The sequence below is a fragment of the Sporolactobacillus mangiferae genome (genome assembly GCF_023336505.1).
GTDB lineage: Bacteria > Bacillota > Bacilli > Bacillales > Sporolactobacillaceae > Sporolactobacillus > Sporolactobacillus mangiferae.
Genome location: NZ_JAMAST010000016.1, coordinates 1 through 56848 on the forward strand (window position 1 = coordinate 1; position 56848 = coordinate 56848).

Consider the following 56848-nt stretch of genomic DNA (forward strand, 5'->3'; position numbering starts at 1 on the left):
GCCAATCACCTTTCTCTCCTCCCTTTATTCAAACTCGAATGACCTTTCAACAATATTTATACCTACACCCGTTAAAGTGCCTTCATCAAAATCATACTCATCTGAAAGAATATATAAATTGGGCATTACATTGAACTTTCGACCGTTTCCATACGTTCTATAGTGTGGCACTTCATTTATTAAATTTGTCATCTTTTTTCCATTCTTATATAAGACACCCGGTCTAATTGAAACCGAGTATTGTAGAATTTCTCGACGAATTTCTCGTCTTCGATCTTGATCCTTATCAGTTTCAAGTAATTTAAATAAATCGACCTTATCATCATAAAAAATCTTGGGAATCACTTGGAAGGAGTCAATATCCCGTAATAGTTTTTGTGACTGTTGGGCCGAGAGTTCGTAAGGTTCACTAAATCGTTCCTCCATTTCGCTCAATGAATTTTGAAATCGCTCTAAAAATTCAGTGCCAATGAGCTTCTCTTTTGAATATAATTTATCTACTAATGCTACTTTAGAGGATTCACCAATGACTCTGTCGTGGAAGGGTTCAAGCATCATTAAACCATTCGCCACTATTTTTTTATCATAGACATGACCAGAATCGCTGGGATTTTTTGTATAGATATAAATGTTTGGTTCATGTTTATCTAGATTTCTACGTCGATAGCACCGCCCAAAACGTTGAAACAAGCTATCTAAAGTTGAAATTTCTGTGTGCAATTCATCAAAATCAATATCTATGGATGCTTCAACAAGTTGAGTGGTTACCCATATACCCTCGCTTTCTTCTTTATCAAACCGTTGTATGGCTTTCTCCAGCATGTTTCGATGTTTTTGAATATAGTGGGCATGAAGTAAATGAATCTTTTTCGCATGAGAACGGAGACTATTATATAAATCAATTGCTTTTCTTACCGTATTGCATATAATGAGTATTTTTTTGGTTTTCCCACTTTCTAAAATTGAACTCAATCCGAATTCAATGGGTTCATGCACGAGAAATGGCTTATGTCTACTTGCCAGTACTGGATCATAAAAGGTTTTCATAACTACATCTTTTTGAGAAATAATTCCTCGATTAAACATTTCTTCAAGATAGATTCTTGGAAGAGTTGCAGTCATGATCAAAAAACATCCACCTATTTGATGAATCATTTCCAAAGCACGAATTAGCACAGCAACAATTTTGGGATCGTACGCTTGAATTTCATCGATAATCACAGCTGAATAGGCCATTGTAGCATAGTATTTTTCATAACCCAAAAAAAGAAATGGAAATTTTAGAATTTGATCAATAGTAGTGAATAATAACTTACTGGCCAAATTGCGTGACTGATCACTGATAACCTCCCAATTTTCAACATTATGTTCATCTAGAAAATTAACGCTTGTTGAGTGCATCAGCCCAACATTTTGATACCCCATATTATATACACGGTCATATAATGCATTAATACTTACACGAATTGGTAAAGTAAAAAAAGTCTTCTTTTTTCCTGCCCACATGAGTCCTGCTTCTGTTTTACCGATGCCGGTTTGTGCTATTAAAATAAGATTTTTATTTTTATTTTGGCTAGCGAACCTTTGGATTTCTCGCAAATGATAGCCTAACTGTTGCATTCTTTTTTTCACTATTTCACTCAAATCTACTTTAGCATCAATTTCTATTTTCACATGTGCTGAAGCTGCGTGATCAAGCCGGTGTAACAAGCCTTTAATTAAAATGTAGGTTAAATAGTAAGGATCGTCAGGCCTTATTCTAGAATTTGGATTCATCATGATAATTGGTGATTTATTAGCCTGTGTCTCATGATATATTGGACAATTAAAATCATATTCAATCTGAGATGACTTCTTTCTCAAATCCACTTCCCATATTTCAGAGAGTTTTAATTCACCTGGATATAGGTTTTGTTTTTCATGATGATAAGCAATCGCTTGAACGAGTATCTTTTTTTCAATCCGCGTGAGGTGATATTCTTTCAAAGGTAAATACAACGGTGATAAAAATCCATGTGGTTCATAATCTAAATCTGATTTATTGAATGGTTTCCCCAATGCCTTCTTAATATTTTCTTGAAAAGGAGTGTACACTTTCCCAAAATCATGATATAACGCCGCAAGTCTCAGGATTTCCCATTGATGTTCTGTTAATAAAAACGAATAGTCAGATTTAAGGGTATCTAGCCTGCTCAGTAGCTGACTTGTATGTTCCTTTAGTGATTCTCCAGATGGCAGCGGTTCAGACTTTGCGTAAAACATTTATATCCCTCCAAATAAAAAAAGAGGTTATGACCTCTTCTTTAGATATTCCAAAACACAGGATGTCCGTCCTGATCAACAAAAGCCTCCGTTAATACAGTCTCAGTATTTAGAAAACGAGGGAAAGTTACATAAATGCTCGGTATCTTTCTCCATTGACGTATACCATTGATAACTTCATAGGTCCAATTCAGTTGATACGGAATTCCATCAAGAGATAGGTCATTGTAGACATACTTTTCAGGGATGTACATTGAGTATTGATGAATACTAACCTCATCCGTTTCTTTAACCTCAACAAAGGCCGGATTGTCTAACAATACAGCTAAATCTTCGTAACGTCCAATACTCAATGCACTATCCGATGCTGACAAGGAGTAAAAAATTTGTTGAAGAATTGATTCTTCAGCAGTAATGTGAATTAATAATTCAACATGAAACAACATGTGTGAATACAACGGCATTGACGTCATTTGTGCATTTGAATAGTTAGGCGCCGTAGAGAGTCCGTCCATAATAATCGGAAATGCAGGACCTTTTTTCACCATATATGTTTTTCTATAATCAACAACCTTTGACTCATAGTTACCTTGAATACTGATCGCCATCGGAATTAATCGATCCGCATGAAGCAAAGCGTGAATCATTCCTTTAATCACAGAGTATGGAGGAAGAGGATACGTTTCTGTAACTTTTCGAGAAAATGGTTTAGTGTAACATGCCGTTTCTTGAAATAATTTCAATCTCAATGCTTTCATTCGCGCTCAGCTCCGTAAAATGCATACACCTCTTCTTCAAGAAACCGGTAAAAATCATCCACTGATCCCTTATCCGCAATCTGACTAAATTCATTTTCATTTTCAAAGTATCCTGATACAACACCAATTTTAGTTTGATCTTTCACCGAATTTCCGAATAAAGACAAATGAGTTGTATCAATAAGCTCTGGTAAGTTCAAGTTGTTGACTGTCCCGTCTTTAAGAGATACGCGGCCAAGAAAAAAGGGATTAGCAATAGGATAAATGCCTCCGATAATAAAAAGTGGTGAAAGATTCTCTTGTCGCCCACGTATTTCTCGATTAAGAAATTTAGTGATTTGAAGGAATTGAAGAACACGCTCTGTTTTTTGCTGCTGATCGAGCTCAATTTCACCGTCAACACCGATTTTTTTCAAGTCAATAGTTACCGTGTAAGCATATAAGCTTGTATGCTGTTCTATTGTTGCCAAATTGGCATTTTCACCAATTCTATTTGCGAGACCCATATTATTTAAAAACTCGAGATCACTCCGATATGGTTCAAGTGAAAAAGCATGACTAAGACGCACTACCGCAGATCTTTTATCAGCACCTTCTTTTGCCCTTGTTTTCATATAGCCAAACAAATCCATTTCAACAGAGTCACGTATTGTAGCATCCGCTTTAAATTGAATCACACCTTGAGACTTATCAACAACATTTAAATTCCAATCAAATAGTTCATTTCCTAAACGAACAATATCATACCGAATACTTTGCCGCGACGCAAATGAATAGATATCTCCCGTTCCCCTATGATACTTTTTTAATTCAGAGATATTTGCTGTTCCCTCACCATAGTTTAGTGAACCCGCTTTAAATATTGCTGTGAATGTAATCGATTTATTTTTGTTCATTGTGTGATTCCCCCTTTGATATCTGTTCCGAATTTACTCGAACCTCATTCTCATTTGAGATGAGTCCGGCGATCCATGCATTGGCAACTGTTTCAAAATCCATATCTTTTTCATAAAGAAGTTCAAGTAGTATAGAAGGCATTTCACTATCGGAAGAAATATAGAGTCTCATTGCAGTATCCATAAAAGTATTTTTATCACCTGATCGTACGGCGTTTAGCAAACGATAAGCCATACCTCTTATTTTGTTTTCATTTACTTTTCGCTCCAAAAGCATCTTATTCTTAATTTTCACTCCACTAAGATATAAGTGCCACACACGTTTTTTTTCAATAATTTTGTCCATTTTCACTCCCTCTTTCACCTCTTGATTATATTTCTGATTTAAATGACGAAGGATTATACCAAAAATCGCCTCTTTAGAAGAGTATCCTGATGCAATCTTTTCCCTCAATAAATCGAAAATCACGTACTTTGAATCCTCATATGATAGTATTGCATGTAGGAGTGGCCACCTTGAACGATAGGATAGAAATCTAAAGAATTCTCCGTCATTTTTCAAAAGCTTTGCCAATGCAGGGGTAAGCATCATATAATTCAATATTGTTTTTTTGGAACGATAATCAGATGAATATTCAAGAATTAAGTAATTATTTAATGTGTGGGCTGCTTTTTTTTCTTCGGCTGTTAATGAGTCGAAAATTATTTCATCAAATGCCTTATCTTTCTTTAGCCCTGAAAGATAGATGTTATTCACGTTCAACAATCCTTTAAACGTATCTTCCTTTTGTATGAAAAGCGAACGGCCATGAAAAATGGAGGCCCCTGCAGGACTACAGAATAAGACTAATTTTGCCAATGAACTGATTGGTGGCATGATATTCTTTCTAGCATCCCAAACAAAATTCCGACCATTTTTTTCTCCTAATACAAGTGGTGAAAAATGAGCTTCATACAATTTATCAAGACCAAGTTGATCATCAAAAAAGCTGCATTTGTTAATGTTTTTTTTCATATATTCTTTCATTGAATCAACGCTCTTTTTTTTAAAAGCTTGACGAAGGGGTAAAAATAATGGTTGAACTTTCACACAATCATCCAAAAAGTCCATGATTTTTTTTTCAGTCGACGTTTCCAATAAATTGTTCAGATCCCATTCTTTCAGTATTGGATCTACGTAGTCTTTTTTGAAAACGTCACATTGTTCGCTCACAGACAATTTATTTTTCGATACATTAATAAAAGAAGGTTGTCCAAAATACGGGCCAAAAATCACTGCTTTAACAAAATTTAGAGTTAACTTGTTGTTAACAACAGGGGCATGCAAACTTTGTTTGTAATTTTCAATCAATTGGTTGCCATTATCTTCATAGATTTCTAGTTCCAGTATCTTTTCACCTAAGTGAATAATGGTTTGTCCTTCTTCATTATTCAGAAAGTATTTTTGGATTTTGGACTTCAAAAAATCCCTAATTTCTTTATCAAGATCTTTTTTTGTTTTTTTATCATACTTCCATTTCGAAACCAATAAATCAACTTTTCTGGACTCACGATCCGCCACACTATACTCTTTTATGAAATAGTTAAAGAAAGCTTCCGGTAAAGCCTCAAGATGCTCTCTCGTTAACAAAAAACCATCATGATTAATAGTAATTGGTAACGCCGTGCACTTTTTAAGAATGCGATACAAACCAATAATCCCCTGATTAATCATCCAATCACCGAGCCTTAAGCGAACCACCAATCTTACCACCTCCTTTATCCCAATAAATCAACCATGCCAAAACCTAACTGAGATCTGAGTGAGCACCCATTTTTGTATAGATACTCTAAATCTCTGATGTCCCCTTCTATTAAGAAATCTCCTGTATTTGTTGTAAAGTATAAATAATCTTTTATATCTTGATGAAAATTTTCTTTAATGACCATTTTCTTCATCCGTATTGTCCTAAAAATTAATGGTCGATAAAGATCCCTATTTTCACTTGATCTTAATCGTTTTTGCATTATGATATTAAATTCCCGCTCAAAATTCGCCTGATTAAAGAGAACTGGCTTCCCTTCCTTATCTTCTACCAAAATTGGTGACAAAGTAGTCATCCAAATGCGGCTGCTGCTGATCTGCTTTTCTCTGAGCAATTCAAATTTACTGAGATTCATAGAATACTTCTTGTAGAGATACTCTCTATTTTTTTGACTTCCGTTAAATAAATACATCATTAGCTCATACGATACGCTTGAAATGGTTATGATCATTTGATCAGCAATAATTGTATCATCCTGTACCTTCAGTCTTGGAAAATAGACTGCAAATGTAAATGGCTTGCACTGCCGTTCTCTTATATGGAACAATTGATGATAGAATGTCTTTGATTCAGAGCGTATACACTCTTTTACAAAAGAAACTACTCCGAGTCGAAAGGCAAGTGGAAAACCATTTATCGAAAAAGTTAGTCTTGCTCTCAATATTTTTACCTCCTTATATATTTTACTTATTAAAATTAATATATGTTTATTATATCCTTGTCATTTTTCTAGTCAACATTTATAGCGAAAGTTTTATCCTTATTTGTATTTTTTTATTTAATCGTGTCGATTTCCATCATTTACTATTTCAACAAATATAATAAACTTCCTTTTTTTATTACTAAGATTTAGGGTATTAAAAAAAACGCAGAGCCTTAATCATCTCCGCGCTTCTACCCACTATGTTCAGATAAATTGTTTGTGTATAACTAAAAAATATAGTTTATATCCCACAAATGTTCATATAGATTAATGATACTTGATAATATTAACAAAAATATGTCCTTCTACACACCTACTAAAATACCAATCCATTTGAATGATTTTTTTAATGTAGAGGAAATCATTTTCTATTTCTACCTACCGTTCAACTACTTCTCTTAATATAAACAAAACCCATCCGCCTCGAATCTTCTTGTGAGATGAATGGTAGATTTTTTCTTCAAACTTTATACTTTTTTCAAATTGTATTTTTCCCCATTGTCATTACCTAAATCTCAGAAAGATATTAGCCTTACTCCTCCTCCAACTCTGCCTCAATGTACGAACTTTTCGATGATTCCTGCATGCGCCAGTATACGAGCAGGCTGATGAAGATGCAGGCGGCAACGTAGAAGAAAAACAGTGTTTCGATGCCGATGCTTTTGAACCAAAGGGCGACGAATTCGGCCGTGCCGCCAAAGATGGCAACGGTCAGGCCATAGGGCAGGCCGACGCCGAGCGCGCGAATTTCGGTTGGAAAGAGTTCGGCTTTGACGATTGCGTTGATTGACGTGTAGCCAGTGACAATGAGCAGACCGAGCATCATGAGCAGGAAAGCTGCGGTCACACTGTGCGCGCTTTGCATGAGCATGAACAGCGGTACGGTTACGATGGTGCCGCCGATACCAAAGACATACAGCAACGGTTTGCGCCCGATATGGTCTGAAAGAAGACCGGCGAGCGGCTGCAGGATCAGGAAGATCAGCAGGGCAACGAAATTGATGATGCTGACGACTTCTTTATCGAGGCCGACTGAATTGATCATGAATTTCTGCAGATAGGTTGTGTACGTATAGAAAGCGACCGTTCCGCCAAGCGTCAGGCCAACGACCGTCAGGACTGCACGCGGATACTTCAGCAATGCTTTGAGCGTACCGGCATCCTTTTTCGTTTTTCCGGACATGTTTTTAAACTGCTCAGATTCGTCCATGGTCAGCCGAAGCCAGAGCACGATCAGGGCGCCGAATGCACCGATAACGAATGGAATGCGCCAGCCCCACGTTTGCAGCTGCGCCTCGTTAAGTATGAGTTGCAAAATGATTTGCACGCCGAGCGCGACAAGCTGGCCACCGACCAGTGTCACATACTGAAAGCTGGAGTAGAAACCGCGCCGCCCTCTATTGGCCATTTCAGAAAGGTAGGTAGCGGATGTCCCGTATTCGCCCCCGAGCGACAGCCCTTGAAAAAGTCGTGCCAGGACTAGAATAATCGGTGCGAAAACGCCGATGGTCTGATAGTTCGGCGTGACCGCAATGACGAGCGAGCCACTGGCCATGATGGTGATGGACAGCGTCAGGGCGGCGCGGCGGCCGTGACGGTCGGCATAGCGGCCCATGATCAGACTGCCGATCGGGCGCATCAGGAATCCAATGGCAAAGATGGCGGCCGTATTCAGCAACTGTGATGTTGTGTCACCTGCCGGAAAAAAGTCGGTTGAGAAATAGACTGCAAAGGCAGCGTATGCATACCAGTCATACCATTCAATCATATTTCCCAGGGAACCTTTGAGTATATTGCTGGCAATATGACGTGATTGAGCGCGTTCAGCGAATTTTGCTTCAGCCACTTAAACATCTCCTTTTTTGAATAGTCGCAGATCAGAATCATTTAAGAATCATCGGATAAATGAAAAAATATCCGTTCGAATTAGTTAACCTTATTAACTAATGTACATGATTGTTCATATCCAGGTAAAATGATCTGCCTGATCCTCACAGAAACATCAAAGTAAAACCGCCTGACATTTCTTGAGCGGTCATACACAAGACCGGCAAATTATTCATTTTTGTTATCACAATAATAACATATAGATCATCATTAGGCATCTATTTCACTCGTATTGGTAAAAATTTATTCATATTTTTTAACCTTTTTTTAAATATTTTTTATTTATTCGTCCGTAAAAATGAATCAGGTTTTGACATCTCATGTATCTACCACTACTGCCCGAATAATTGGCTTCAGGGTATAAGAAAACCGGGCACAGCCCGGTCCTTACTTCCGCAGGATGCGATGGCTTCCGCGTTGTGCACAGGGTGTACTGTCACAGGATGTGATGGCTTCCGCGTTGCATACAGGACGTACTGTCACAGGATGTGATGGCTTTCGCGTTGCATACAGGACGTACTGTCACAGGATGTGATGGCTTCCGCGTTGCATACAGGACGTACTGTCACAGGATGCGGTGGCTTTCGCGTTGCATACAGGACGTATGCGCCCTTAGCGAAAGTTCCTTATAGTTATTGAAATGCCCTTACATTAGTGGAAGTTTCTTTTCAACCAGCGAAAGTTCCTTATAGTTATTGAAAGTTCGCTTGCAACAGCGGAAGTGCTTTATTGAGGGTTCCTTTGTAGCCCTCGAAATTTCCTTCGTCAATCATGAGTTTTGATCCATTCCTTTTTGATTGCATCATCACTGTGCTTGCCGCTGAGGCACCGCTCATACCTCTTAAAGTGCAAAAAAAACAGGCATCCGAAACCGGATTCCTGAGTTATCATCAATTTTACAGACCGACTTGTTGAAACGCCTGCTTCAGATCAGTGATCAGGTCATGGGCACTCTCGAGTCCGACGCTGAAGCGCAGGAATCCGTTCTTCTGAAATTCTTCCGGGTAAAAATGAATCCTTTCGTCGTCCGGGCCAGTGTAGACAATCAGGCTCTCGTCATGACCGATTGAGACCGCAGAAATAATGAGTTTAAGCGCATTGACGAAGTCGTTATGCTGCTGGACTCCACCATTAATGCCGAATGAGAGCACACCGGAATACAGGCCGTGCATCTGTTTTCTGGCAATTGCGTGCTGCGGATGGCTTTCAAGGCCTGGATAGGCGACAAAGGTAACACCAGGATACGCCTCCAGAAATTGCGCCACCTTGAGTGCGGTTTCGCTGTGCTGCTTCATGCGCAGCGGCAGTGTCACGACTCCGCGCATGATGAGCCAGGCATTGAACGGACTGATTGCGCCGCCGATATTGACCATCGCTTCACGCTTGATCTTATCGATCAGTTCGCGCCTGCCGATCACTGCGCCGCCCATCGCGTCACCGTGACCGTTAATATACTTGGTCAGGCTGTGCACAACAAGATCAGCACCAAGTTCAAGCGGTCGCTGAATGCAGGGCGAAGCAAAGGTGCTGTCAACGGACACAAGAATACCGTGCTCATGTGCCAGATCGGAAATCGCAGCGATGTCGCTGACACGGGTCGTTGGGTTCCCCGGCGTTTCCAGATGAATCAGTTTTGTATTCGGACGGATCGCCTTCCGAACCTCCTCTGGATCCGAAGTATCGACCAGCGTCACCTCAACCCCGTATTTCTCCGGAAAATATTCATGCAGTAGCCGGTAAACCGCTATGTACGACACATCAGTGCAGATCACATGCGCATCCTTATCGATAAAACTGAAAAAGACGCCGGCGAGGGCGGCCACACCAGTTGCAAGTACCACGCAGTCCTCGCCGCCTTCAAGCGATGCCAGACGTTCCTGCAGATAGAGCTGGTTTGCTGATGTCGTTCGCGTATAAATAATGTTGTTCGGGTCACTCCAGTTAAGCGTTGACGCGTCGTCTGGCAGCCGGTAGCTGTTAGCCATCGTGATCGGCCGGCGGATCGCACCGGTCTCTTTGTCAATGTCATTGCCGACGTGAACGCAGCGCGTCGAAAAATCACTGTTGCTGAAATCAGCCATAAGCCTGTCCCCCCTTATTTTTCCCGATTCCGCGTCATGCGCAGAATCATCATTGCGATACATTTATCGTAGAGGCCCATTGCAGAGAAGTCAACCATTATTCATAGTATTTAGATGTGATTTTATATTTTTGTCACACCATATTAATTGCGAAGCCGTCACATCGCCAATGACAAACGATAAATCAGTGACATACAGAAATTAGCGCTGCACAAACCGCAGCTCTTATCGCACAAAAATAATGCCTGCGGTCAGCTGGAATTCAGTGATCAGGCATTATCTCTGTCAGAACTCTTGATTCGCAAAAAAAGCAGTTCGTCCTGATGTATTCGTATTGATCACACGCCGATAGATCAATTCCGTCATTAAATAGGAAAGGGTTGATTCGGCTCCTTGATTGCGACTGGCACCGCCTGCCTCAAGACCATCGCGGCAGCCGCCTTCTTCTGCATCGGCCATGCATTCGTGAAGATCATTACCGCCATAGAACCAGGATCTGCATTTTTCTAAAACGGCAAGATATTTTTCAGGCCTGTTCAGCAGCTGGATCGCCTGCTCGGAAGCGAGCGCCAGCGCCATTACTTCTACCGGCTGCTGTGCCCACTGGCTGCATCGCGCGGCCGTACACCAGCCGTGGTTGCCGATTGGTCGAATGTTTCCCCTTTCACTGGTCATTTTATCGATCAGGAAATCGAGCGATTCTCCGGCAATCAGCAATGCATCACTGTTTCCGGTGACTTGAAAGGACCGGAAAAGCGCCCATGGCAGGACACCGTTTCCATAGGTCATCATTGGCTCAAACCATTGCCAGCCCTTCTCCGAATTTGTCTCAAAAAGAGACAGAAGCCGCGCTTCAGATTCCTCAATCAGCTCCGGTGCCTCTCTTCGAATAAAATCGCAGAATTCAGGCAGCTCAGTCAGATCGTTGCTGCGATTGAGCATGTGACTGGCAGTGGCCAGTGCATAGGCGATGCCGCGTGGGAAAGTCATTTTGGGCGCCGCTCCGAATGCCTTCTGAAAAAGGAGCGCTGCCGCGAAACGACTGTCCCGATGCGGCAGATTCAGGCAGGCGCACCCCAGCGCCCAAAGCGAGCGTCCGAGGCAATCGTCCGATGGCAACTCTTCTTCCGGCGTTCGGTCATAGGCATAGTTATTGTGGAAATGACCGTCCGGCTGCTGCGCGTACTGAAGAAAAGATAAATAGATGTCCGATAATCGGCGCAGCCTGCGAATGACAGAATCCCGGTCATCAATCTGCTGCCATTCTGAGACAAGCCAGAGTGCCCGGGCATTGTCATCGGTTGTGTATCCTTCACTCCGCCGTGGAATATTGCCAAGTGCATGTTCGATCAGCCCTGTATCGTCCGTCATCCGCTCAAGATGCGTCATTTGCATTTTGTACTCCGGCAATCGTATCCACCCCGGTCATCGTTACTGCTTCTGAAAACAGTTGGCTGTACCTTTTTCCCGCTCTCGGCCAGCTCATTTGTCTGCCAATCTGTGCCATCTTCGCCTGATAGGACGCAAGCAGGGCATCATCAGAAAGCAAGGCATTCATTTTCCTGATCCATCCGTTCCGATCACTGTAAGAAACAAAAAGTTCCTCATACCCCCTGAGCAAATCCTGTGCGTAGCGATACGGAGTCGTCAGCACCGGCCGTTCCAGACCAATGGCATACGCAAGCGTTCCACTGGTAATCTGATCGAGCCCGGGGTAAGGCGTAATATACAGATCACTGGCCGTGATATAGCTTACAAGATCCTGTTCGGTCATAAAACGGTCGATCATCTGTACATGATTTTCCAGATGATGCGCGCGAATCATCGCCTGCAGTTCCTTTCGATAAGACTCACCTTCCTGGCGTTTCACATTAGGATGTGTCTGGCCAATAATGACGTAGAGCGCGTTTGGCACCTTTCTGACAACGTCGGGAAGCGCATGAAGAACGGCTTCAATGCCTTTATTCCGGCTCAGAAATCCGAATGTCATGATTACTTTGCGGTCATGCCAGCCGATCCTGGAGCGAAAATCCGTGCGTTTTTTCATATCCGGAACCGGCGTGCCATGCGGGATGAAAGTAATTTTATCTTCAGGTATATGAAAACTGTTCACTAAGTAAGAAACGGCCTTATGATTCATCACGACCAGTTTGTCGCTGCGTTCGGCCAGTTCGTGCTGAATCGGTGCATACGGTTCCTGAGGCACTTTAAAAACGGTGTGGAAGGTAGTAACAAGCGGTTTTTTCAGCGTGCGTACAAAATCCAGAATGTACGCACCGGCATAACCTCCGAAAATGCCAAATTCGTGCTGCAGTGAAACAACGGATACGGAACTCTGATTCAGTGCTTCGGCAATACGGATGTAGTCCTCCCTGCACTCTTTTTCAATTGACCATTTGAAAAACGGGTCATTCGGATACATCGTATCCTTATCTTTAATGACCACAACTGGATCGGACAGGGAATCGCGCTTGGCTTTCTGCACACTTTGTCTTAGATGGTACGTGTACGTTGCGATCCCGCATTTCTGGGGAAGATACGTGCTCACATAGGCTACCTGTTCACTCATATCGAAAATCGCACTCCTTTAAATTGAAATTCAATAGTGACAGGACACATGAATGAGAATAGGATTGAGATGAAATTTTGTGGATTAGCACTCACTGTGATCGACTGCTAACAATAGCGTAATCTTTTTTTTCGGAAAATTCAAGTGCCTTTTACCGGTTGCTGCAAAAGAGACCGAGCCCAGTAGTTTTTGCACACTTTCCCAGAGTGGCATGCGATATATGTAAAAAAGGAAGCTCAGTGCCTGTGCTGAGCTTCCTTCTTCAGTCATCGGTTTTCATTTTCACTTACTTTTTTCGCATTAAAAAATAAGGTGCTACCGGTGCGTCAACCGTCATCGTAACCGTCATCATCGGATTCGGCGCACGGTCAATCGCTTCCCCGTCTTCATTCCATAAGTCGTGTACCGTCTGCTTGAAGTGGACAAAATTTGGACCGTAGAACTCGACTTCTTCGCCGATGCCAAAGTTATTGCGCTGCTCCAGTGTGGCACGTCGTGTCACCGGATCATAGGCCAGGACCTGTGCGGCAAAGGTATATTTCGGGATTTTACGCGGTTTCCCGAATAACTGTTCCTTTTCGTTGGGGACGCCATAATAAAAACCTGTAGACAGATCACGCTGGGCCACCTTCCAGATTTCTTCATCCCATGCAGGATCAAAAACAAAGTGTTCCGGATCACGGCAATAGGCATCAACGGCGCTGCGATACACATTGGCAACAGTTGAAACATAGTGAATCGACTTCATGCGCCCTTCAATTTTCAGGCTGTTGACACCCGCTTCAATCATATCCGGAAGGTGATGCAGCATCGATAGATCGACGGCACTCATTGAGAACGGTTCACCCCCTTGCACGTGGCTGTGTGCCTCACCGTCATCCAGATCAAACAGATCGTATTTCCATCGGCATGACTGAGCACAGCCGCCGCGGTTCGCATCGCGGTTAACCATATGATTGGACAGCGTGCAGCGTCCTGAGTAGGCGATGCACATCGCGCCATGCACGAACGCTTCAATCTCGATATCTGTATGCTGGCGCATGCCGCGAATCTCTTCGATGCCTACTTCGCGCGCAAGCACCACCCTCTCAAGGCCGATACTTTTCCAGAACTCCAGCGTCTTGTAGTTCGTTGCCGATGCCTGTGTCGACAGGTGAACCGGCAGACCGGGCGCCGCGTTGAAACAAACAACAATCAGCGCCGGATCAGAGACAATGACCGCGTCCACACCTATAGACTGCAAGGTTTTAAAAAATGCGTCCGCACCTCTGCCGTCCCCTTCATGCGTCACCATGTTCGCGGCGACATATACCCTGGAACTGCGTTCATGGGCAAAGGCGACCCCTTCAGCCATTTCTTCATATGAAAAGTTCCCGGCCCGCGAGCGCAGACCAAAAGCCTGCCCGCCGATGTAGACTGCATCTGCACCGTAGCGGATCGCCATTTTCAATTTTTCCAGATTGCCTGCTGGAGCAAGCACTTCAGGTTTCTTTACCATCGTCTTCATGATCGTACTCCTTCATCGCAACTCAAAAAATGGTTAATGAACGTCCTCGGGATTTTTCATATAGAAGCCCGTGCCAAGCGGCCGATGTTCAGGCTGAAGTTTCTTTAATCGGTTGATGAACGACTCTGGAACAAAAGCCCCTGCTTCGATGGCCCGTCTTGCTTCATCAAACAAGGCAACGATCGACACGAACGCGTCGCCGCGGAGCAGCACACCGTCCAGTTTCCATGTGTCCAGACCGTTTTCATGCATGATCTTCAGTTGACCCATCAGCGTTAAATCTTCAGTTGAAAATATATGTGTACCGTCTGTATCTTCGATAATCGGATACTGGCTGCCGGCATTTTTCGGATCACGCAGGAACAGGACCTGATCATCCAGCCTGGAGGCCCTGTCACCTGATGTATAGTGAAAATAATTGGTCAGCAGCGGCCGCCCCGACTGATGAATGCAGGTCGGACCGTATACAAGCACTTCGATCGGTCGATCCAGTTTTTGCTGCATCATTATAAGCTCTTTCAAGGTCAGTTCGCGTGCGGCGACAGCACCGGACGCTCCCTGACCAATCCAAAAGGCGATTTGCTCCGCCGAAGTAACCAATGTACCCGCATCATAAATATATGGAATCGGAAGTGCCTGTTCTTTCAGCATAAGAATGGCCCCAGGATCTCCGACTGCAAGAGCATCCACCTTCATCTCAGCCAGCTGAGTCAGATAGGCTGCAAACTGATCAATCTGCTTGTTGTGCATCAGCGCATTGCATGCCACTGTGACCGCCTTCCCGCGGCTATGTGCCAGCCGAACGATCGACTCGATCTCTTCCAGGCCAAGCGGGCGCGGCAGACGCAGACCGAATGGATGACCACCAGCATAGAGACGGTCCGCTCCCGCATCGATCAGCGCCTCTGCCTGATTCATTGATTCTGCCGTCGCAATGATTTCAATCAAAGTCATACCTCCGCATTCTTTCATTCCGTAAGCTTCATTATAACATGAACGCTAACATACTGTGAGCGTCACTCATCGGCACAGGTTGTTTTTGTGCTATGCTAATGTATATACAGATTGAGCGCAGATGAAATCATGGACTTGCAAATGCGCATGGTCAGGGAGTGAATAAGACATGATTGGATTTATCGGAACAGGTCTGATGGGCAGCCGTATGGCCGGGCGTCTGATTGACGCCGGAAATGAACTGGTCGTCTATAACCGGACACGGACAAAGGCGGAACCGCTGATCATAAAAGGAGCACGCTGGGCAAATTCACCTAAGCAGGTCGGTGCTCAGACTGACATCGTATTTACAATGCTCGCAGATCCTCAGGCTGTCGATGCAGTCGCCTATGGCGAAGACGGATTGCTCAACGGGCTGAAACCAGGCAGCCTTTGGGTGGACAGCAGCACGATCAGTCCGACACAGTCGATCAGACTTGCGAAAGCTGCCCAAGAAAAAGAGATTCGTTTTCTGGACGCACCGGTTGCCGGATCAACCGGCCCTGCGGAAAAAGGGGAACTGGTATTCTTTGTCGGAGGGTCCGAGAAAGCACTTGAAGAAGCACGGCCACTGCTGGAAATCATGGGCAAGGCCGTTCATTACAAGGGTACAAACGGCGCAGGAGCGGCCATGAAACTGGTCAACAACCTGATGCTTGGACAGACCGTCGCCGCATTCTCCGAAGCACTTGCGTTCGGGGAAAGCCTTGGACTGGATAAGGCGGGCATCATACGCTCTCTTTTTGCCGGACCGACAGCCGCACCGATTCTCCATTTCAAAGCGGACAAATTCATGAACGAAGATTTCGCGCATGCGGATTTCAAAGTGAACAGCATCTACAAAGATATGGAACTCGCCTCAGAAGAAGCGTACACACACGGCTTCGCGCTGCCGCTCTCGAATGCAGTTAAAGCGATGTACGGTCTTTGCCAGCAGCAGGGCAAAGGTACGCACGATTTTGCGACACTCTACGACTTCCTGAAGAAAAAATAAAAGCAGGCCAATCTGGGGCTAGATGCCGTTCGGAAGCCGCCGGGGGTGTGTCTATTCACGCAGCAGCACAAGCGGTCACTTTTACGCTGTTCAACTGAATTCCGCCGGTTCAGTCGACATTTTTCATTATTCGGTTGCGGCTGAACTTTTTGTCGATTCATTTTGACAACTTTAGCATTTCCATTTGATGAATAAAGGAGCAGGGCGCGCAGCTCTGCTCCTTTAGCTATGCCTTTCTTCTCCGCCATTTTCTTCCTGAGGTATGCTTTTTCATGCTTCTGTGTGTGTCGGCAGTGATTTGTCTGGCCACTCGCCTGATTTTTTCAGAAAGTGATAGCATTGGCACGGTATCAACCTGAACATGCACGTTATGTTTGCTGGCGAGTGAAGCTGTCTGCAGCGCAATGCCGACGGCGGCATTTTCCAGCAGCAGGATGGTGCGGCAGCGGGCGATGCTCCGTTCAGCCCGGGCCAGCTCTTTTTCCTTCAGCTTTTCGCCCTCACCATTCAGAAAGACAACGCGCGCGCAGCTTTGATCGCAGCGCCGGATCACTGCCGGTTTCTTTCGTTTCCTTTTCACCGGCAAATAACGTTCGCGCGGAGGAGCGCCGACGACCATGATCATCGGCTTTTTTAATCGAATCTTCATTATACAGGACTGGACACAATCAAATCAGCATAACCAGTGATTTGCAGAGCGTCCACTGCCGCTGGAACGACGAGATGATCACCTTTTCTGAGTGCATAACCTGTCTGATCAATGTGCAGCTTTCCCTCGCCATCAAGCACACTCATGAGCAGGAACGGCCAATTTTTCTTGATCGGTTCTGTTCGGCCGCGCACTTCCCAATGGGAGACCGTAAACAGGTGCTCACGCAACAGTTCGGTGAATTTCGCCTCAGCTTCCTGACGCACATGGTAGGTCAGTTCAGGATCGACATGCGGACAGTTTGCCACCTCGATCGATTGCTCAATATGCAGTTCACGCGGTTTGCCATCTGCTCCCGGCCGGTCATAATCATACACACGGTAGGTGATGTCCGAACTTTGCTGCGTCTCAAGAATCAGACAGCCGCCACAGATTGCGTGAATCGTGCCACTCGGAACATAGAAGAAGTCACCTGGCTTCACTCTGACGCGCCGAAGCAGGCTGTCCCATTTTTTCTCAGCAACCGCTCTGCGGAATGCTTCGCGCGATGAGGCTGTATGGCCGTACACGATTTCTGCATTTTCATCACAATCAATAATGTACCAGCACTCCGTTTTTCCGAACGGCACATGTTCCTTGTCCTGTGCGTAAGCGTCATTCGGATGCACCTGCACGGACAGATCCTCGCGTGCATCCAGAATTTTCGTCAGCAATGGGAAATCGTCACCGGCATAATGATCGAAAAGCTCCCGATGCTGCGTCCACGCGTCAGCCAGCGTTTTACCGGCCAGTGATCCGTTCATGATCACCGCCGGTCCATTCGGATGTGCGGAGATGCCCCAGCATTCGCCGGTCGTGTCACTTGGGATCGTGTACCCGAACAAATCACGCAGCCGCGTGCCGCCCCAAATTTTTTCACGAAATGAAGGTTGTAGAAAAAGTGGTGTTTTATCCATATCCGAGATCGTCCCCCGTTCTGTCAAATCAATCCGAACCTATTATACCATTCTTTTAGACCGAAAATGATTGCGCTTTAGTGTTTGTTTTTTGTCACATCCGGTTTGTGAACGAAAGACGGCTTCAGCAAATCGGCCGCTCGTCTGATGGCCAGGCAGAAAAAAATGAAAGATTATTTCATACAGTATCGCAGTTTTCGCCAATTTATTATAAAATTTGAGGTATTGCTTTCTCTGTCTGGCAGGAAAGCTAAGCCATCATTTCTTTTTTGTATGCTCACGTCAATTTGAAGAGGAGTGTGATTCATGAATTCAGCACAGAATCCCGGAAAAATTTTGTCCCTTGGCATTCAGCACATGCTGGCGATGTACGGCGGAGCGGTAATTGTGCCGCTGATTGTCGGAGGCGCGGTCGGTCTGAATAGTGCAGAACTTGCATTGCTCGTTTCGATTGATCTGGCTGCCTGCGGTCTTGCGACACTGCTTCAGGCATGGAAAAACCGGTTTTTCGGCATTGGTCTGCCGATCGTCATGGGCTGTACCTTCACAGCGGTTTCACCAATGATTATTATCGGCAAGTCATACGGGATGCCCGGCATATGCGGAGCGATTCTCGTATCCGGATTGGTCGTCCTGATTCTTTCGACTTTCTTCGGTAAAATCGTCCGATTCTTTCCCCCGGTAGTTGTCGGCACAGTGGTGATGATTATCGGACTGACGCTGATCCCGGTTGCTGTAAACAATTTAGGCGGCGGAAGCGGCGCCAAAAATTTCGGCAGCCCGCAGAATTTGATTCTCGGATTCGGCGTACTCGTCCTGATCGTCATCATGAACCGCTTTTTTAAAGGATTTCTGCGCACGATTTCAATTCTGCTCAGCATCGTTATTGGTACGCTTGCTGCAGCATTAATGGGTATGGTCAACTTTTCATCGGTCGCAAGTGCAGGATGGTTCAGCATGATCAAGCCGTTCAGTTTCGGCGCGCCAACCTTTCACGCTGATGCGATTATTGCGATGTCGATTGTCGGTATGGTCAGCTTAATCGAAACCACCGGTGTTTATATGGCACTCAGCGATATTACCAGACAGCCGATCAATGAAAAGTCGATGGAGCACGGCTATCGCGCGGAAGGGTTAGCCATTCTCGTTGGCGGTCTTTTCAACGCGTTCCCATACACCACCTTTTCACAGAACGTTGGTCTTGTTCAGATGACTGGAGTTAAAACACGTAAAGTCGCGATTGTCTGCGGATTTTCTTTAGTTGTCCTTGGCTTGATTCCAAAAATCGGAGCTTTGACTGTGCTGATTCCTAATGCGGTCATCGGCGGTGCAACGCTTGCCATGTTCGGTATGGTGATCGCTTCCGGTGTTCGCATGCTTGGCAAGGTAGATTTCGCGCGGCAGGATAATCTGCTGATTGTTGCCTGCTCCATTGGTGTCGGTCTCGGCGTTACCGTTCAGCCGGCACTGTTCGCCAAACTGCCGAGTCTCGTACAGATCCTTACCAATAACGGCATTGTTGCCGGCAGTCTGACCGCGCTTATTCTGAATATTGTCTTTAATGTCGGCCGGAAGCAGGATGAGCTTGAAACAACCGATCTCTCCAAACAGATGGTTGCTGAAGCAAGCGCTGCAAAATCTGAATAAACAGCAGGCCTTCAAAAAAATAAGCGGTTCCAGAAATCTTTAAAAATAGATAAGCGGAGAGAAAGGTTGAATCTTTCTCTCCGCTTATTTGTTTATTGAGGGATCAGCCTTTCCCGCGATGCCTTAACCTGGCTTTCCTTTTTCTCAGTTGATACTCTTGTTTTTTTAGAAGTTCTTTTTCTTCCCTGCTGCGTATGCGATTCAATTTCTTTTTTTGTTCAATTGCTTCCTTCATAGCTGTCTGCGCTTTTGTCCCGATGCCTGAACCTCGAGACTCTTTTGCAGCCATCCGTCTTAATCGCTTCGCATTGATCCGTTTGCCCGGGCGTCTTGTTCTCTTCGCCGAGGGCATAGATAGACTTTGATCAATCAGTCGATCCAAATCACGAAGAACAAAAGATAAGACATCGGGATTGCTCGGTTCAGGTCCGAACACATGCCGCGCGATCACTGCTTCAACAACACCGACCCAATACTGTTCATCGAAATACACCGTTAATTTCATAGAAAGCGCCTCCTCAGTTGTTTCATGAAATGACGGACATCCCGAGGAGGGAAGGATACTGATATCATCATTGATACATCCGGACTACCGACCGGATCGTGTTTTTTCATCTCATAACATGATTGAAGCATAGCAAAAGAATGCTGTCAACGCCGTTTGCTGGCTGGTGACTTGCAGAACTAGAGAAATAGAATTATAATGACTATATAGTCAGTGAGTGAGGAGTCATTATATGAATAAGCGTGAACTGCAAAGGCAACAGACACGTGCCACCATTCTTACCGCCGCCGACCACATTTATGCGGCGCATGGCTTTATACGCCCATCAACACAGATGATTGCCAAAGAAGCCGGAGTCGCTCACGGCACAGTTTTTCTCCATTTCCAGTCACAGGAAAAACTAATTTTGGCAGTGATTGAACATTTGGGAATGGCATTAACGGCACAAATTCACGAAGCATCAGAACCAGGGCATTCACTCAGTGACATTCTGCGCACACATCTGGACGCGATTGAAGCAAGCGAAGCGCTTTATACGCATTTGATTCTGGACCTGCCACAGTTGCCAGAAGAAGCACAGCAAACCGTGATCGGCATTCAATCAGTGATTGCCCATCATATGGATCAAGTCATAGGCCAGTTGAAGAAAGAGAAGAAAATAAAGGATCTCAGCTTTTCTTTCCTGTTCACGACATGGATCGGACTTATTCATTACTATCTGATGAACCGCAGGCTGTTTGCACCGCATGGATCAGTCCTTGCTTTTTACAAAGATCAATTAATCGCAAATTTTATAAAACTGCTGGAGGTGGATTGCAAGTGAATACAATGGACTTTTTTATGAAGGAAGCTCCTGAAGCTGCGCAAGCATTTAATGGGCTCATCAACTCGCTATCAGAATCTACAGGACTTGATCCAAAGACAAAACAGCTCATCTACACCGCCATGAGGGCGTCGCAAGGTGACACTGCCGCCGTAGTCGCTCATGCTCGGATGTTGAAAAGGATTGGCGCTTCGCGTGATGAATTAAAGGAAGCCATTTTAATGACGCTGACCGTCTCCGGAATCAAAGGCATCGCGGCCTGTCTGGAACCGGCGCTTCACGTATTTGATTCGGAGGTCGATGAAAAATGAAACAATGCATCGCATGCGGCATGCCGATGAAAAAAATTGACGACTATCCACTTGGCGACACAACGAAGGACTATTGCAAATTTTGTGCCCGTCCGGATGGGAGTATGCAAAATTACGATGAAAAATTGTCGTCTATGACCCAATTCATCATAAGAACCCAGGGACTCAATCCCGGTGTCGCGCAAAAATCCGCGGCATTCATGATGAGTAAACTTCCTGCATGGAAGAGCAATTCTGATGACTGAGCTACCCGATCTTCCCAACCTCGGTCCGGTACTTATTCACACGTTAAATAAAGTTAATATCTACACTGTGGAAGAACTGCGAACTAAAGGAAGCGAGCGCGCCTATCTTGCGATAAAAGAAATTGATCCAACTGCCTGCCTGAGCAAACTTTATGCACTGGAAGGAGCAGTGCAAGGGATTCGCTGGCATTTGTTGCCTGCCGACAGAAAAAAAGAGTTGAAAACATTTTTTGATCATCATAGGTCAGACGAACAAATGGCTGAATAAAATCATGGTTAGGCAACTGCTGCGAACAAACGATCAACACCATTATCAACTGAATGATCATTCGTTCGATCATCAGTTACCCCTGTACGCATCATTTTCGTCTCTCGAAGTCATTCCTATATTTAGCATCAATTTTTCAATGGGTGTAACCTGTTCTCATTCGCCTTTATCGAAAATATTTCATATAATTGTCATATATCCACTTTTTCTGTAACAACCTGTTTCGAGATATTTTCAATGATTAAGGAGGCTTCAATGAACAACATTATAAATCACGATGACCGCCCACTCGCCGTGCACGCAGAAGGACTGGTTAAGCGCTTTGGAAAACAGCGCGCGGTCGACGGTATCGATCTGAGCATACCTCAGGGTACCGTTTATGGATTTCTCGGTCCTAATGGTGCCGGAAAGACGACCACGATGAAGATGCTGGCCACTCTGCTGAAGCCGGATGAAGGCCAGGCACATATCATGGGCCATGATCTATTGACTGAGCCGAATGCGGTGCGCCGCCGAGTCAGTCTCACTGGTCAGTTCGCTTCGGTTGACGAAGATCTCTCTGGAATCGAAAATCTGATTTTAATCGCCCGGCTGATGGGTTATTCCCGTAAGGACGCGAAAGAAAGAGCGGGCGAACTGCTTGATGCATTCGGACTTGAAGAAGCGGCAGGGCGTCAGGCAAAGAAATATTCCGGAGGCATGAGGCGGCGTCTCGATATTGCCGCAAGTATGGTGGTACGCCCGGATCTTCTTTTTCTGGATGAACCAACTACAGGTCTTGATCCGCGCAGCCGCAATCAGATCTGGGCCATCGTCCGCGCATTAGTGAGTACCGGCACAACCGTTCTCTTAACCACACAATATCTCGACGAGGCGGACCAGCTGGCCGACCGGATTGCAGTGATCGACCATGGAAAAATCATTGCTGAGGGGACAAGCGGAGAATTGAAAGCATCCGTCGGTTCCGGTGTACTTCATGTACGGCTGCAGGATCCGGCAACACGGGCAAAGGCTCAGAAACTGCTTGCCGATACAATCGGGGCTCCTGTCCATCTGTCATCGGACCCTGCCGCACTGTCGGCGCAGCTGACCGCCCAGAAAAAAGGAACTCAGGCACTCGCCGCACTGGACGCAAATAACATTGAGGTCAGCGAGTTTTCTCTCGGTCAGCCAAGTCTCGACGAAGTCTTTTTAACTCTGACCGGCAAACCGACCGAAAACGATGTTCAGAAGGACGGTGCAAAGTCATGAACGCAGAACAGCATATGGAAAAAATGAAGGCCGCGCTCGTTGAACATGAACGTCCTGCAAAGCCAGGTGGCATCTCGACTTCACTGACATTTGCATGGCGCGCACTGCTCAAGATTAAGTACGTTCCGGAACAACTGCTTGACGTCACATTTTTCCCGGTGATGTTCACGTTAATGTTCACTTATTTATTCGGCGGGGCGCTCGCCGGGTCAACCTCGGCATACCTGCAGTTCCTGATTCCAGGGATATTGGTGCAGACGGTGGTTTTCACAACTGTGTATACTGGCGTCTCATTGAACGATGACATCTCTAAAGGCACGTTTGACCGTTTCCGATCACTTCCCATTTGGAGTCCATCCCCTCTGGTCGGCGCATTGATCGCGGACACTGTACGCTATACGATTGCGTCAATCATTGTCATCGCTCTCGGCCTGATTCTTGGATTCCGGCCATTGGGAGGTACTCTTGGTGTGATTGCCGGCATCCTCATCATTCTCATTTTTTCATTCAGTCTCTCCTGGATCTTTACCGTTGTCGGTCTGCTTCTTCAGACCTCAAAAGCCGTGATGGGTATCAGTATGACGTTGCTGTTTCCGATCACATTTGCAAGCAACATTTTCGTTGATCCGGCTACGATGCCTGGCTGGCTGCGCGCATTTGTTGACATCAATCCGGTATCGGTACTGACCACTGCCGTACGTCATCTGATGGGCGGCCGTCCCGCACTGGCGGAAATTCTCTGGGTCCTGACTGCATCGACTGTTCTGATCCTCGTCTTTGCGCCGCTGACGATGCATCTGTATCGTAATAAGCAATAGAGCCATGCTTTCGCGGACGTTCCATGTGGCCACATCTCGTGCATATTGATCGGTACGCTCGTATAAAAAGAGAGCACTCGTCGTCAAAGACTTCTGAGTGCTCTCTTTTTAGTTGCTTAATTAACGCGGGTTATCGGCCTGTTTGCATGATGTATCGGTCTGTTCGCGTATTTAATCGGTCTGTTTGATTAATCGTGATTTACCGGCCATCACTTTTCCACACTTTTTGCCCTGAGTTGTTGATCCTGTTCCTTTTTGTTTGCGCATCGCCTGCTGAGGAAGCAACGCTCAAGCAGGTCATGAATATGTGTAAAAAAACACACCATTCAGGCTGTCACTGCATGTTTTGTCCGGAAGCCAGCGGCCTGCGGCGATCACGGAGCAAAAACATCAGTCCGTATGTGCCCATGCCGACTAAAGCGACAGAGCCCAGAATGATAAAACTGAGCGAATAGCCGAACCAGACCGTCATCGATACAGCGATCGGCGCAATCGATCGTCCAAGTGAGAAGCGCAGGCCTGCAGCCGCAAAATACTGTGCGCGCAGACGTTCCGGAGCCAGTTTGGCGACAAAGCTGTCCTGCGCGCCAACGGCCATTAATTCCGCCCACGAAAAAAGCACAATGCCTAAGAGCAGCAACCAGACATTGACCGTGGAACCCAGCAGAAACATGGCAACACCGTAGCACAATGCAGATCCTATGAAAACACTTTCTTCACGGAAACGGGCCATCCATTTCGTCACAATAACGGTCAGCAAAGCGACACACAGACCATTGGTTGAAACCATGGCACTGAATAAACCTTTTCCATCGATAGTAGCCTGCCATTCTCCGATCGAAAACAATGTCTGCGTAGGTACCTGATCAGTCGTATACACAGCAATCAGCAAATCAAGCTGCATGAATGTCTGGGCAACAAGCACCCCGGCTAACAGATAAAGCAGAAAGACCCGGTCGGTAAAAATGACCCGGTAATCATTCAGCTGACTCCACGCATTTTTCAACCAGCTTCTTTTTACATCTTGATCTTCGGAAGGTTCTGCATGCGGCACAGTTTCATGGATCCAGTGCTGGAGCGCCCAAATTAAGCACAGGCTGACTACCGTACATACAATCAAAAAGAAAAAGCGTTCATTGAAGAAGAAAAAGGCGCCAAGCAGCGGACCAATGACTACCGTCACATTAATTGACGTGTAAAAAATTGCAAACACACTGGCCCGGTGCGCTTCAGGCACCACATCAGCAATCATGGCGCTGCTTGCCGGCCAGTACAGCTGCCCAAACAAACCGAGCAGTGAAAAGCTGATAAAAGTCAGCCATGGAGAGACAAGCCATGGTGAATTGGCCAAAGCAAAGAATGCAAAGCAAACCGCCTGACCAATCGCAGAAAAAACCATCATCCGTTTACGGCCAAAATGATCAGCGCAATAGCCACCGAACAGTCCGAACACCGTGCCGAAAATTTGAGAGATGATCAGCAGCATGCCTGCCATTTCCTGGCCAAAGTGATCAGAAAAATAAATCGCCATAAACGGAAAGAACATCCAGAAAAGGATATTAAACAAACCTTCGCCAAGCAGTCTCACTTTTAAATTAATGTCCCAGTCTCGCCACTTCACTGCAACTTCCACCTCTATTCAAACAAAAAGAGCCTGCGCACGGCACCATGATGCCATGCAGCAGACTCGGACTCATCCATCGTCATTACATTACATTCGGCATAGCTGTGCGTACGGACATAAAGACATTAAATTTTGCGGCAAAGCAGAAACAATTTTGCCTGGAAAGTCATTGCCTTTATGCACAGCCATTGGTCATCCCTACCTGTCATTAATCGTCTCGTTCGTGACACAGCTTCTGAATTATACTTTATTTTCTCGTATCTGACAATCGTTTTTTTAACACACGGCTCAGTTCAAATCTGCTGCTGTTTTTTGTCCTTCGCCAGCTTGCCGGGGGACACTGATTCGAAGATCCTGCCGTTTTTTTTCGCACCGCTTGCGCTTACTCTGCAATAAATTTGACAATAGCACGATTGAAAGCATCAAGCAGCTGCTGGCTGACCGGCCCCGGCCTGCCATCGCCAACCGGGTGTTCATCGATTTTCGTGACTGGACATACGCGCACACCCGTACTGGTAATGAACACTTCATCAGCATTGAGCAATTCTTCGGTTGTAAAAGTGCGCTCCTCAACCGGTATGCCGAGCTGTTCGGCAAGCCCGAGAACAAAAAGGCGTGTAATGCCATTTAAAATAAAATGATCTGCCAGATGTGTGATCAGCGTGCCGTCTTTAACCATAAATACATTGCAGGTTGTTCCTTCCGTCACAATGCCGCCACGATGCAGAATTGCGTCATCGGCCCCTTTTTCATATGCCTCCTGGTTAGCCAGTACATTGCCAAGGAGGTTCAGCGTCTTAATATCACAGCGTAGCCACCGAATATCGTCAAGCAGGCTGACTTTAATTCCGTCCGGATGCAGATCCTCGTCTCTTGGCGTTGCCTCCACGCTGCCTGTCAGTACACAATCAATTTTCTTCTCCGGAAATCGATGCTTACGCGCGATGGCCCCGCGTGTCACTTGAAAATAGACATAGCCGTCATTCATTTCGTTTTTCTGAATCAGCGTCTTCAGACGATCTACCAGATGCGGTGTATCATAGGGCAGGTCAAGCCTCAGCTCACGTGCGCTTCGTTCCAGGCGCTTCATATGAAGATCCAGCAAAAACATTTTGCCGTTGTAAACACGGAGTGCTTCATAAATACCATCGCCAAATTGGTAGCCGCGATCTTCCATATCTACCTTTCCCTGTTCCCGCATTAAAAAAGAATCGTTGTACAGAATCACACTCATCAAATGCACCCCTCTCCTGCTTACGTTCATCACATTTTTTCTATTATACCTTGCCGTGACCGTCACTCACAACCGCCGATACTCATTTGTCGCCAGCACTTCTCTTTGCCAAGCTTCTGGCGAGAGTGAAGGCAGTGCATGAAAAAAAGAGACAGCCGAAACCATCTCTGGGGAATGCGGATTCTGTCGCGTCAGACAAGTATCTCTTTTAAAACGGGGTCCTCATGCAGAATCTGATGCGCGCGCGCACGATATTCCGGAACATGCAGAAAGGTATAGCGCATAGGTTTCATCTCCGGTGCCCGATCAATCGCCATGTCAAAGTCGACCATCGTCATGCCGACCGTCTTGGCGAATGTGAAAAAGCCTGTATCGCGCAGTACCTTCGTCACTCGCCGGTAGCGATGATCCTGAACCTTACTCATTAAGTAGGTCGCGACGCCTACCTGAATACCGTGCAGCTGCGGCTTTGCGGAATACGTGTCAAGCGCGTGCGAAATAAGATGTTCACTGCCGCTCGTCGGCGCACTGCTGCCGGCAATTTCCATCGAAATCCCCGCCATGGTCAGTGAGTCAACCAGTTCCTTAATAAACAAATCGTCACAGATCGTACCAAAGTCCGTACGCACGAAGCTGTTGACCGCCTTCTTCGAAATCATCAATGCACAGTCGTCCACACGGGTACGTCCGTTCTTTTCTTCAAAAATCCAGTCTTCAGCGGCCGTAATCTTAGAAACAAGATCACCGACACCGGAATAGATAAAGCAGTTCGGCGCATTCTTGACCACGTCAATGTCAATAATGATGCCATAAGGCATTTTTGCGTGGACGGAAATACGGCGCCCATGGATGGTCAGCGATGTATTTGAACTCGAAAAACCGTCATTAGAAGTCGAAGTGGGTACACTGACGAAAGGCCATTTGCGCAGCAGTGCCGTATATTTGGCCGCATCAAGCGCCTTGCCTCCCCCAATGCCGACGACCGCTTCCGTCTGAAATGGCAGCCGAAAAGCATGGTCGACAACGTTGTCAATATCAATATCGCTGACTTCCTTTGTCCCCAGCATTTCAATTCCGGCCTCTTTCAACGAACCAAACACCGTTTCACCCAGCATGTCCGTAAGCCCTGTGCCGAAAAACACAACAACCTTCCTGAACTGGTGGCGGCTGAGCAGCCGTCCGATATTCGCCATATTCCCTTTGCGTACATCCAGCAGAGACGGCACAACGATTTGATGATTATTTGCGACCATGGATCAAAACCTCCTCCTGCCCGGCAAGATAGTCCGCAACCTCTTTAAAATTATTGATCGGAACGTAGCGCCTGTTCTCCTGATCAAGCAGTTTCTGCAGTTTTCCTTTAGCAAAAATCGTATCGGCGAGCATCGCTGCTTCTAAATCTGGCCGGCTGTCCCCGGCAAAAAGCACTGTATCATAATCTTTCATTAATTCACGGGCCAGTCTGGCTTTGTCAATGCCGTAGAACTCAGAGAAATAAGGACCGTCCGAATCAACCTTTAATTGAATCCCTCTGTTTTCATACACACCGGGATTGGAATAAATTTTCACATCTGTTATACCCTGTTTTTCAAAAATTCGCTTGATATAATAATCTGTACCTGCACTGATTACTACAAAGTCACCGCCGTGTTCCTTTACCCAATCAATCACCCGCCTGGCATCGGGATCGAACGGAACGGCATCGATATCCTCGGCAATCTGCCGTTCATCACGATCCAGCGAACCAAACAAGCGGCTTAAATATTCAAGATCGGTCATGACTTTCCGATCCCAGTCTGCGTATAGCTGATCCTGCTGATCCGCATAATGGCGTTCAATAAGGACATGGAAAAAATCTTTATCGGACAAGGTCCCATCAAAGTCGGAAAGAAAAAGAAAGGATTTTGTCATATAATAATGCTCCTTTATTCATTCTGTTATATTACAGTTTCAGTATATCAGATCATTCACCCATGAAAATTTATTGCAACCGCAACCAATGTGTCAAAGTGATGAAATTCTTTTAAGTGTCTCTGCCTCTCATACTATTCCCTGTTTTCAGCAAAGTACTGTTAAGCTTATCGACCGAAACGCCAGGAGGCGTGAGCCTCTTCAGATAAATGGAAATGGTGCTTCCTTTGCTCGTATCAACAGCGTCTGTAGCGCAGGCGCCCGCGTTGTTCAGCCAGATCATTGTTTTGATACAGGGCAGAACATGCAAAAACCCGCCGGGCAGTGCCGGCGGGGATAAGGATCACTCATCTTTTTTATACAGGCAATTGACGATCATCTTCATGTGATTCCGGATGAATATAAAATGTACCGGTTTCCATGTAACTGATTCTTTGCGGTTTGTTTTTTCTTTTTGACTCGTTTTCCAAGGTATATTTTGAAATCCGTTCACGCAGCTGGTGGCGATATTGCATTGCCCGCATCATGCGTCCGCTGAACGGACCCGGACTCATTGGAAGCTCAATCTTTTTATCACAGGTTAAAGAAACAGACACAGTTCCGTGCTTGCCGATTTCATGCCACTGCAGTACGTGAGAAAAGGCAAGCCACGCACAATAGTCTGAACGCTCGGTCATCGACGCGACAAAAATGATGCCAAGCTCGCCGCAGACACAAATTGGCGGCATACTTTTATAGCCCATCTCCCGGGCACATTTTTTTCTGCCCGTGTAGGAGGATCCGTAGTAGCCGCACGACCGCTCGACAATCGCTTTCGGCAGCCCTGCAGCATAGACTTCACCTCCTTCTTCAACCACAAGCGTACCCAAATGTCCGTCGGCAAATTGATACGGGAGAAGCGCCATGGTCTCCGGGCGAATAATATAATGCTGTCGAATTTTCATTCGCATACCTCACTTCATCTCATTTTTTGAGCAAAACACAGACATGAGCGACAACGAATTTGGTTGGGGAAAAACCGCTCCCGGGGTAAGAACATTCAGCGGTTTTGATAGGAGAGAAAATGCGCGGCGGCAAATAATTCTTTTGGCCCGTGCATTTATATCTAATATTATAAAATGGATTTTATAAATTTCAATCCTTTATTTCCATTGTTTTCTGAAATTTTCAGCCTTTTCACAATTTGTTCATTTTTAACTTATGATCCCATGGCAAAGAAAACCTCTGCCTTGATGCTTAAACATGATATTGTCTTGCTGGATTAATGCAAGGTCTTAAACTTTCTTTACCTTAGAGAAACCGGGCATAGCCCGGTCCTTACTTCCGCATGATGCGGTGGCTTTCGCGTTTACAGGACGTACTTTCACAGGATCTCGTTTGACTGCGATTTACCGACCAGTTCGGTGGAACTTTTTCAGTTCGGTGGAAGTCTTGCAGTTCGGTGGAAGTCTTGCAGTTCGGTGGAACTTTTTCACTGTTCGGTGGAAGTCTTGCGGTGTTCGGTGGAACTTTTTCGCAGTTAGGTGGAAGTTTTACTGTTCGGTAGAACTTTTTCACTGTTCGGTGGAAGTTTTACAGTTCGGTGGAACTTTTCCGTAGTTCGGTGGAACTTTTCCGTAGTTAGGTGGAAGTTTTGCGGTGTTCGGTGGAACTTTTTCGTAGTTAGGTGGAAGTTTTACTGTTCGGTGGAGCTTTTTCACAGTTAGGTGGAAGTTTTGCAGTGTTCGGTGGAACTTTTTCGTAGTTAGGTGAAAGTCTTGCGGTGTTCGGTGGAACTTTTTCGTAGTTCGGTGGAAGTTTTACTGTTCGGTGGAGCTTTTCCGTAGTTCGGTGGAAGTCTTGCGGTGTTCGGTGGAACTTTTTCACAGTTCGGTGGAAGTCTTACAGTTCGGTGGAACTTTTTCACAGTTAGGTGGAAGTTTTACTGTTCGGTGGAGCTTTTCCGTAGTTCGGTGGAAGTCTTGCGGTGTTCGGTGGAACTTTTTCACAGTTCGGTGGAAGTCTTGCAGTGTTCGGTGGAACTTTTTCACAGTTAGGTGGAAGTTTTACTGTTCGGTAGAACTTTTTCACTGTTCGGTGGAACTTTTCCGTAGTTCGGTGGAGTCTTGCAGTGTTCGGTGGAACTTTTTCGTAGTTAGGTGGAAGTCTTGCGGTGTTCGGTATGATTTACCGGCCAGCGCACTTTCGTATCTGGCTGCACTTTTATGCTTAGCTAAAATCTTATACTTTCTTCACCTGAAAAAAGCGCCTCACTCAGTCACGGTGAGACGCCCTCTCTTCTATCTGGAAAAACGGCTGGAACCATACTGTACGTATGCCGGTACAATCAGGGATTTTCGATATAATCTTCCCTTGTATACAGATGCAGCTTTGTCCGGCACAGCCATTCAAAAAACCAGCCGAACAAAAACGGGAGAATAATGAAAACGAATAAAATGATCAGCATATTCACTGCCGTTGCCCCGCCCGGCATGAAACGGATCGCATTCACCGGCCCGACCAGCCCGGAGAATCCGAAACCGGCACTGATCGGTGTGCCTTTAATCTGAAAGATAACCGCCAGAATGCCAAGCACAGCGGCATTCAGTACAACCGGCACTAAAATGATTGGCTTGCGGACAATGGCAGCAATCATAATTTTCGGAGTGCCCAGCAATGCGGACAGCGAGAGCCCGATCGGATTCACGCGCACACCTCCGATGAACATGCCGACCGCGGCCGCGACAACACCCAGATTCCCTGCACCCGAAGCAATCCCGCTCATACTGATTGCGGTTGCGATCGCCACAGTCGAGATCGGTGAAACAATAATAACTGAAAAACTGACCGCAACAAGGATACCCATCAAAATCGGGGCAAGTGCAAAATAACTGTCAACAAGCTGTCCAACCGCCAGCGTAATTTTGCGGACAAAGGGCAGCAGCCATAATCCGATTCCGCCAGCCACGACACAGACAATGGTAGGCAGAAGAAGCGGAGCAAATGCCTTCAGCCTGTCGCCGATAATCAGAACGACACCAGCTGCGGCGGCGGCTGTCAGCAAAGTATTGATCAGGTCACCCATGCCGTTTACAAGCACACCTTTGGCAGTGAAACTCAACGCTCCTGATCCAATATAGGCCGCAGCAGCCACGGAGACAATCTGGATCGGATTGAATTTGAATCGTAAAGCGATTGCCGTACCAATCAGAAGCGGCACGGCGAACATAATTATGGTCACAATTTGCAGCATTACGCCGAAAATCGGCAGGCGCGGGGCAAGTGCCCTGCAGATTTCACTGAGCAATGCGGACGGCACCAGTCCGGCGACAATACCGACCGCCAGACCATTCAGAACATGATTCGTGAATGTCTTCACGTTCATCCGTTCTTTCCTGTTTTCATCATTCACATCAATACCCTCCAACCTTCTGTTTTGCCCTTTTCTCTCTGCTTTTAGTCTTGCCTGTTATTCTATCAAGTAATATTTCTTTTGTCGATACAATGCGCTGCAGTGTTAAAGAATTGTCCGCACATAAATGCCGGAATCTGCAGTTTCTGATTCTGACGTTTTATTTGCTTAATTCAGGCATGCGACGCATACGCTGCGGGAAATTCAGACGTTCTGAGAACAGATAGACTGCAAATCCGGCAATTGAAAGAAGCGCGATAACGATTCCTGAAGTGAGGCCCGGGGTTTGATAATTGAAACGGATATGGTTTGCGCCCTCAGCGACCGGGACAATCATCATTCCGTCTGCATTGAGAATCCGGACGGATCGGCCATTGACCGTTGCCGACCAGCCTTGATCATACGGAACACTGAAGAACGCATATTTATCCGTATTGGCCTGAATTTCAGCACTGAATCCGTTACGGTCGCGTTGAAAAGAAAGGGAGGCTTCCTTTGCACGTTCGTTCAGATCCTGACGATAGTCTCCTTTAGAATTTGTAAACATTTGTGAATCCGGCAGCGGTACAAGATAATTCTTCACCCTGGGCACGTCACTGTCTTTAATCACGACTGCCCGAAGCAGCACCGAAGGCTTATATTCATCAGAAATATGGCGGAATTTGCTCTCCGGAACATAATAATCATAAGTAAACCCTATTGGAAGCATCTCTTTATTCTCATAAACATAAACCATATTGGTACCATTATTGAATTGGGTGTACAGTGGCTTATTGATTAATTTCGCCGTACTTACGAAAAAACGCTCTGAAAGCAGCGGCTTAAGGGCAGATGCATCGGGAGGGATAATGGTCTTCACCCCTCTCGGCGATCCAATCGATGCATAAAATTTGAAGATTGATCCGTTCACCATGCTCGTGAATGAATTGACTGTCGGCAGACCGGCAACCATGGCCAGATTCCAGCCGTCATCGCTGATACCTATACGGTAATTTTCTGCCTTCGGAAGGCGGCGCTTCAGTTCCTGCCCTGTTTTGACGACCGTATCCTGAATGGCCTGACCATTTTGATAATCATAGATGCTATGCGTTGCAAAAATATTAAAAAAACCAAGTCCTCCGCAGAAAATAACAGTCAGAATCAGTGCAGCGGCATGCCAGTGTTTTGCCTGCCGGAAGCGCCATACCAGAAAATAGGCAGCGCCCAGACCCGCAGCAGCGGCTGTCAGATAAAACAAAAACTGGTCATAATGGAATACCGCACTTCGCTGCGTCGCGCTCCACGGATAAAAGAGCAGAAAACCGGCCAGTGCCGCAAGCGCCGAAGCACAGATTAAAAGACTTTTTTTCATAGGAAGCGATTCTCGCCTCTCCAGAGCGACTGCCGACATCAGTGCCATGATGAGCGTCGGCATGTAGAACCAACGCGCGTAATACGAAGCATTCAGCACATAAAAGAGACTGTTCAGAATCGGGACCGCGGCAACAATACAACAGCCGATCATCAGTCGGCGCATCCAGTTCCTGCCGCCGAACATCATGGCAAGCACAAGCACCGGACCGAACAGTGGCAGGTAGGCACCACTTGAGGTAAAATCCGAAGCATAGATTGCCGATTGATGCGGCATCAGATCTGCCGGCATAAGGAATGCCTTAATGATCTCAAGGTACCGGCTGCCACTGAATACGAGCGCATTCGGTCCGTATAAGAAAGAATCAAGGCGCGGGTTCTGAAGCGTAAACAGAATGGCTGGCACAAAGATCACGCTCGCCATGCCAATGCCAAGCACTCCTTCCCAAATCACATGCGGCAGTCGGCGCAGGTACCTTCTCCAGTCTTCCGCGATAAAGCGAAGCAAATAATAGAGCAGCAGAAAGACGATTTCACCGATGAAGAAAAAGAAGTTCAACGTCGCATTCAGTGCAACCGCCGCCGCAAACCAGCCCTTTTTCCGTTCAAGAACAAGCCGGTCAAAGCCCGCCATCAGAAGCGGGAACAGCGCAACCACATCATGAAAATGGTTGAACATCAGATTAACTGTTGTAAATCCGGAAAACGCATAAAGTAAAGCGCCAATCACGGCATAGCGCTCATCCGAAACGTGGCGGCGAACATATCCGAAGGCAGTCATACCCGCTACGCAATATTTCAGCATGTACATCGGCCCGATAACGTACGGGAAAGCCGATGGAGGAAAGAGCAGGCTCAGCCAGAAAAAGGGGCTCCCCAGCGTGTAAAAACTGTATGAGGCAATAAAATTGCTGCCCAGATCAGTCGACCAGTTCCAAAACCAGTCACCGCTCTTAATCGCCCGGTTGCTCAGCATATTGAACGGAATCTGCTGATAGTTAAAATCCCCGACGAGCGTAAACAGGCCTTTATTTGCTATGATTGACGGAAGAAACATGATTCCGGATGTGATCAGACAAAGCACAAACACTTTTACATAAGCGGAACGGAAAATTTTTTTTACAAATACGAAAGTGGTCACCATTACGTACTCCTTGTCCTGCTCGTTCATCACTGCTAATCTTTTATTCTTATATTTTACAACAACCAGTCGTTGTATAAAGAAAAAGATGCTGTTAAATTTTACTGCTGTGCTTCGGTTCATTAAAAAGGAAAGCAACCGTGTGAAACGCACCGGCAGCGATCTTCATCCATATAGCTTTCGTCCATTTTGAACTATTAAAGGAGGGCAAACAGAAAATTAACAAACAGAGGCAGGAGAATACGCCCGCACTGTACAATTTCTAATAGGGTGATTCTGCGGAAACAAGCATGCCGCAAAAAGGAAACTTGCCGTATCTGTTATTCAGGAAACTATGTTTTTCGTCAGTTCCGCATAGAGTCAGAACATTCAGGATCTCCGGACACTAATTCGAGCATATAAATCATGCCTGCACTATTTTATAAAAAGGGGGAGGATTATTCATGAAATGGACAGAACAGCAACTCGATACTTTAAGAAAGGAGGCTGAAGTGCGTCGCGTCACGCTTGCAGACGGAACCGAACTTCCGGTTATCGGTCAGGGAACGTGGCACATCGGTGATGATCCGTTCACGCGCAGTACGGAAGTGTCAGCCATCCGTCTCGGCATCCGTCTGGGAATAAAACTGATCGATACTGCAGAAATGTATGGTGAGGGCCGGTCGGAATCATTAATCGGCGAGGCTATCAAGGGGATGCGTGAGCATGTTTTTCTCGTCAGCAAGGCTTATCCAAATCATGCAACCCGAAGAAAACTGGTGCACGCCTGCGATGAAAGCCTGAAGCGGCTTGGCACCGATCATCTTGATCTTTATTTGCTTCACTGGCGCGGTGCGACACCGCTTGCAGAAACAGTCAGCGGCATGGAGGACTTAAAAAAGGCAGGAAAAATCAGACACTGGGGTGTCTCTAATTTTGATACACAGGACATGCAGGAACTCTGGTCAGTTCCGGGCGGTACCAACTGTGCCGTAAATCAGGTGCTCTATCATCTCGGTTCGCGCGGCATTGAAGTAGATCTTCTTCCCTGGATGCGCGCGCACCATGTACCCATGATGGCCTACTGCCCGCTCGCGGAAGGCGGTTCACTGAAAGCGCAGCTGCTTCACGATCCGGCCGTACTCAAAGCGGCAAACCACCATCAGGCAACGCCGCTCCAGATTCTGCTCGCCTGGTCGATTCGTCACGCAGAATCAGACGGCATAATCTCGATCCCGAAAGCGGCGCAGCCACAACATGTTTTTCAAAACGCTCAGGCAGCCGCCATCAGGCTTACTGAAGAAGAACAGGATGCTCTGAATCATGCGTTTCCACGTCCGACACAGAAGATTCCCCTGGACATTGTGTAAGTTTCTCGGCTAAATAAGCGGATCAAATCTTTTTCTTGTTGTTAAAAAGCAGGCACATATAAAAATCACATATTGAATGAGTGCACTGTACATGAGATTCCAGTTCATCAGTGTAACGATGCCAAGTGCCCGAATGATCGAAAGCCCAATGATCGAAAGCACCACGTACAGAAAAGCATTTAAAAATGGATTTCGAACCGGGCGATACTGCAGGAGCAGCATGACGGTTACCGGCAGTGACGTCAGGCTCGACGGAAAATAATTGTCGGTAAATGGGATCACCGGATAATCGTACCGCCGAAGCCAGTAGGCCAGATACATCTGGTGCAATTCGAGTGTTTTGTCGTTGATGTGCTGGGCATTTATTAAATAAATATCCATTAAAATCATCTCCATTAAAGTATAAGCCGGAGATTCCGAAAAATATACGCTGCAGAGCAGAAAAGAAGACAGCCGAATGCAGCTGTCTTCTTTTCACGTTTTCAATTAAAAGGATTATAATAGCGGCTGCCACGATGAAAGGAGAGCCAGAGTGAAAGAATGAGGAGCAGCATAGAAAAGGCGACCGCTAAATAATCAATACAGGCAAACGGACGCTCATCATACCAGGTCCGCTTCTTTTTCATCCCGAACCGCCTGAGCTCCATGGCGTTGCTGATCACTTCAATCCTGTCCAGCGTGGAGAAAACAAGCGGAATAATGATAGCCGCCGCCTGGCGCATTCTCCGCCATAACTTCTCTTTTTTAGATAAATCAATCCCGCGCGCCTGCTGCGCCTGAGTAATTTCATGATAGCTGCGCTGAACATCGGGAATATAACGGAGTGTAATCGATACAGCATATGCAATCCGGTAACTGACCCCGATTCGATTTAAGGATGCGGCGAACTCGCTCGGGTGTGTGGTTACGATGAAAAGCAGCGCAAAGGGAATGACCGCAAAATACTTTAACGTCACATTAAGTTGATAAAAAAGCTGTTCAAGCGTCAATGAATAGCTTCCCGGCAAGTGCAATAGGATATGCACGGTCCCGTAGATTGACGATCCCTGCTGCGGCGCAAATATATATATGCCCAAATTATTAAGCAGCAGAAAAATCAGGATGAAGCCGAGCACAAAGGCTATCTCGCGCAAATGTACGTTAGCCATTCGAAAAATAACGATGCCCGCGATCAGCATAAACACAAGAATGCGCGTATCAAAGGTTGTCATCGCGATCACCGACCAAATGATAAAACAAACCAGCTTAGCGGCTCCGGTCATTCGATGGATCGGTGTCGCGCGTTCAATGTAGCTGAGCATCTGCATCTTCACTACGCGATCGCCTCCTTTTTTCACCCTGAATAAAGCGATACACGAGTGCCGAAGGATTTGAAAAACCGGCACGTTCAGCCAAATGATACAAAGAGGTTGTCTTCAAATTGGCACGTGCTGCAATCTCGGAATCAGAGAGCAGATCGGCAGGATGCCGATCGGCAATCAATTGTCCGTCAGCCATCACCAGCGCCCGGTCTGTGTATTCCAGCATCAGATGCATATCGTGCGTAATCATAATCAGCGTGACGCCCTTATCATTGAGTGATTCCAAAAAACGCATAATCTCTGTATAGTGCTGGTAGTCCTGACCGGCCGTCGGTTCATCCAGAATGAGCAGACTCGGCTCAAGAACCAGAACGGACGCAATCGTCACTCTCTTTTTCTGTCCGAAGCTGAGTGCGGATACCGGCCAGTTCCGATAGGGATAGAGCCCGCAGACCTTCATCGTCTCACAGACTCGGGAGCCGATTTTTTCTTCATCAATACCTCGAATTCTTAATCCAAATGCAACTTCGTCAAAAACGATGTTCTGTGAAAGCATTTGATTCGGATTCTGCATCACAAGCCCTGTCTTCGCCGACCGTTCCCTGATTGTCTGCGTACGAATATCCACGCCGCCGACATAAATTGCACCCGAATCCGGCTGTTCCAAACCACATATTAATTTCGTAAGCGTTGATTTCCCGGCACCGTTCTTGCCGACAAGCGCAATACGCTCACCCGCCTGCACAGAGAAACTAACATGCTCAAGTGCCGGCCGATTCGGCTCATAACCAAAACAGACGTGTGAAAGCTCCAGAATCGGCTGGCCACTCGTTTGCGCTCTTTCCGGAATGGTCACCTCTGCCCAGTCGCGCAGTGATTTTACGATGCTGCCCATTTTTATTCGGTCAAGCGATTCCGGGTGCAGTTCCGGGGTAATCGGGATACCTGCACGTTTCAAGGCGGTCAGATAGAGTGGTTCACGTACGCCATGTGCGCCAAGAATGCCGGAACTAAGCAGCTGATCCGGCGGCGCATCGGCAGCAATTCGGCCGTCTGCAACAAGCACAATGCGATCAATCCCAATCTCAAGCACCTCTTCGACGCGATGTTCGATAATGATCACGGTCACACCCGTTTCCTTTTGAATCCGATCAATAAGATGCATCGCCGATCTTCCCGACAGTGGATCAAGATTGGCAAGCGGCTCATCAAACAGAAGAATGTTTACCGGATCAACCATCACGCCAGCCATTGCGACACTCTGCTTCTGCCCGCCCGACAGTTCATGCGGTGACTGTTTAAGAAAGCGCTCCATACCAACCCGCTCAGCGGCCTGTTGCACGGCACGTTTCATTCTCGCTTGCGGAATCGCGTCATTTTCCAAAGCAAATGCAATATCTTCGCCTACCGTCAGTCCGATGAACTGAGCGTCGGTATCCTGAAGTACAGTACCTACTTTTCTCGACAGAGCAGACAGCGTCTGATCGTCCGATCGTGCCCCCATTATTTCAAGCGTCCCTCTGATTTCACCTTTATACGCATTCGAAATTAAACCGTTAAGACAGCGGCCAAGCGTGCTTTTTCCCGATCCGGACGGTCCGGTAATTAAAACCCGTTCGCCTTGATGAATCGTTAAATTAATCGCGTGCAGCGACGGGCTTTCCTGGCTTCTGTATTTAAAGCTGAATGCTTTGAAAGCGATGATCTTTTTCTTCATGACAGCTTATTTCCTGTATGTTCGTCCTTATCTATTCGCCAGGACAGCCATTCAAGCAGCAACAGGAAAAACACCTCCCGGATGTGTATCAATCAGGCTTCTTTTTTCAGGCTTCCTGCCTTTGTCCGTGTCTGTGCATAGAGCCAGATCAGCAGTGTGCCGAAAATGCCGACCGTGACAATATCCAGAATGCCTGCGGTAAAGCCTTGCACAAATACCTTATTTGCTGGTTCGCCATAGATGGCAATATCCAGGGCTGGAGCAATCAGAAACCAGCCAATCGCCTGGGTCACCAATTGAAAAACATTAAACACAGCAATTGATTTCCACCCGAATTCACCGTCCGATATTTTAAGAAAGCGTGAAGCAAGACCAAATCCAATGCCGACAATCGCGGAAACGATTACCCAGCTCCACCAGACGCTGCCGTACTGAAGTGCATCGCCGAGTGAGTGCCCGATCAACCCGATCAGTCCTCCGGCAACCGGTCCGTAAATAACAGCAATCAGAGCAAGAAAAATGTAAGAAAGTTGCACGGTTGTATTCGGTATAAAACCGACAGGAATTGAAATATAACGAAGGATAATAAAAATAGCGGCACCGATACCAGCAGCAACAACGGTACGAATAGACAGCCAATCTTTTTTCATCAAACCCATCTCCTTTTTAACTGTTAACTTTCACCGACCCAATCCATGCAGCACTTCTTCTTTCCCCTGTCCACATCACCACCTTATCACTGATTCGAAAATCACACTTTGCGGATTGAAATATGCCAGTTCGTGCCCGTACCGATGGAGTATGCCTTTGCAAACGAGCCCTGATTAATCGCCACACCGACATTTTCAAGCGAATTAATATACAGCAGCGGTTCACCAATGGCTACCTCAGCGAATGATCTGCCAAACACCATTGTGTTCTCGTACACGGTGCGTGTATCATTCTTGATTTTTACAGCCAGGCGGTCACCGCGCGCCACATCCAGTTCATGAAAAAGCAGATGACCGATATTTGTCCAGAGATTGCCGAAACGCACATCGAGTATGTCAATCGTTCCACTCACCTGATTGCCCTCCCGGTAGGACGGAATAATCGGCAGTTCAGTGACCGATTCAATCGGCACTGATTCCCCGAACTGCTCATAATCAATAATGCCCGCCGCCAGTTTCGCACCGTTAAAAGCATAAATATCTCTGCCAAAAAAAGTGAATGACTCACCTGCAGTCGGCAGTTTATTTTCCTTTTCGTCAAACGTCCGCACACTTTCAATACCTTCAATTTTTTTAATATGCGTGAGCGTCCCATTGTCCGGTGTAATGATGTATTGATTTTTGCGTGTCCGGGCAATCACGCTTCGGCGCGTTGACCCGACACCGGGGTCGACAACCGATACAAATACGGTCCCCTCCGGCCAATAATCAATTGTCTGGCGCAGTCTGTATGAGGCTTCCCAGATATTGTATTGCGGAATATCGTGAGTCAGGTCATATATCTTTAATGCCGGATCAACGGAATTCGCAACGCCATACATCGCGCAGACCGCCCCGTCAACAAGCCCGAAGTCCGTCTGAAAAACCAGTGCTTTACTCATTTGAATCCCCTCTCTTTTTGTAATCACGTGTCTCATTATTCCACAGATGGATCGCTGAAAAACCAAAAACCCCGCCCTTAATCCATTGATTAAGGACGGGGGAGAACTCCGCGGTACCACCTTGGTTTACCGATTACTCACATAATCGGTCTCAGCGAGTACGGACACTTTGCGTCTATACTCCGGTTTTTACAACAAGAACCTTAACTTGGCTCGGCTTACTTCGGTGACCGTCACCGTTCAGCTCTGCAGCTCAGAGGCCATGTTCGAACCTTGCTTTTGCTCCGTTTCACCATACCGAAGCTCTCTGTCGAAAAGCGCGCGTTCTACTTCTTCTCTTCATCGCTTTTGATTATATGTAAATTTAATATTAGTCAACTGCCTGTAAATGTCAAGTCGTTTTTTATGCCTTCGAATGTTTTAAACGATGGAAAGCATGCTGCCTGTGCCAGTGCGTGAGCGCATCCCGATTAATGTGCAGATGGATATAATGGTCAAAAAGAAGAATAAAATACCCCATGCACAGAAAACTGATAACGGTACCGAGATTAATGCCGACAAACTGGTGGCGGAAGAGGCTGATCGTAAGGCCAATCGCGAGCGGGATACCAAGTGAGATACGCTGTGCCCGCACGACATTGCCATGCAGATATTGCTCGCGCAGAATTTTCAGCAGATCATCAAATGGATGAAGGACAAGATTCACCTGAAAATAAATGGACAATGCTGCCGCGATGCACAGAATGCCTGACACACAAACGCCAATCCGCACAATCCAGCCGCTGATCGTAAATGTCTGCAGCGCAAACAGCCAGAAGTCAATCAGATAACCGAAAGAAAGCATGTATAGAAAATTGAATATGTCTTTAATCCCGTTCCACCGCCGTCTCAGCAGATCATCCGCAATCAGAACGATACTGCCCATCATAACCAGAACCGTCCCCACCGTCAGCCCTGTGGCATATGAAATATTAATGCTCGCCGCTGTCCAGGGCGCTGATCCAAAGGCTGCCTTAATGGTCAGCGCATTGCCAAATGCGTTCAGTAATACAGAAAAACACAGCCAAAACAAACCTTTTGCCATTTACTTTCATGCCTCCGTCAAAGAGATTCCTGTTCTGTCACTGACACCAGGCGTCTGGATATCAGGTACTGTTGTGAAAAATTCCTGTTGATTTTTCAGCTTATTTTTCAAATGAGTTCATCATGCGCATCACATGTAATCCTTAAAAAACACTATGTCTGCACTGCTGTTATATGCGTCACCAGTGGAAGCGGCACAGAACTGCTCAACTGCCGTATTTCTTAAACATTCATATTCTATCAGCAATCGACATAAAAAGTAACCCGGTTTTCATTTAAAGTGCAATTAAAAAACCTGGCTTTGCCAGGCCTCTGGCGAAGGCAAAGCCGCCGTCGCACTGATACGATAATCTGCTGAATTTTCAACTTTCTTATAGTATAAATGAACGGTGAGCAGAATTTTGCTCGCCGCAATGACTTACGTTTATTCAGATGTATATACTTTATCCTTCAAGATTCCCAAGCTCAGCCATGGCATCCGCATAGATCTCCGAGGCAAGCAGAAGGTCATCAAGCTTAACATGTTCATCAACCTGATGGCCGGTATACGGGTAGTCCGGCATGCAGGCACCGAACGCAACACCGGCATCAAGATACTGTGCATAGGTTCCGCCGCCGGACGTCAGCAGTTTGACATCTTTCAGGCCCGTATGCTTTTCATAAACCTTTTTCAAAATCTGGACCGCCGGATGCTTCGGATCCATATAGAGCGGCTTGCTCGTACCAAGCTCGCCAATCGACAGACCGAGCTGCCGAACGGAAGCCGTAAGCGTCTGAACCAGATCATCCAATGAGGCCTTAATCGGGCAGCGGATGTCCAGGGATACGGTTCCGCCGTCATCACCAAAGCGGATGACGCCTGCATTGACTGTCAGTTCGCCGGAGACATCGTCCTGATATTTGATGCCGAGGCGCTCGCCTCCGAAATCATTGTTCAGCGTATCGGAAAGCAGCGTGACAAAAGCATGTTCTTCTTTGACAAGCGGCAGCTTCTTTAATGCCGATGCAAGGAGAAAAGCCGCGTTCACGCCGCCCGCAGGTTCCGAACCGTGCGCTGACTTTCCCTTAACCGTCATTTTGAAGCCTTGATCTGTCTTTTCCGCAGTGAACGGTACGTTTATGGCGCTCAGTGCCGCCTGCGCTTCTACGGCCCACTTTTCTGCATCTGCTCCGGATAAAATAGCGTAAGCATGGTCGGGTACCATATTCATTCGTTCTCCGGAATAGAAGGACACAAGGCGGACAGATGCATTACTGCTGCCTGATTTCGGTGTTTTGATCCATGCGCGGATCTGGCCTTTTTCCGCAAAAATCAGCGGGAATTCGGCATCCGGCGCAAAACCGAACAGCGACATCGGCTCCAATTCGTTATACTTTTTCATGCAGGCGCAGCCGCTTTCTTCATCCGTCCCGATCACAAGCCGAATCCGATGCCTGATCGCAGCGCCCGAATTCTTCAGCGCTTTAAGCGCATAATAGGCGGCCATTGTCGGACCCTTGTCATCGATCACGCCGCGTGCATAAAGGGTCCCATTCTCTTCGTGAAGAGTAAACGGATTATGTGCCCATTTTCCGGTTGCCGGTACGACATCGACATGGCCGAGTACCGCAATATAGTCTTTGGCCTCCTCCGGACCGTATTCAATATAACCGGCGTAGCCCTGAAGCATTTTTGTGCGAAATCCGTCGCGCCTGCCGATTTCCAGCATTTTTTCCAAAGCAGCAAGCGGTCCGGGACCGAACGGTGCGCCTTCCCCTGCCTGACTTGCGTCCTTCGTACTCGGAATCGCGATCAGTTCAGCGAGATCCGCTAAAAACGATCCTTCATCAACTTTTGTATTCATCTGGCTCATCATGCCGCCTTCCTTTTCTATACCAATTATCAATGGCCTGCTCAAAGCAGGCAGACACATGTATGTTTTATTTACATTGCATTCTAGCACAAAGCCTGAAAAAAGAAAAAAACGGATCAAAACCGCAAAAAATGTTACTTACCCGCGCACTTGAGAACAGGCAGCTTCAATTTCATCCCATTTCATGACTTTGCGATCAATGTCTTCCTCAATCAGCTGACTGCCAATCTGCACCTCGATCAATTCAAGGGCTTCATCTGCTTTAATCGCGTGCAGAGTCTCGGCTGTCACAATCACAACATCCCCAGGTTTGATCGAGCGAATCACACCGTTCTCAGCATAGCGCCCGTGACCTTTGACAATCGTCCAGACTTCCTTGCGCATATGGTGGCAGTGATAGCTTAGATTGGCGCCTTCTTTAATCACGACCTTTTTCGTCAGTACCTCTTCATTGTTTGCAGAGTAACGGGAGTAGTCGAGCACGCGGTACGACCCCCATTTGCGTTCTTCATACATCGGCCGCTGGTCAAAACCCTTCATCACTTCTTTGATGCGTGGGCTCTGCTCTTTGTCAGATACGAGAATGCCGTCCGGACTGACTGCCACAATCGCGTTGGATACGCCAAGTACCGTAACCGGAAGATCCAGTTCATTGATTAAATGCGTGTTCTCCGAATCGTTACTGATGATTCCCTTGCCGATTTGCTTCGTTGCCATTTCTTCGGTCAGAGTATTCCATGTACCGAGATCCTTCCAGAATCCTTCATAGGGAAGTGCAACGATATTTTTTGCCTTCTCTACAACCGCATAGTCGAAACTGATCTTCGGAAGTCTGGCGAATTGCTTCGACAGTGCCTCATAATTAAGCGGCAAGCCAAGCGATTCCAGAATCGAAATCACATAGTTCAGCCGAAACGCGAAGACGCCGCAGTTCCAGAGGGCCGACTCACCGATCAGCTGTTTCGCAAGTGCTGTATTGGGTTTTTCAGTAAAGTGATCAACGTCTATGTAGTCGCCGTGCTTGCCCCTGGCCGGCACAATATATCCGTATTTCTCTGACGGATACGTCGGCTTTACGCCCATCAGCGCGAGATCTGCCCCTGTCCGATCAAGCAGTGCCTCTAAGTCGAGAATGCGTTTAAAAAAAGCGGTATCTACATATGGATCAACCGGCAGCACGGCAACTACCTCATTGCGTGAAGCTTCGCCCTTCGTATAGAGATAAGCCGCCGCAAGCGCGATTGCCGGAAAAGTGTCCCGGCGTTCCGGTTCGACAATCAGCGGGACTGCTTTCCCGAGCTGGCTCTCCAGCATTTCCACCTGCCCCTTGCCTGTTGCAATGACCGTTGAACTGCCGAGTCCAACCTCATTCAGCTGGCCGAAGACACGCTGCACCATTGAAGACAGTTCTTTATTCTGATTCTCCAGAACGCGTAAAAATTGTTTGGATCGCGCATCATTCGAAAGCGGCCAAAGCCGTTTTCCTGAACCGCCCGATAGTAAAACTAATCGCATGGTCATCTCTCCTCGACATCTTTCATTCACATAGAGGTTCTATGCGGTAAAAATCGATCTGTTTCTCTTTTTTTACTGATACCGTCAAAATGTTGTTGTTGCTTTTTCAGTTCATCTTTCATTCGTTTGCTGAAGAGCAGGTGAACACCCGAGGCCCCATTTTTTTAATTCGTGTATCATCGGCAAGCGGAAGGATATGAACAGCCCGCATTGTTCGCAAATAAAACAATCCGAAGCACCACATGATTCTGAAACAGCGTCTTTTATTACATCTATTATGCCACTAAATGGAAACCGCGATCAATATCAATCATCGTGTTTACCGGGAGCACGGATTCGTCCCAGGAGGAAACGGTAAAGCAACAATGCTCCGATCCTTTCCATGCATAAAGGTGCGTTTACGGATCAGGCATGCTGGTCTGAAGGCACCATCAAAAAAGTGGACTGCTTTTGGCACTGACGTAGCTGCTGTCACGATTTTTTTTACGCAGATAACCCTCCCCGAAACGCACTCCCCCCTGTCAAAAACGACAGTGAATTATTTTTTTAAATTTTTTCTTGCAATATACGCTTAATCTGGTTATAATATTTCTTGTTCTGATTCATTACCCCATGGCCAAGCGGTAAGGCAACGGATTCTGATTCCGTGATGCTCAGGTTCGAATCCTGATGGGGTAATACCAAGAGAGCCCTTCATCCTAAGTGTGCTAAGGTTGAAGGGCTCTTTTTCTATAAGAATGTCCCGGACTGTCACATTCCGTTTTTACAGTCGGCTACTGAATCACGCGTGTTGACCGGTCACTTACACGTTAGATAACGAGGACAGACTTTCGAATGAAATAAAAGTGCTGTCAGACGAATTGACAGTCTTTAGTCCCACAAACCATGTCTATTTCCGTCTTGATGGTCGGAAAACAGATGTTATAGATCTCAATCTAAAAATAAATAGTGATTTCTATTTGCCATTAGACGAAAACAGCATGCCTTACCAAGGACGCAAATCCGTTGACGGTACAGCATTTGATCTACGTGCTGAAAAACGGATCGGGTCAAAGAGAAACAGACCCTCCACTCCCTTCTAAGAACACCTTCGACCCACTGGCACTTTGCCTTTAAAACATCATTTACCGGGTAGAGACATTCTCAAGGATTCTGAGCATGTAAAATTTTATTTGCTTCTGCTGCCGTTAAATCATAATTAAGAAACTCTTTATAGAATTGCTGCGTTATCGTGACCATATTCACATCTTTAAATTGATCAGGATGCAGCTCCTGGGCCAGCCACTGGAATTGAAGAGCGGATTCCATGCCGTATCTGTCCCATAAAAAGACACCCATTGGATTGACCAGTACTTTATGTTTCTTGACTGCACTGATCTGGCTCCATTGAGGATCCTTATAGAGTGCGTTCAAGCTTGCAGTGACATTGTTTGGGTTGCTCAGCCCGCTTTTTCCGATAACGATGATATCCGGATTCCATTTGATGATCTGTTCCACTGACGCAGGTTTCTGATTCCCGGATATGCCGGCCGCATCCTTGGCACCGCTGGCTTTGATCCATTCGTCAACAATTGTATCTTTTCCATCAATGACCAGTGGTTTGAGTGATTCAATATGTAAGACAGTTGGTTTTTTTGAAGCAGGAATTTTACTCGTTATGGATTTTACTTTCTGAAGACGTTCAGTCAGATAGTTGTTGAATTTTTCTGCCTTTGCAGGTGCCGTACCCCCTAATATTTTCGCTGTAATCGTAACAACTTTTTGTAACTCATTATAATTCTGAAAAATTAATTGCACCGTTGGGATCCCCAGCTCTTTCGTCTTTGATATCAGCTGGGGATTGGTTGAACTAAACAATACATCAGGCTTTAACTGTGCCAGGCTGTCTGTATTGACGGTCGTTTTCGTAAAAATTATTTTTGCCTTGTTCATTCCCGGGAATACGCGGTACAGCCATGGATACTGGTTTTTTGCATCTATAGTGGCAACGATTTTATCCGCACTGCCAAGCATGCCGACAATCTCATTATGAGCCGGCCAGGCATCTGCAATTGTCCTGATGTTATTTGGCACCGTAATTTTTGCACCTGTTGAATCTGTAACAACTGTTTTACTCTCCGAAGCTGCGGTTGAACTTGACTGCGTGCTACTGCTACTGCTGCTGCCAGTCTGGGAACATGCCGATGTAAAGCCAATTAAAAGAATAAGCGAACAAACCAGAGTGAACAGACGGATGGCATTACTTCGATTCTTTTTTTCATTTTACATTCTCCTCGTAGTAATATTAGATTTAATATTAAAAATTTAATCATCCAGTAATGGCACACAGGATTTTATTTCTTTTCCTTGTTCTGAAGTGCCGCTGACAATTTGTACATTAACACCGTAGGCTTGTTTTAAATTGGCTTCCGTGACAATGTTATCTGCTTCACCAATGACAAATTGATGCTGCCGAAACAGAGCTACTTTTGAAGAACATAAAAAAGCATGGTCCGGAAAATGTGAGGTCATAAGAATAGCCAATCCCCTCCTGGACAGGTCAGAGATGTATTTCAATACTTTTACCTGGTTACCAAAGTCGAGATTAGAGGTAGGTTCATCCATGATCAATATATCCGGCTCTTGCGTCAGTGCCCTGGCAATTAACACCATCTGTCTTTCGCCGCCGCTCAACTCGGTGTATTTTTTGTTTTCCAGCTGGCCGATGCCAAGCATATGAATATTCCGCTCAGCAATTTCGACATCTTTCTTTCCCGGAGAACCCAGTTCACTCAGATAGGATGTCCGTCCCATCAGCACAACGTCTTTAACAGAAAAAGGAAACGGGTTATTCTGTGCCTGTGGTACATAACCAATGACCTGTGCCTTTTTCTTCTGAGTCCATGACCGGATATCCTGACCGTCAATCGTAATGCGTCCTGATTTCAGTTTCAGGAATCCAAGAACACTTTTAAAAAGAGTTGTTTTCCCAACGCCATTGGGCCCGAGAACACACCATATTTCACCTGAACGAATCGTCATGGATATCTGGCTGACAATCGGCGGATCAAGTCCGTATCCGCATGATACATCTTCTATTTTCAGAATCATGACCATCCTCTCCTTCCTTTAAATAACAGGTAGAGAAAGAAAGGCGCTCCAACCAGCGATGTGAGAATCCCCAGAGGCAACTCCATCGTAAACATCCGGGCAAGGTCATCAACAAGAATCAGATAAATACTGCCGATCAACAGGGAAGCAGGTAAAGCCCGCTTATAATTGGGGCCAACCAGCATTCTCGCCAGATGTGGAATAATCAACCCGATCCAACCGATAACACCTGCAACGGATACGGTCACAGCCGTTGCCAGAGTTGAGCAAATGATCACAACCAGCTTCATTTTTCGCACGTTGACGCCCAGTGCCGTAGCTTCTTCATCCCCGAAGGACAGGATGTTCAAATGCCAGCGTAAAAGATAAAGGGGAACAATCGCAATGATGACCGGAATCAGAAGAAAAAACAGGTCATTCATGGTAACCGTCGACAGGCTGCCCATCAGCCAAAATGTGATCACCGGTAATTTATCTTCGGGATCACCGACATATTTAATCAGTGATATAAATGCCTGAGCAAGACTGGAAATGACAATGCCGATCATGATCAAGCTCAGAAGCGATCCGCCGCCGTCACGTTTGATGATCGAATGGATACCGACCGCCGCGAGTACCGCTCCGAGTCCGCAGAGAAAAGAAAGCATCTGTACTTCAAACGCATCTAATGAAAGCAGGAGACCCAATGCAGCGCCGAATCCGGCACCACCCGAAGCACCAAGAATGTCGGGAGAAACCATTGGATTTCTAAATAGCCCCTGATACGACGATCCTGCGACTGACAATGCGCCACCGATGATCAGTGCAGCAATGATTCTTGGCATTCGTACTAAAAAAACGACAGTATCTACATTTGCACCGAAACTGTTGCTTGATACCCATCAGGCGACCATAGAAAATGGTAATCACTTCACCAATTGATAACTTATAACTTCCAATACAAAAAGAAAAAGCAAAGACAATAAGCAGAATCAGAAGAAGGAGCAAAATGATGTAGGCATCTTTTTCTCTCTTTATGCGTTTCACTTGACACTTTGTCAGGGTTAATGCATTGTTTGAACTTTTATTCAATTCGTCCCCTTCTTCCGATATAAATATTTTTGAATTTTTTGAATTATATTTGTAAGACTGATTTTTAGCTGCTCAAGACCGGACACCATCAGCACAATTCATCCGATGGGGTAGAAAGAGTCTTTCGTCTTTCGTCTTCTGTCCCATGGCTTTTCCAGCGGAAGTTTTGCCTGAAACTCCTTGGCCTGTTTGCGTCTCTCAAGACGATGATGATACCGCTGCTCAGCGGATGCATACATTAGCTTTTCCTCTTCGGTCTCCGGAATCACTTTGGGAACTGCAGACGGCTTCCCATCTGATCCCAGAGCGACAAATGTCAGCAGACAGGTCGTGCAGAGCACACGTTTCCCAGTTGTTAAATCTTCAGTCACGATCTTTACAAAAACCTCCATCGAAGTATGATGCGTCCATGTCACAAATGCTTCCAGGCAGACAGATGATCCCACTTTAATCGGATAGAGAAAATCTACTGAATCGACAGATGCGGTCACCACCGTCTTGCGAGAATGCCGCATTGCCGCCATGACGGCAATATTATCAACATGCATCATCAATTTTCCGCCAAAAAGTGTGCCATGCGTATTCGCATCGTTTGGCATGACCTGAAACGAGGTCACAGAACGTGATTCATTGTTATTTTTACATTCCAAGATTTAAATCCTCCGTTTCACAGATTAGCAATCAACTATACGATCACTTTGTTATCTTTCCATCGTCATGATGAGAATACATGGTTGATGATCGTTGATGAACTATTTTATGATTTCTTTGGAGGTTCTATCGCTTCATTAAAACAAGCATCCATACATGTCCCGCACTCCGTGCATTTGTCAGGATCAATGACATATTGGATACCATCAAAAGATATTGCAGCCGACGGACATTCAGGTTCGCAAGCCCCGCAAGCAATGCAGAATTCATTGATTTTATAAGCCATGATTCTTCTCTCCCTTTTTACTTAACCTTTTAATCCTGATTCATTCGCGGTTACTACTGCATTCTCCGGTTCAAAAAATGCTTGTAATTTCTTCAGATGTGCATAACGCTCCTTACTGATCGATTCGGCTTCCTGAAACAGTTCAGCTGCTCGATCAGGGAACGAACGCTGAAGGCGGGTGTAGCGATTTTCATTTTTAATAAAATCAGCATAATTCCCTTTCGGCTCACGAGAATCAATCATCAGCGGATTCTTTCCTATTGCCAGGTTGCGCGGATCAAAACGGAAATTGTGCCAGTAGCCCGTCTCAACAGCCAGCTTCATCTCATTCTGTGCGTTTGCCATGCCGCCTTTAATGCCATGCATCTCACAAGGCGAATAGCCGATGATCAGAGACGGGCCATGATAACTCTCTGCTTCAGTAATTGCTTTCAGCGTCTGGTTCATATCGGCACCCATGGCCACCTGAGCCACATAGACATTGCCATAAACCATGGCGATTTCTGCCAGTTTCTTTTTTGCCCGTTGATTGCCTGAAGCCGCAAACTGTGCAACCTGTCCGATACGGCTGGCTTTCGAGATTTGGCCGCCGGTATTGGAATAGACCTCTGTATCAAATACAAAAATATTAATATCTTCACCGGAAGCAATCACATGGTCCAGACCGGCAAAGTCAATATCATAAGCCCAGCCATCGCCGCCGAAAATCCAGATTGATTTCTTCTCAAGATAATCTTTATTGTCAAGGATCTTCTGAAGGCGAAGATCCTGATCGGCAAAACGATTCGCTTGTCTCAGTAATTCTTCTGCCGCTGCTTTATTGGCGTTACCGTCATCTTTTGTCTGTAAGAAACCATCGGCAGCCTCAGTGATATCTTCCTGATCCGATGATTCGGCAATTTCTTTAATCGTACCGATAAGCCGCTCGCGAATGGCCCTTTGTCCAAGATACAGGCCAAAGCCGTTCTCTGCGTTATCTTCAAACAAGCTGTTTGTCCATGCCGGACCTTTATGATCAAACGTTGTTGTATAAGGACAAGTGGCCGCCGGGCCGCCCCAGATTGACGAGCAGCCTGTCGCATTGGAAATGAACATACGGTCACCAAATAACTGAGTAATCAGCCGGGCATAAGTTGTTTCTGCACAGCCGGCACAGGAACCGGAAAATTCGAGCAGTGGTTTTTTAAACTGGCTGCCTTTAACCGTGGAATCTTTCATCATGCCGGGTTTCTTATCAACATGGTCAACCAGATAATCAAAAACCGGCTGTTGATCCATTTGCGTCTCGCGCGGTTTCATCGTCAACGCACCTGACTTCAGGCATGCATCAGTACAAACTGAGCAACCCATGCAATCCAGCGGACTGATCGCCTGGATATAGTGATAACCTTCCATGCCTCTGCCTTTCATCGGAACAGCTTTCGCCTGATCCGGTAATGCGGCAGTTTCCGTATCGTCTAGCGCAAAAGGACGAATAGCGGCATGCGGGCAAACAAAAGCGCAGCGATTACACTGGATACATAAATCCGGATCCCATTCAGGAACTTCAACAGCAACTCCCCTTTTTTCATACTGTGCCGCCCCAAGTTCATAGGTTCCGTCAGCATGATCACTGAAGGCAGAAACCGGTAATTTATTACCATCCATATGACCGATGGGATACATGATCTTATCAACCATCGTTTCCAGCTTAGGATTATTCCCTTTCAGATTCAGTTTGAAGGTGTACTGATCCTTCTGATTGGCAGGTTGAATCTTCACCGCCCGGATATTGGCAGCACCTTCGTCGATTGCACGATAGTTTGCCTAAACGATGGCATCACCCTTAGCTCCATAACTTTTATAAGCAAATGCCTTCATAAGCTGAATGGCTTGCTGCTGCGGAATGATCTTTGATAAAGTAAAAAACACACTTTGCAGGACCGTATTGGTTCGTTTTCCCATCCCAATACGCCGAGCAATGTCTGTGGCATTGATGGCATAGACGTGAATCTTATGCTCAGTAATATATTTTCGGGCAGACAAACCCAGTTTTTCTGAAAGTTCATCGTCGGTCCACTGCGAATTAACTAAAAACGTGCCATTAGGTTTAATATCCTGAACGATACGAAAGCCCTTTTCAATATAAGAAGGATTGTGGCAAGCAACAAAATCCGCCTTTTTCACATAATAGGGGGCTTTAATCTTGTATTTCCCGAAACGCAGATGACTGATCGTTACACCGCCGGTTTTCTTCGAATCATATTGGAAATAGCCTTGAGCATACATATCGGTGTTATCACCAATAATTTTGATGGAATTCTTGTTGGCGCCAACTGTTCCGTCTCCACCAATTCCCCAGAATTTACAGGAAATCGTGTCCGCCGGTGTTGTATCCGGAGCATCGCTGCGCTCCGGCAGACTCAGATTTGTCACATCATCGACAATCCCAACAGTGAACTGCTCTTTAGGCTGCTTCTTTTTCAGTTCGTCAAAGATAGCAAAGACGCTGGCAGGAGGAGTATCTTTTGATGACAGCCCATAACGTCCACCGACGATTGTTGCCTTTGATTTTCCATATAACGCCTTAACCACATCAAGATAAAGCGGTTCGCCAATGGCTCCGGGCTCTTTAGTACGGTCCATAACGGCAATCTTACGTGTCGTTTCAGGTAAGACATCAAGAAAATGTTCTACGGAAAACGGACGATATAACCGAACTTTGATCAGTCCCACTTTTTCACCTTTTGCCAGTAAATAATCAACCACTTCTTCGACAACATCGCAAAAGGAACCCATGGCTATGATCACACGTTCTGCTTCTGGATCTCCATAATAATTGAACAATTGATAATTCGTGCCGATCTTCTGATTAATTTGATTCATATAGTCTTCAACAATCCCCGGCAGTGCATTGTAATAGGGATTGCTTGCTTCACGGTTCTGAAAATAAATATCGTCGTTCTGATGGCTGCCACGCATCGTCGGATGTTCTGGATTCAAAGCCCGCTTTCTGAAGGCAGTCAATGCGTCCTTATCGATCATTTTCGCTAATTGCGATTGATCCCAGGTCTCAATCTTCTGAATCTCATGACTGGTCCGGAAACCATCAAAAAAATTGATGAACGGAACTCGGCTTTTTAATGAAGCCAGATAAGCCACTGGTGTTAAATCCATAACTTCCTGTGGATTTGTTTCGGCCAGCATTGCAAAGCCGGTCTGCCGACAAGCATAGACATCCTGATGATCGCCGAAAATACTCAGAGAATGTGAGGCAAGTGCACGAGCAGTTACATTGATCACACACGGCAGCAGCTCACCGGCAATTTTATACATATTAGGTATCATCAGCAGTAAGCCTTGACTTGCCGTATACGTTGTCGTCAACGCGCCCGCATTCAGACTGCCATGCATCGCGCCCGCAGCCCCCGCTTCGCTTTGCAATTCATAGACACGTACCTGGTCACCAAATAAATTTTTTAAGCCACCGACCGACCATGCCTCAGTCGATTCAGCCATTGGTGACGATGGGGTAATTGGATATATTGTCGCTACTTCAATAAATGGATAACTGGCAAAAGCCGCGGCAGTATTTCCATCCATCGTTTTTTTTATTCTGGCCATCCATGAACCCTCCTTGAAACAATAATTTTGCAACTGCTGAATCACTGCAAGTTCCGGTCCTTGAAACAAATTGATGAAAGTGAACATGAAGCACATTGTGAAGGTGAACAGCTCCAATAAGGATTATCTACCGTTTCGATCGAGAACCCTGATTTAGAAAGCGAGAAGGATTGATCACCGTCACCATTTTCCAAATGCACTGCATCATTCTCATAATCAAACCGAACGGTCATGCCTTCACGCTGAACCGTTTCGTCATCGAGCGGATTGTTGATCAGTTTCGGTTCAAGAACTTTCAAATGACCGTCCTCAGTCTGGACGTCTATCCGGTTTTCTGAAGTAACTAACTGGATCAGCTGACCCTTTTTATTAAAAACAATCGAATTACTGTCCGCTGTAATACCGGTTGCATCCGGATCAAAGGCGGTCAAAAGGCCGATCGGAGTATGAATCTGTATCGGCGCGGCAGGCTCCAATGACTCCAGTTCACCAGATTGATAGATGGAAATGCCCACTCTTGCCTCGACCTCCCCGGCCGGGGTGCGCACGTTGACTGTTTCAGTCGGAAACAGCGTGATGCTTCGTATACTGCCATCCTTCCAGAAGGCGATGCAATTAATCATTGCTTTAAACGAAGTAAAGCCAAGATCAAAACGGAAGGGAATCTGCAACGACTTTTCATCATCTTCCGTCCAAAATCCGCTTAATTTTCCATCCAGCGGAAAGAAACGTTTGAGTTCACCCGTTTCGAAAAATGTCACAAGCTCAGCTGGAAATTCACCAATCGCCGTATAAATAGGCTGCTGCTTCTCCAAGGCAACGGATTTAATCATTCCGCTCTTGTAAAACTCAACCGAATACTTGTTCTTTCTTCGTTCCGTCTCGGTATAAAAAGGAACGAGCTCACCGATATGCGTAAGCACCATATTTTTTCCGGAAAGCTTGATGCCTTCAAGTTCGCCGGTGGGATAGCTGCGATAGGAAACAACCGAACCAAAAACACCTGAGCGCAGCTTGATCATCTCATCATTGATCATCTGAAAGTTCTGCACCGGAACCCCCTCCTTTCACCCGTTCACTTTGGCCTGACGACGATGTACTCATGTGGCTCTTATGAACGTTTTTCAATCGTAAATCGGCGGTCTCTCTCAATCCACGGTGGTGTGTGCCGACAATGTAAATGCAGCTCTGCAAAAGATGTTTTGGCTAAGAAACCCATCAACGCCTGTTTTGAAGTAATTTCAGGATAATCCTGCTGAACCTTGATCAGGTCCAGTTGATAGATACCCTTCTGCTTCGTTTTCACCGGGGAAGCGTATTCCAGTTTCTTTCTGGTTATCTTTTGCTGATTTTCAATGGACTGTACTTTATGGACAATTGCATCTAAAAGTTCAGCAGATAATTGATTGATTTGAAAGATATGAAAATGTGCCTGATCAAAAACAACATAGGGAATTCCGGAGATTTCCTGACACACCAGGATCCGGCTGTCAACGATTTGCGAAAGGAGCTGCTCTACTCGCTGCCTCTGCTCACGAATTGAAGCAGGCGGCTTTTGAACAATCTCAATCTCTTTTTCCCTCAGCCAGCCCATTTCACTTTTGCAAAAAATGGCCAACCGATCCGCTTCAATAAATGAACTTAAACCTTTTGCTGATAAAAAGGCTGTGATCTTGCACATAGATCGCCTTCACTTCCCTTCTTATAGACATGAGACTTCTGAGATGCAGGTTTATATAACCTATCTTCAGGCAGCCTGGTGAATGATTTTAACGAATTCTTTTTGCACATCTCTTGCGCTCTTAGCCGTCAAACCAAAATCAAAAAGATGCTGGGTCACGGAGACAAGTTGCTGAAAATCACAATTTCCCGTCCGCTCGCCGATACCCATCAACGTTGTATCCGCATAATTGCAGGAGCATTTCAGAGCCTCAATGGTGTTCGCCAGGCCCATTCCCAAATCATTATGACCATGAAAACCGAATTGCGCCGAATGCCCTGTCTCTTCGGCCAATTCTGTAAATCGTTTTCTGCATAATGAAGGGACCATTGTGCCTACCGTGTCTGCTAAACGTATACGGCGGATATTAAAATCCAACAGAATGTTGCATAGTTTAATGAGTAATTCATTGTCGGCACGGAAAGCATCCTCAAATCCGATCGATATATGCTTCATATTGACATGCTGATCAATCAATAACTCCAGACTGCTAAATAACTGATTAATGAGCCAATGTCTGTCTTTACGCAATTTTGAATAAATTTGAAGATCAGATACCGGAATGCTGATATGAATCAAATCCGGTCCGCAGTCCATGCATTGCCGCAAGTCATTCATGTTTAATCGGGACCATACCGCGATCTTCGCATGCTTGCAGCGATTGATGATCTGACAGATTGTTTCCTTTTCTTCACGGCTTCCGGCCGGGATTCCTGCCTCGATCTGAGTGACGCCGACGTCATCCAATAGCGACGCAATATCAAGCTTCTGCTGTCTTGTGAAATTCACTGAAGGTGACTGCTCACCATCTCTCAACGTTGTATCGACAATGAATTTACGCGTTCGAATCGCCATCATCCCTCTCTCGCTTCTGAAGTCAACGAACTCACGCTATTATTTCTGCTCACGTCATTCACAATCCGAATAAATTCATGATCGGTCACATGATCATTTTTCTCAACGGCTAATTCCTTCACTTGCTGTAGAATCTGCGGTAACAGACAGTCACACAGCTTCATGTGCAATTTTTTCATCTTCAATGTCAATGAAGCCCGCCCACTCTTTTTCCCTAAGATAATTTCTCGCTTCTGACCCACGCGTTCCGGATTGTAAGGTTCATAGCAATATGAATTTTTCATGATTCCGTCCACATGGATTCCGGATTCAACCTGAAAAATTTCTCTGCCGATGACCGGTTTATGCTTAGCAAAGGGAACGTGCGTCATATTCTCTATTAAGTCACGGATTTCTGCCAGATAACGGCAGTCGCTCTTATTCGTTTGGCAATGGTGCACGAAAAGCGCCATGATTATTTCTTCAAGTGATGCATAGCCATTCATTGATCCGAATGAGGTGACAATTTCAGCATTTTCTGAAGCAAGAACCCATTCCATTACGATAGCTGTTGCGCAATGCATTCGGTTCGTTGGAGAAAATTC

General features: G+C 46.0%; 49 protein-coding genes, 1 tRNA gene, 1 pseudogene and 1 other annotated feature. Of the genes and pseudogenes, 11 read left to right on the forward strand and 40 right to left on the reverse strand.

The annotated features are described in order from the left end of the window. Positions 1-24: 24 nt before the first annotated feature. The 11 genes from cas3 to M3N64_RS11280 all read right to left on the reverse strand — a co-directional run bounded on the left by cas3 (position 25) and on the right by M3N64_RS11280 (position 15413). Positions 25-2262 carry a CRISPR-associated helicase Cas3' gene (cas3, locus tag M3N64_RS11230; RefSeq protein ID WP_249102246.1) on the reverse strand — a complete coding sequence of 746 codons (2238 nt, stop codon included), beginning with the start codon at positions 2260-2262 and terminating at the stop codon, positions 25-27. A gap of 41 nt (positions 2263-2303) precedes the next feature. Next, on the reverse strand, positions 2304-3020 hold the full coding sequence (gene cas5b, locus M3N64_RS11235; protein ID WP_249102249.1) for a type I-B CRISPR-associated protein Cas5b: 717 nt from the start codon (positions 3018-3020) through the stop codon (positions 2304-2306). After that, positions 3017-3916 (reverse strand): type I-B CRISPR-associated protein Cas7/Cst2/DevR, encoded by a 900-nt coding sequence (gene cas7i, locus M3N64_RS11240; RefSeq protein ID WP_249102252.1) that lies wholly within the window; start codon positions 3914-3916, stop codon positions 3017-3019. The genes cas5b and cas7i overlap by 4 nt, the downstream gene beginning before the upstream one ends. After that, positions 3903-5657 carry a type I-B CRISPR-associated protein Cas8b1/Cst1 gene (gene cas8a1 / locus M3N64_RS11245; RefSeq protein WP_249102332.1) on the reverse strand — a complete coding sequence of 585 codons (1755 nt, stop codon included), beginning with the start codon at positions 5655-5657 and terminating at the stop codon, positions 3903-3905. Before cas8a1 ends, cas7i begins: the two co-directional genes overlap by 14 nt. 17 nt (positions 5658-5674) lie before the next feature. After that, entirely contained in the window at positions 5675-6382 is a 708-nt protein-coding gene (cas6, locus tag M3N64_RS11250) for a CRISPR-associated endoribonuclease Cas6 (RefSeq protein ID WP_249102255.1), read from the reverse strand. Between the two features lie 574 nt (positions 6383-6956). Further along, complete coding sequence (locus M3N64_RS11255) at positions 6957-8192, reverse strand: MFS transporter (protein WP_283163423.1); 1236 nt, start codon at positions 8190-8192, stop codon at positions 6957-6959. A 1015-nt stretch (positions 8193-9207) separates the two neighbouring features. Then, positions 9208-10392, reverse strand: coding sequence for a trans-sulfuration enzyme family protein (locus M3N64_RS11260; protein ID WP_249102262.1), 1185 nt, complete (start codon positions 10390-10392; stop codon positions 9208-9210). 285 nt (positions 10393-10677) lie between these two features. Further along, positions 10678-11802 carry a glycosyltransferase gene (locus M3N64_RS11265; protein ID WP_249102264.1) on the reverse strand — a complete coding sequence of 375 codons (1125 nt, stop codon included), beginning with the start codon at positions 11800-11802 and terminating at the stop codon, positions 10678-10680. After that, positions 11768-12961, reverse strand: coding sequence for a glycosyltransferase family 4 protein (locus M3N64_RS11270; RefSeq protein ID WP_249102266.1), 1194 nt, complete (start codon positions 12959-12961; stop codon positions 11768-11770). The genes M3N64_RS11265 and M3N64_RS11270 overlap by 35 nt, the downstream gene beginning before the upstream one ends. Before the next feature lie 286 nt (positions 12962-13247). After that, complete coding sequence (locus tag M3N64_RS11275; RefSeq protein ID WP_249102269.1) at positions 13248-14468, reverse strand: peptidase U32 family protein; 1221 nt, start codon at positions 14466-14468, stop codon at positions 13248-13250. Positions 14469-14501: 33 nt separating this feature from the next. Further along, positions 14502-15413 carry a peptidase U32 family protein gene (locus M3N64_RS11280; RefSeq protein ID WP_249102333.1) on the reverse strand — a complete coding sequence of 304 codons (912 nt, stop codon included), beginning with the start codon at positions 15411-15413 and terminating at the stop codon, positions 14502-14504. Positions 15414-15591: 178 nt separating this feature from the next. On the opposite strand from M3N64_RS11280, the gene M3N64_RS11285 reads away from it, so the two are divergent. Next, positions 15592-16455, forward strand: coding sequence for an NAD(P)-dependent oxidoreductase (locus M3N64_RS11285; RefSeq protein ID WP_249102272.1), 864 nt, complete (start codon positions 15592-15594; stop codon positions 16453-16455). A gap of 226 nt (positions 16456-16681) precedes the next feature. On the opposite strand, the gene M3N64_RS11290 is transcribed toward M3N64_RS11285, so the two are convergent. Together M3N64_RS11290 and manA are read right to left on the reverse strand one after the other, a co-directional pair. Beyond that, positions 16682-17104, reverse strand: a complete 423-nt coding sequence (locus M3N64_RS11290; protein ID WP_249102274.1) for a hypothetical protein — start codon at positions 17102-17104, stop codon at positions 16682-16684. Further along, positions 17104-18060 carry a mannose-6-phosphate isomerase, class I gene (gene manA, locus M3N64_RS11295; protein WP_249102276.1) on the reverse strand — a complete coding sequence of 319 codons (957 nt, stop codon included), beginning with the start codon at positions 18058-18060 and terminating at the stop codon, positions 17104-17106. The genes M3N64_RS11290 and manA overlap by 1 nt, the downstream gene beginning before the upstream one ends. A gap of 306 nt (positions 18061-18366) precedes the next feature. Between manA and M3N64_RS11300 the strand changes: the two genes are divergently transcribed. Further along, on the forward strand, positions 18367-19707 hold the full coding sequence (locus tag M3N64_RS11300; protein ID WP_249102277.1) for a nucleobase:cation symporter-2 family protein: 1341 nt from the start codon (positions 18367-18369) through the stop codon (positions 19705-19707). Between the two features lie 103 nt (positions 19708-19810). On the opposite strand, the gene M3N64_RS11305 is transcribed toward M3N64_RS11300, so the two are convergent. Then, positions 19811-20212, reverse strand: coding sequence for a YjdF family protein (locus M3N64_RS11305; protein ID WP_249102278.1), 402 nt, complete (start codon positions 20210-20212; stop codon positions 19811-19813). 232 nt (positions 20213-20444) lie between these two features. Here M3N64_RS11305 and M3N64_RS11310 point away from each other — a divergent pair, with 232 nt between their 5' ends. The 6 genes from M3N64_RS11310 to M3N64_RS11335 all read left to right on the forward strand — a co-directional run bounded on the left by M3N64_RS11310 (position 20445) and on the right by M3N64_RS11335 (position 23928). Then, positions 20445-21035 (forward strand): TetR/AcrR family transcriptional regulator, encoded by a 591-nt coding sequence (locus M3N64_RS11310; RefSeq protein WP_249102279.1) that lies wholly within the window; start codon positions 20445-20447, stop codon positions 21033-21035. Positions 21036-21040: 5 nt separating this feature from the next. Continuing rightward, on the forward strand, positions 21041-21346 hold the full coding sequence (locus M3N64_RS11315; RefSeq protein ID WP_249102336.1) for a carboxymuconolactone decarboxylase family protein: 306 nt from the start codon (positions 21041-21043) through the stop codon (positions 21344-21346). Further along, entirely contained in the window at positions 21343-21591 is a 249-nt protein-coding gene (locus M3N64_RS11320) for a zinc ribbon domain-containing protein (protein WP_249102280.1), read from the forward strand. The genes M3N64_RS11315 and M3N64_RS11320 overlap by 4 nt, the downstream gene beginning before the upstream one ends. Further along, positions 21584-21859 (forward strand): TfoX/Sxy family protein, encoded by a 276-nt coding sequence (locus M3N64_RS11325; protein WP_249102282.1) that lies wholly within the window; start codon positions 21584-21586, stop codon positions 21857-21859. The genes M3N64_RS11320 and M3N64_RS11325 overlap by 8 nt, the downstream gene beginning before the upstream one ends. Positions 21860-22114: 255 nt before the next feature. Then, positions 22115-23110: an ATP-binding cassette domain-containing protein gene (locus tag M3N64_RS11330; RefSeq protein WP_249102285.1), complete on the forward strand. Its 996-nt coding sequence runs from the start codon at positions 22115-22117 to the stop codon at positions 23108-23110. Next, positions 23107-23928, forward strand: a complete 822-nt coding sequence (locus M3N64_RS11335) for an ABC transporter permease (RefSeq protein WP_249102287.1) — start codon at positions 23107-23109, stop codon at positions 23926-23928. The genes M3N64_RS11330 and M3N64_RS11335 overlap by 4 nt, the downstream gene beginning before the upstream one ends. A 334-nt stretch (positions 23929-24262) precedes the next feature. Here M3N64_RS11335 and M3N64_RS11340 read toward each other — a convergent pair whose 3' ends face one another. From M3N64_RS11340 to M3N64_RS11370, 7 genes are all read right to left on the reverse strand, one after another. Then, on the reverse strand, positions 24263-25549 hold the full coding sequence (locus tag M3N64_RS11340) for an MDR family MFS transporter (protein WP_249102289.1): 1287 nt from the start codon (positions 25547-25549) through the stop codon (positions 24263-24265). 385 nt (positions 25550-25934) lie between these two features. After that, positions 25935-26786, reverse strand: coding sequence for a D-amino-acid transaminase (gene dat / locus M3N64_RS11345; protein ID WP_249102292.1), 852 nt, complete (start codon positions 26784-26786; stop codon positions 25935-25937). Positions 26787-26977: 191 nt separating this feature from the next. Continuing rightward, positions 26978-28039 (reverse strand): iron-containing alcohol dehydrogenase family protein, encoded by a 1062-nt coding sequence (locus M3N64_RS11350; RefSeq protein WP_249102294.1) that lies wholly within the window; start codon positions 28037-28039, stop codon positions 26978-26980. Further along, positions 28026-28697: an MtnX-like HAD-IB family phosphatase gene (locus tag M3N64_RS11355; RefSeq protein ID WP_249102297.1), complete on the reverse strand. Its 672-nt coding sequence runs from the start codon at positions 28695-28697 to the stop codon at positions 28026-28028. Before M3N64_RS11355 ends, M3N64_RS11350 begins: the two co-directional genes overlap by 14 nt. 356 nt (positions 28698-29053) lie before the next feature. After that, positions 29054-29641: a competence protein ComK gene (locus M3N64_RS11360; protein WP_249102300.1), complete on the reverse strand. Its 588-nt coding sequence runs from the start codon at positions 29639-29641 to the stop codon at positions 29054-29056. A gap of 1382 nt (positions 29642-31023) precedes the next feature. After that, positions 31024-32088: a PTS sugar transporter subunit IIC gene (locus tag M3N64_RS11365; RefSeq protein WP_249102302.1), complete on the reverse strand. Its 1065-nt coding sequence runs from the start codon at positions 32086-32088 to the stop codon at positions 31024-31026. A 160-nt stretch (positions 32089-32248) separates the two neighbouring features. Beyond that, the gene (locus M3N64_RS11370) at positions 32249-34609 is read right to left on the reverse strand and encodes a YfhO family protein (protein WP_249102305.1); all 2361 of its coding nucleotides are present in this window, start codon (positions 34607-34609) and stop codon (positions 32249-32251) included. Positions 34610-35022: 413 nt separating this feature from the next. Here M3N64_RS11370 and M3N64_RS11375 point away from each other — a divergent pair, with 413 nt between their 5' ends. Beyond that, positions 35023-35928 carry an aldo/keto reductase gene (locus M3N64_RS11375; protein WP_249102307.1) on the forward strand — a complete coding sequence of 302 codons (906 nt, stop codon included), beginning with the start codon at positions 35023-35025 and terminating at the stop codon, positions 35926-35928. Positions 35929-35937: 9 nt separating this feature from the next. On the opposite strand, the gene M3N64_RS11380 is transcribed toward M3N64_RS11375, so the two are convergent. The 8 genes from M3N64_RS11380 to M3N64_RS11415 all read right to left on the reverse strand — a co-directional run bounded on the left by M3N64_RS11380 (position 35938) and on the right by M3N64_RS11415 (position 44988). Then, on the reverse strand, positions 35938-36309 hold the full coding sequence (locus tag M3N64_RS11380) for a hypothetical protein (protein ID WP_249102309.1): 372 nt from the start codon (positions 36307-36309) through the stop codon (positions 35938-35940). Positions 36310-36410: 101 nt separating this feature from the next. Beyond that, positions 36411-37241, reverse strand: coding sequence for an energy-coupling factor transporter transmembrane component T family protein (locus tag M3N64_RS11385; protein WP_249102311.1), 831 nt, complete (start codon positions 37239-37241; stop codon positions 36411-36413). Beyond that, positions 37213-38946: an ABC transporter ATP-binding protein gene (locus M3N64_RS11390; RefSeq protein ID WP_249102313.1), complete on the reverse strand. Its 1734-nt coding sequence runs from the start codon at positions 38944-38946 to the stop codon at positions 37213-37215. The genes M3N64_RS11385 and M3N64_RS11390 overlap by 29 nt, the downstream gene beginning before the upstream one ends. A 92-nt stretch (positions 38947-39038) precedes the next feature. Further along, positions 39039-39596 carry an ECF-type riboflavin transporter substrate-binding protein gene (locus tag M3N64_RS11395; protein WP_249102315.1) on the reverse strand — a complete coding sequence of 186 codons (558 nt, stop codon included), beginning with the start codon at positions 39594-39596 and terminating at the stop codon, positions 39039-39041. A 101-nt stretch (positions 39597-39697) separates the two neighbouring features. After that, positions 39698-40537 (reverse strand): SAM hydrolase/SAM-dependent halogenase family protein, encoded by an 840-nt coding sequence (locus tag M3N64_RS11400; RefSeq protein ID WP_249102316.1) that lies wholly within the window; start codon positions 40535-40537, stop codon positions 39698-39700. Positions 40538-40625: 88 nt separating this feature from the next. Continuing rightward, positions 40626-40889, reverse strand: a binding site (T-box leader). A 51-nt stretch (positions 40890-40940) separates the two neighbouring features. After that, complete coding sequence (locus M3N64_RS11405; protein ID WP_249102317.1) at positions 40941-41621, reverse strand: YczE/YyaS/YitT family protein; 681 nt, start codon at positions 41619-41621, stop codon at positions 40941-40943. Positions 41622-42063: 442 nt separating this feature from the next. Continuing rightward, entirely contained in the window at positions 42064-43473 is a 1410-nt protein-coding gene (pepV, locus tag M3N64_RS11410; RefSeq protein ID WP_249102318.1) for a dipeptidase PepV, read from the reverse strand. 138 nt (positions 43474-43611) lie between these two features. Then, positions 43612-44988, reverse strand: a complete 1377-nt coding sequence (locus tag M3N64_RS11415) for a sugar phosphate nucleotidyltransferase (RefSeq protein WP_249102319.1) — start codon at positions 44986-44988, stop codon at positions 43612-43614. Between the two features lie 606 nt (positions 44989-45594). Between M3N64_RS11415 and M3N64_RS11420 the strand changes: the two genes are divergently transcribed. After that, positions 45595-45666 (forward strand) — tRNA-Gln (locus tag M3N64_RS11420). 131 nt (positions 45667-45797) lie between these two features. Continuing rightward, positions 45798-46070, forward strand: a pseudogene (locus tag M3N64_RS14215) (aldose epimerase family protein); the annotation flags it as partial. A gap of 61 nt (positions 46071-46131) precedes the next feature. On the opposite strand, the gene M3N64_RS11425 reads toward M3N64_RS14215, so the two are convergent. From M3N64_RS11425 to M3N64_RS11475, 11 genes are all read right to left on the reverse strand, one after another. After that, on the reverse strand, positions 46132-47061 hold the full coding sequence (locus tag M3N64_RS11425) for an ABC transporter substrate-binding protein (protein ID WP_249102321.1): 930 nt from the start codon (positions 47059-47061) through the stop codon (positions 46132-46134). Between the two features lie 231 nt (positions 47062-47292). Further along, on the reverse strand, positions 47293-48078 hold the full coding sequence (locus M3N64_RS11430) for an ABC transporter ATP-binding protein (RefSeq protein ID WP_249102322.1): 786 nt from the start codon (positions 48076-48078) through the stop codon (positions 47293-47295). Beyond that, positions 48075-48902 carry a FecCD family ABC transporter permease gene (locus tag M3N64_RS11435; RefSeq protein ID WP_249102323.1) on the reverse strand — a complete coding sequence of 276 codons (828 nt, stop codon included), beginning with the start codon at positions 48900-48902 and terminating at the stop codon, positions 48075-48077. The genes M3N64_RS11430 and M3N64_RS11435 overlap by 4 nt, the downstream gene beginning before the upstream one ends. A gap of 345 nt (positions 48903-49247) precedes the next feature. Beyond that, on the reverse strand, positions 49248-49799 hold the full coding sequence (locus M3N64_RS11440) for an acyl-CoA thioesterase (protein WP_249102324.1): 552 nt from the start codon (positions 49797-49799) through the stop codon (positions 49248-49250). A gap of 107 nt (positions 49800-49906) precedes the next feature. Then, complete coding sequence (fdxA, locus tag M3N64_RS11445) at positions 49907-50086, reverse strand: 4Fe-4S ferredoxin (protein ID WP_249102325.1); 180 nt, start codon at positions 50084-50086, stop codon at positions 49907-49909. A gap of 21 nt (positions 50087-50107) precedes the next feature. After that, the gene (locus tag M3N64_RS11450; protein WP_249102326.1) at positions 50108-51847 is read right to left on the reverse strand and encodes a thiamine pyrophosphate-dependent enzyme; all 1740 of its coding nucleotides are present in this window, start codon (positions 51845-51847) and stop codon (positions 50108-50110) included. 45 nt (positions 51848-51892) lie between these two features. Further along, positions 51893-53689: a pyruvate:ferredoxin (flavodoxin) oxidoreductase gene (gene nifJ, locus M3N64_RS11455; RefSeq protein WP_249102327.1), complete on the reverse strand. Its 1797-nt coding sequence runs from the start codon at positions 53687-53689 to the stop codon at positions 51893-51895. A 41-nt stretch (positions 53690-53730) separates the two neighbouring features. Then, positions 53731-54741, reverse strand: a complete 1011-nt coding sequence (locus M3N64_RS11460; RefSeq protein WP_249102328.1) for a hypothetical protein — start codon at positions 54739-54741, stop codon at positions 53731-53733. 59 nt (positions 54742-54800) lie between these two features. Next, complete coding sequence (locus tag M3N64_RS11465; RefSeq protein ID WP_249102329.1) at positions 54801-55370, reverse strand: Fe-only nitrogenase accessory AnfO family protein; 570 nt, start codon at positions 55368-55370, stop codon at positions 54801-54803. A gap of 66 nt (positions 55371-55436) precedes the next feature. Next, positions 55437-56264 carry a hydroxymethylglutaryl-CoA lyase-like TIM-barrel protein gene (locus tag M3N64_RS11470; RefSeq protein ID WP_249102330.1) on the reverse strand — a complete coding sequence of 276 codons (828 nt, stop codon included), beginning with the start codon at positions 56262-56264 and terminating at the stop codon, positions 55437-55439. After that, on the reverse strand, positions 56264-56848 hold a 585-nt coding region (locus M3N64_RS11475), incomplete at its 5' end, for a homocitrate synthase/isopropylmalate synthase family protein (protein ID WP_438271018.1). The genes M3N64_RS11475 and M3N64_RS11470, both read right to left, overlap by 1 nt.

Bases quoted from the DNA above. Each gene is read 5' to 3' on its own strand.
- M3N64_RS11360 (WP_249102300.1), bottom strand. From the start codon at position 29,641: ATGAAAATTCGACAGCATTATATTATTCGCCCGGAGACCATGGCGCTT.
- M3N64_RS11465 (WP_249102329.1), bottom strand. From the start codon at position 55,370: ATGTGCAAGATCACAGCCTTTTTATCAGCAAAAGGTTTAAGTTCATTT.
- nifJ (WP_249102327.1), bottom strand. From the start codon at position 53,689: ATGGCCAGAATAAAAAAAACGATGGATGGAAATACTGCCGCGGCTTTT.
- M3N64_RS11395 (WP_249102315.1), bottom strand. From the start codon at position 39,596: ATGAAAAAAGATTGGCTGTCTATTCGTACCGTTGTTGCTGCTGGTATC.
- M3N64_RS11370 (WP_249102305.1), bottom strand. From the start codon at position 34,609: ATGAACGAGCAGGACAAGGAGTACGTAATGGTGACCACTTTCGTATTT.
- M3N64_RS11380 (WP_249102309.1), bottom strand. From the start codon at position 36,309: ATGGATATTTATTTAATAAATGCCCAGCACATCAACGACAAAACACTC.
- M3N64_RS11300 (WP_249102277.1), top strand. From the start codon at position 18,367: ATGAATTCAGCACAGAATCCCGGAAAAATTTTGTCCCTTGGCATTCAG.
- pepV (WP_249102318.1), bottom strand. From the start codon at position 43,473: ATGAGCCAGATGAATACAAAAGTTGATGAAGGATCGTTTTTAGCGGAT.
- M3N64_RS11430 (WP_249102322.1), bottom strand. From the start codon at position 48,078: ATGATTCTGAAAATAGAAGATGTATCATGCGGATACGGACTTGATCCG.
- cas5b (WP_249102249.1), bottom strand. From the start codon at position 3,020: ATGAAAGCATTGAGATTGAAATTATTTCAAGAAACGGCATGTTACACT.
- M3N64_RS11435 (WP_249102323.1), bottom strand. From the start codon at position 48,902: ATGCCAAGAATCATTGCTGCACTGATCATCGGTGGCGCATTGTCAGTC.
- M3N64_RS11320 (WP_249102280.1), top strand. From the start codon at position 21,343: ATGAAACAATGCATCGCATGCGGCATGCCGATGAAAAAAATTGACGAC.
- M3N64_RS11405 (WP_249102317.1), bottom strand. From the start codon at position 41,621: ATGGCAAAAGGTTTGTTTTGGCTGTGTTTTTCTGTATTACTGAACGCA.
- M3N64_RS11255 (WP_283163423.1), bottom strand. From the start codon at position 8,192: ATGATTGAATGGTATGACTGGTATGCATACGCTGCCTTTGCAGTCTAT.
- M3N64_RS11415 (WP_249102319.1), bottom strand. From the start codon at position 44,988: ATGCGATTAGTTTTACTATCGGGCGGTTCAGGAAAACGGCTTTGGCCG.
- cas7i (WP_249102252.1), bottom strand. From the start codon at position 3,916: ATGAACAAAAATAAATCGATTACATTCACAGCAATATTTAAAGCGGGT.
- M3N64_RS11315 (WP_249102336.1), top strand. From the start codon at position 21,041: ATGGACTTTTTTATGAAGGAAGCTCCTGAAGCTGCGCAAGCATTTAAT.
- M3N64_RS11355 (WP_249102297.1), bottom strand. From the start codon at position 28,697: ATGACAAAATCCTTTCTTTTTCTTTCCGACTTTGATGGGACCTTGTCC.
- M3N64_RS11325 (WP_249102282.1), top strand. From the start codon at position 21,584: ATGACTGAGCTACCCGATCTTCCCAACCTCGGTCCGGTACTTATTCAC.
- manA (WP_249102276.1), bottom strand. From the start codon at position 18,060: ATGGATAAAACACCACTTTTTCTACAACCTTCATTTCGTGAAAAAATT.
- M3N64_RS11400 (WP_249102316.1), bottom strand. From the start codon at position 40,537: ATGAGTAAAGCACTGGTTTTTCAGACGGACTTCGGGCTTGTTGACGGG.
- M3N64_RS11290 (WP_249102274.1), bottom strand. From the start codon at position 17,104: ATGAAGATTCGATTAAAAAAGCCGATGATCATGGTCGTCGGCGCTCCT.
- M3N64_RS11305 (WP_249102278.1), bottom strand. From the start codon at position 20,212: ATGAAATTAACGGTGTATTTCGATGAACAGTATTGGGTCGGTGTTGTT.
- M3N64_RS11350 (WP_249102294.1), bottom strand. From the start codon at position 28,039: ATGGTCGCAAATAATCATCAAATCGTTGTGCCGTCTCTGCTGGATGTA.
- M3N64_RS11390 (WP_249102313.1), bottom strand. From the start codon at position 38,946: ATGAAGAAAAAGATCATCGCTTTCAAAGCATTCAGCTTTAAATACAGA.
- M3N64_RS11285 (WP_249102272.1), top strand. From the start codon at position 15,592: ATGATTGGATTTATCGGAACAGGTCTGATGGGCAGCCGTATGGCCGGG.
- M3N64_RS11310 (WP_249102279.1), top strand. From the start codon at position 20,445: ATGAATAAGCGTGAACTGCAAAGGCAACAGACACGTGCCACCATTCTT.
- M3N64_RS11375 (WP_249102307.1), top strand. From the start codon at position 35,023: ATGAAATGGACAGAACAGCAACTCGATACTTTAAGAAAGGAGGCTGAA.
- M3N64_RS11335 (WP_249102287.1), top strand. From the start codon at position 23,107: ATGAACGCAGAACAGCATATGGAAAAAATGAAGGCCGCGCTCGTTGAA.
- M3N64_RS11270 (WP_249102266.1), bottom strand. From the start codon at position 12,961: ATGAGTGAACAGGTAGCCTATGTGAGCACGTATCTTCCCCAGAAATGC.
- M3N64_RS11275 (WP_249102269.1), bottom strand. From the start codon at position 14,468: ATGAAGACGATGGTAAAGAAACCTGAAGTGCTTGCTCCAGCAGGCAAT.
- cas3 (WP_249102246.1), bottom strand. From the start codon at position 2,262: ATGTTTTACGCAAAGTCTGAACCGCTGCCATCTGGAGAATCACTAAAG.
- M3N64_RS11260 (WP_249102262.1), bottom strand. From the start codon at position 10,392: ATGGCTGATTTCAGCAACAGTGATTTTTCGACGCGCTGCGTTCACGTC.
- M3N64_RS11470 (WP_249102330.1), bottom strand. From the start codon at position 56,264: ATGGCGATTCGAACGCGTAAATTCATTGTCGATACAACGTTGAGAGAT.
- fdxA (WP_249102325.1), bottom strand. From the start codon at position 50,086: ATGGCTTATAAAATCAATGAATTCTGCATTGCTTGCGGGGCTTGCGAA.
- M3N64_RS11330 (WP_249102285.1), top strand. From the start codon at position 22,115: ATGAACAACATTATAAATCACGATGACCGCCCACTCGCCGTGCACGCA.
- dat (WP_249102292.1), bottom strand. From the start codon at position 26,786: ATGAGTGTGATTCTGTACAACGATTCTTTTTTAATGCGGGAACAGGGA.